This window comes from Pseudonocardia humida (assembly GCF_023898865.1).
Lineage (GTDB): Bacteria > Actinomycetota > Actinomycetes > Mycobacteriales > Pseudonocardiaceae > Pseudonocardia > Pseudonocardia humida.
Genome location: NZ_JAGSOV010000059.1, coordinates 57,077 through 106,226, shown reverse-complemented (window position 1 = coordinate 106,226; position 49,150 = coordinate 57,077). Strand labels below are relative to the sequence as shown.

Here is a 49,150-nt window from a genome sequence, read left to right as displayed (position 1 = left end):
GGAGTTCCCGTCGACCACGATCACCTCGTGCACAGCAGGACGCACCGCAGCGATCGCCGGGAGCACGACCTCAAGGTTCCGCGCCTCGTTGCGGGTGGGCACCACTACGGACACCCGCGGGTTGCCGTTGCGCCGCATCACCGTTCTCCCCCCACCGCCTGCGCGGTGTCTCCGTACCGTCCTGACCGTCACTGCACGTAGTCGAGGCCGGGACCGCCGGGTCCCACTCGCCATATCTGTCGGGTCAATCGTTGCGTTACGTCAGGTTCGACGGCAACCGAGCCCATTCCCGAACGTTTCCGTCACCCGAACGAGTCGGAACCGCGCCGTGTCCGTCATGCGGCACTCTACGGATGGGCTGATCGACGAGTCCTCCAGGCCCCCCGACCCCGGGTCGACAGCGGCCGCCGACCGCTCCGCACGGCCCGCCGGCGCAGTGGTGGCGCGGCGGTGGGACGGGGGTGATCCGCCACCGGAACCACCGCCCGGCGGCCGACCGGCCCGGCGGCCGAGCGGCCGACGACGGCGCCGCCGGAGCGGCCGATACGGTCAACGGCGTCCCGTACGTCGTGAGCGGGCGCCCGGCGGGGCGCCTGTCGAGGAGGCCCGTGATGCCGCTTCCGGCACCCAGCGTGTCCGTCTGCATCCCGGTCAACCGCGGTGAGCCCTACCTCGCCGAGAGCATCCGCAGCGTGCTGGACCAGACCTACCGCGACTTCGAGCTGGTCGTGCTGGACAACGCCAGCCCCGACCGGGCCGACATCATCGCCCGCCGTGTGGGTGACGTGCGCATCCGCGTGGAGCGCACCCCGTCCCCGGTCCCGCAGTCCGAGCACTGGAACCGAGCCGTGCAGCTCAGCCGCGCGCAGCTGGTCAAGCTGGTGCGCCCGACCGACCTGCTGCACCCGCGCTGCCTGGACATGCAGGTCAACCCGATGGAGGCCGACCCGGGGCTGGCCCTGGTGGCCGCCCGCAGGCACCTGATCGACGACCAGAGCCGGGTGGTGATCCCCCGCCGCGGGCTGACCGGGCTGACCGGCGTGCGGACCGGCGTGGAGGTCGCCCGCCGGGTGGTGCGCAGCCGGTCCAACCCGATCGGGGAGCCGGCCGGGGTGCTGTTCCGCCGCGAGGACTTCTTCGCCGCCGGCGGCTGGCGCGGCGACCGGGCCTTCACGATGGACCTGGACCTGTGGATGCGGCTGCTGCAGTTCGGCGAGTTCCTGGGCCTGCCCGAGCCGCTGGCGGCGTCCCGGATGCTGCGCACCGCGCCCGACGAGCGCCGGGCCGTGCTCGACGAACAACGGTTGCTGCTCGAGGAAATCGCCGAGACCGACACCTTTTCCGTGCGGGGTATCGATCTCACCCTGGGACGCCTGTTTTCTCCTACCGGTCGATTCAAGCGCCGAGCGGTCGCGGCCGTCGCGGGCTGACTCCGTTGACCGCTGGCGACTGTTCACTCGCCGTAATGTGACGACCTGACCGTCCGGCGGTCCGACTATCGCCAGAAGTTTGCGACTGCCAGGTCACGCTGCCTACGCTGACCCCTCGATCACCCGTGCGGGTGCTCGTCGGCACGTCGGGAGGGTTGCGCGTGACCACTGCTGTCCCCACCGGTGAGCACATCACCGCCATGCACATGAGCGACGGCCTGGTGAACGCGCCGACGGCGGCGGCGTTCGGGCTCGTCGCCGTCGGCGCGCTGGTCCTGGCCGCGAGGCGGGCCCGGCGCGACCTCGACGACCGGACCGCGCCGATGGCCGGGCTGGTGACCGCGTTCGTCTTCGCCGTGCAGATGATCAACTTCCCGATCCTGCCCGGGGCCAGCGGCCACCTGCTCGGCGGCGCGCTCGTCGCCATCCTGGTCGGGCCGTGGGTCGGGACCCTCTGCATCGCGATCGTGCTGGTGGTCCAGGCGCTGCTGTTCGCCGACGGCGGGCTGACCGCGCTGGGCACCAACATCACCAACATGGCCGTCGTCGGCGTCTTCGTCGGCTACGGCGTCGCCGTCGCGCTGCGCCGCGTGGCCCGCCGCAGCCGCGCCGGGCTCCTCGCCACCGCCTTCGTCGCGGCCCTGCTGAACACGGTGGTCGCCGCGCTGGCCTTCGTGGTGGAGTACGCCATCGGCGGGGCGGGCGGCGCCTCGCTGGGCACCGTGCTGGTGCTGATGGTCGGGCTGCACGCGCTGATCGGCATCGGCGAGGGCGTCATCACCGCGGCCACGGTGGGCGCGGTCGCCTCGGTCCGGCCCGACCTGGTCCACCTGCTGCGCGGGGCGGGCGCCGAGCCCGCGGGCGCACCGGCCCGCACCGAGGGGAGCCCGGCGTGACCCGCCCGGCCCGACCGACCCGCGACCGGCGCGCCACCGGCTTCTTCGTCGGCTTCCTGGTGGTCGCCCTCCTCATCGCGGGTGGGCTGTCGTACTTCGCCAGCTCCGACCCCGACGGCCTGGACAGCGTGACCCTCGAGGGCTGCAGCGTCGTCGAGACCGATGCGGGCGAGCAGCTGGAGGGCACCTGCATCGCCCGCAACGCCGAGGACCACGCGCTGGGCTCGGGCCCGCTGGCCGACTACGCGGTGGACGGCGCCGACGGCACGGTCGGGCCGGCCGGGGTGATCGGCGTGCTGGTCACGGCGCTGCTGGCCGGTGGGCTGTTCTGGCTGCTGCGCGGGCGTGGCACCCCGCCCGACCGCGACGGGACGTCGGGGAGCTAGTGGGCGCCGGGCACTCCCACCCGCTGCACCTGCCGGGCACCTCGCCGGTGCACCGGCTCCCGGCCGAGGTCAAGATCGTCGCCGCGTTCCTGGGCGTGGTCTGCGTGGTCGTCACCCCGCGCGAGGCGTTCCCGGTCTTCGCCGGCTACCTGCTGGTGCTCGCCGGCGTGTGGGCGATCGCCGGCATCCCCCCGGGCTGGATGGCCCGCCGGGCGCTGATCGAGGCCCCGTTCGTGGTGCTGGCCGTGCTGCTCCCGCTCACCGGCCCCGACCCGCGGGTCGAGTGGCTGGGCCTGTCGCTGTCCGAGCCGGGGCTGCTGGGGGCGTGGAACATCCTGGTCAAGGGCACGCTCGGGGTGCTGACCTCGCTCACCCTCGCGGCCACCACCCCGCTGCGCGACCTGCTGCTGGGGCTGCAGCGCCTGCGCGCGCCCGCGATCGTGGTGACGATCACCACCCTGATGCTGCGCTACGCCGACGTCATCGCGGCCGAGGCCCGCCGGATGCGGCTGGCCCGGATCTCGCGCGGCCACGACCCGCGGTTCCTGTGGCAGGCCGGGGCCACCGCCCGCGGGATCGGCAGCCTGTTCGTGCGGTCCTACGAGCGCGGCGAGCGGGTGCACCTGGCGATGCTGTCGCGCGGGTGGGCCGGGCGGATGCCGCAGCTGAGCACCGACCGGACGACGCCGCGGCACTGGCTGACCGCCATGGCGCCGGTGGCGGTGGCCGCCGCGCTCGCGGTGACCGGTTGGCTGACGACGTGACCGCCGCCGACGCGGGCACCGGGCCCGCGACCGAGCTCATCGGCGCCGCCGGTCCGCCGTCGGTGCACCTCGAGGGCGTCACCTACGCCTACCCCGACGGCCACCTGGCCCTCGACGGGATCGACCTGACCATCGCCCGCGGCGAGCGGGTGGCCCTGCTGGGGCCCAACGGCGCCGGCAAGACCACCCTCGTGCTGCACCTCAACGGCATCCTCGTGCCGCGGCGGGGCAGGGTGGCGATCGACGGGCTGGCCGTGGCCCGCGACACGGTGCGCGAGGTGCGCCGCCGGGTCGGGATCGTCTTCCAGGACCCCGACGACCAGCTGTTCATGCCGACCGTCGCCGAGGACGTCGCGTTCGGGCCGGCCAACTTCGGCGTCGCCGCCGGCGAGCTCGCCGCCCGCGTCGACGAGGCGCTGGCCACCGTGGACATGCTCGAGCACCGCGACCGCTCCCCGCTGCACCTGTCCGGCGGCCAGCGCAGGCGGGTGGCGCTGGCCACCGTGCTGTCGTGCCGCCCGGAAGTGCTGGTCCTCGACGAGCCGTCGTCCAACCTCGACCCGGTGGCGCGCCGGGAGCTCGCCGAGGTGCTGCTCGGCCTGGGCACCACCATGCTGATGGTCACCCACGACCTGCCCTACGCGCTGCAGCTGTGCCCGCGCAGCGTCGTCATCGACGAGGGGCGCATCGTGGCCGACGGGCCGACCCGCGAGCTGCTCGCCGACGCCGACCTGCTGCGCAGGCACCGCCTCGAGCTGCCCTTCGGGTTCGCGCCGCCCTAGACGAGCAGTCCCACGGCCCCGGTGCTCACCCGCCGTCCGGGCGCCCGGGGTGGTCGAGGCCTGCGGCGAGCTGGGCGAGGGCGGCGTCGGCCTCGGCGCGCAGCACGTCGAGCGGGGGCGGGTCGTCGGAGTCGGCGGTGCCGGCGAGCCAGCGGTCCAGCACGATCCGCAGCGCGGCCAGCGAGGCCGCGGCGCACAGCCGGGCGTGCACGGCGCGGCCCAGCCGGCCGGGCCCCGGCCCGCCGTCGGGCCCGATGCGCTCGGCGATGGCCGCGGCCAGCGCGTCCTCCTGGACGGTGAGCACGGCCATCTGCTGGGGCATCAGCGAGGGTGTCCCCCGCATGAGCCGCAGCGCGCGGATGTGGTCGCGGCCGACCGCGTCGTGGCGGTCCATGGCGACCAGCACGGCCTCGCGGATCGCGCGCAGCACCGACTCCTGCGGCGGCCGGGAGCGGAACTCGGCGACGAACGCCTCCGCTCCGACGGCCGCCGCCGCGACGACGGCCTCCTCCTTGCCGGAGAAGTGGTTGAAGAAGGTCCGCACCGCGATGTCGGCCTCGGCGGCGATCTGCTCGATCGTGGTGCGCTCCACCCCCTGGCGCACCGCGAGCCGCAGCGCCGCGTCGCGCACGGCCGCCCGGGTGGCCCGCTTGCGGCGCTCGTGGCGGCTCGGCTCCGACGGCCCGGGCGTCTCAGGCTCCTCGCGCGTCCCCGGCTCCTCGGGCGTCTCGGGCGTGCCCGTCGTCGGCGTGACGGCGGGGAGGGCCGCCTCGGTCATCGGGACCCCCTCCTGTGCCGCGCGCGGTGCGCGAGGAGATTATGAGCCGTCCGGACCCGGCGCCCCGGACCAGGCCACCGGCAACGAGTGCACGCCGAAGATCAGCATGTCGTTGCGCAGCGGCACCTCGGTGGCCGGCACGGCCAGGCGCAGGTCGGGCAACCGGCGCAGGAGCTCGGTGAACCCGACCCGCATCTCGATGCGGGCCAGCTGCTGGCCGAGGCACTGGTGCACGCCGTGGCCGAAGGCCAGGTGCGGGACGCGGTCGCGGTGCACGTCGAGCCGGTCGGGGTCGGTCCAGTGCCGGGTGTCGCGGTTGACCTCCGGGGTGGCCACGATGACGGTGGCGCCCGCCGGGACGGTGACGCCGCCGAGCGCGACCTGCTCGGTGGCGACCCGGCTCACCCCCAGCTGGACGATGCTGAGGTAGCGCAGCAGCTCCTCGACGGCGTTGTCGACCACGGCGGGGTCGTCGCGCAGCGCGGCGACCTGGTCGGGGTTCTGCAGCAGCGCGAACGCGCCGAGGGCGAGCATGTTCGCGGTGGTCTCGTGCCCGGCGCCGAGCAGCACCAGCGCCACGTCGACGAGCTGGGCGTCGCTCAGCGGCGGCTCGGCGTCCTGGATCAGCCCGGAGATGATGTCCTCGCCCGGTGCCGCCCGCTTGGCCGCGACGAGCTGGGCGATGAAGCCGTAGAGCTCGCCGCCCGCGCGGGCGCGGTCCTCGTCGGAGGCGTTCGCGTTCAGCGCGATCGAGGTGTTGACCTGGAACCGGTCGCGGTCGGCGTAGTCGACGCCGAGCAGCTCGCAGATCACCAGCGAGGGCAGGGGCAGCGCGTAGGCGGGCACCAGGTCGGCCGCGGTGCCCGCGGCCTTCATCGCCTCGATGTGCTCGACGGCGATCTCGGTCACCCGCGACTCCAGCGCCTTCATCCGGCGCACGGTGAACTGCCCGGTCAGCAGCCTGCGCAGCCGGGTGTGCTCGGGCGGGTCCATGAAGACGAACATGCCGTCGGCGCGGCTGTCGACCGGCGCCGGGCACACCGGCTCACCGCGCTCGGCGGCGGCCGCCATCTCGGCGACCTCGTGCGGCTGCAGCTGGGTGGCGTCGCGGTAGCGGACGCGGTCGGCGCTGAAGCGCGCGTCGGCCAGCACCGAGCGGGCCTCGTCGAACCCGGTCACCAGCCACGCCACGGCGCCGTTGTGCAGCTCCAAGGGCTGCACCGGGCCCTGCCCGCGCCGCCGCGCCAGACCGGGGGCGGGGTCGAACGGGCACGCGGCGGGGCGTTCGAGCATCTCCTCCGGGATGAGGCGTCGCATGGCCGACGGCGACTGCTCGGGCGACGGCTCGGCGACATGCTCGGGGGCCTGCTCCGGGTCGGCGTGGTGGGTGGGGGCGTCCATCGGGCGCGTCCTGTTCCCGGGCGCCGCCGCGGGACGGCGCCCGTCGGTCGGGGTGGCGCCAGGCTACACAGCACTTTGCACGTCGTGCATCATTGCAGGAAATGCAACGTCGGCACGGGCGCGGAGCACCCCGCCTTGCCTCAGCCGCCCGTGGAGAAGCCGTTGCCTGCGGTGTCGGAGTAGATCAGCTCGCCGTCCTCGGTGGTCGTGATCGAGCCGCCGTCGTAGAACGACGTGCCGCCGCCCGACCCGCCGGCGCCGGAGCCGGTGTCGTCAGAGCCGGTGTCGTCAGAGCCGGTGTCGTCAGAGCCTGGGTCTGAGGAGCCGAGGTAGCCGGAGCCGTCGCCGGAGGTCAGCGCGACGAGCAGCGTGACCAGCAGGACGACCCCCAGGCCGACCGGCAGCACGGTGCGCGCGGTGCGGGCGGGCTGGGCGGGACCGGACCGACGAACACCTGGCGCACCGCCGCGTAGTCCATGCCGATGGACGCTGGCCGGCTACGTAGCGTGTGTCCGCCCCCACCGTTCGGCTGCTGGTAGCGCCGCCCCCGCCGGGGCGATGTTGCGGCGGACACGTTCGCCCCGGCGATCACCGGGTACTCCCGGGAACGTCCACGCCGCCCGCGTGGGCGTGGCGACCCGACGCCCGCCGCCGGGTCGACCCTTCAGATCGGCCGACGCCGTCCCGATCGCCGGAGGAGAAGCGCTCGTCATGGATCAGTGGCACCTCATGCAGCTCGCCGTGGACTCGTCCCAAGGCGCACCCGTCGTGCACGTCGTCGGGGAGCTGACCGCCGTCAGCGCCCCGCGGCTCCTCCGCCTCTGCGAGGGCGTGCTGGCCCGCTCCGCGGCCGGCTCCCTCACCGTCGACCTGTCGGGCGTGCGGCACTTCGAGCCCGAGGGCGTGGCCGTGCTGCTGCGGGTCCGCGACCGGTGCGCCGCCGCGGGCTCGGCGCTGGTGCTCGGGGGCGTCTCCGACCGCCGCGGTGCCCTGCCGCTGCGCGTGGAGCAGGTGCTCGACGAGGTCGACGACCCCACCACGGCCGACGCCGGACCGGTACTCGCCTGAGGGTGAGAAGACCCTTACCCGCGGCGAGACCGGTCTCGCCCTCGCGGTGATTACCGCGGGCCCCGGCCCCGGCGAGGCTCTTGCGTGACCGCACACCCCGGTCCGCGCAGGAGGAACCCGTGGCCGCCGTCCGCAAGCCGGCACTCGACACCGTCGACACCGTCGACACCGCGCTCGACACCGGCCTCGCCCGGCTGGTGGCCGCGACCGCGCTCGGCACGGCGGAGGTCTCCCCCGACGTCGTGATGCTGCTGGCCCGCGCCGCGACCGTTCGCGGCGGGCGGGATCTTCGTTCCGCGACGCGGACGGCGGCCGCGGCGCTGGAGCGGTCGTTGGGCCGCGGCGCACCCCCGGTCCCCGGGCCGGCGGGCGCCTCCGGTGCGGCCTGGGCGCTGGTGGAGGCGGCCCGCGCCGTCGACGACAAGGCGCTGGGCTGGCGCGCACTGGCCCTCGCCCCCGCCGTCCCGACGCGCTGCCCCGGGGTCGGGCTGGCCCAGCTGCGGCTGTGGCTGGCCTACCGCGACCCGCGCTCGCGCGGCCGCGTCCGCGAGTGCGTCGACGAGCTGATCCGGGAGGGGGTGGCCGACCCCGGGGCCGGCCTCGTCCTGCTGGCCGCCGGCCGGGTGCTGGGCGTGCGGGCGGCGCTGCGGGCCGCGGACGCCACCGCGACCGCGCTGCACGCCGCGGACTCCCCGCCGACCCCGCAGGCGGCGGCCTTCCTCGTGCGGCACGTCGCGGCCACCGGCTCGACGCGCTCCCGCGAGCTGGTCGAGGAGGCCGCCGAGGTCGGCGACGCCGACCCGGACACCGGCCACCTCCTGCTCGACCTCGCGTCCGTGCTCGCCGATGACGGCTACCGGGTCCGGGCGGGCCGGGTGGCCGCGCGCCTGCCCCGGCGCACCGATCCCCCGGCGCTGGCGTTCCGGCTGCGGCTGCGCCACGGCGGCCCGCGGCCCTGGACCGTCGACGGCCCCGCGGTCCGGGGACTCGCCACGGCCTGCTGACGGGCCGCCCGACGCGGCCGCGTGGGCCCTCAGCCGAGGGCCGCGCCGTACAGCTCGGCCAGCGCCGCCCAGTGCCTGTGGTCGGCGTCGGCGTCGTAGGTGGCGTTGTCGGGCACCGCGAACCCGTGCGCGGCCGGGTAGGTCTCGATGCGGTGGCGCACGCCCGCCCCGGTCAGCGCCTTCTCCAGCCGCTCGTGCTGCTCCGCGGGGAATGAGCGGTCGTCGCGCGCCGCGGCGACCAGGACGGTGGCCCGGATGCGGTCGGCGAGCAGGTGCGGGCTGGCCGGGTCGTCGGCGGCGGCGAGGTTGCCGCCGTGGAAGGACGCCGCCGCGGCGACCCGCTCCGGGTGGTGCCCGGCGACGGTGAGCGAGGTGCGCCCGCCCATGCAGTAGCCGGTGGTGCCGACCACCTCGCCGGTCGCTTCCGGGCGCCCGGCCAGGAAGTCCAGGAACGCGCCGGCGTCCCGCACGACCATGTCCGGGGTGAGGCCCCGCACCAGCGCGCCCAGCCGGGCCCGCTCGTCCGGGTCGTCGAACACCGTGGCCGGGTCGAACGGGGCGAACGGCGTGCGGTAGTAGACGTCGGGCAGCAGGACGGTGTAGCCGAGCCCGGCCAGGCGGTCGGCCATGACGAGGAACGTCGACCGGACGCCGGCCGCGTCCGGGAACAGGATCACGGCGGGCGCGCCGCCGGCCGACGCGGTGTGCAGCGTCGCCGCGCACTCCCCGTCCACGGTGCCGATGGTCACGCCAGTGCGCGGCATTCCGCCTCCCGTCCCAGGATGTCGCCGGTGGCGCCACGCTATCGACCGCGGTGCCCGCGCACCGCGAGGATCGCCCACAGCGATCACCGCAGCGATCACCACACGTGGACCGGAGGAGGAGCGGGTGCACCCGTACCGCAGCGTCGTCGCGATCGGCGACAGCTTCACCGAGGGGGTCGGCGACGAGCTCGCCGACGGCACCGTGCGCGGCTGGGCCGACCTCGTCGCGCACGGCCTGCAGGCCGCGGTCGGCGAGCCGGTGCTCTACGCCGACCTGGCGGTGCGCGGGCGGTTGCTCGCGCCGATCCTGGGCGAGCAGCTCGACGCCGCCCGGGCCATGGGCCCGGACCTGATCAGCCTGAACGGCGGCGGCAACGACCTGCTGCGCCCGCGGGTCTCGGTCCACGACCTGTCCGAGGCGATGCGGCGGGCCACCGCCCGGGCCGTCGACGACGGGGCGCACGTGCTGGTGGTCACCGGCGCCGACCCGACCGCGCGGCTGCCGCTGGGAAGGGCCGTCCGCCGCCGCGGCGACGCCCTCGCCGACGCGGTGCGCGCCTGGACGGTCGACCTGCCCGGGGTCACCTTCGTCGACAACTGGCACGACGAACGGCTCCGGCAGGCCGAGCCGTGGTCGGCGGACCGGCTGCACCTGGGTCCCGCCGGGCACCGCCGGGTGGCCGGCAACGTCCTGCGCGCGCTCGGCGTCGAGGTGCCGGCGGACCTGCGGGACGTCCCGCACGGCGCCGGCACCCCGACCGCGCACGGCGCGGCGGGCTACTACACCCGCCACGTCCTGCCGTGGGTGGGCAGGCGCCTGCGCGGGCGCTCGTCGGGCGACGGCCGCGAGCCCAAGCAGGCGACCCTGGCCCCGGTGCGGGTGCTGCTCGGGTAGGGGCGCTCAGCAGCCCAGCTGCTGGGTCATCGTCAGGGTCGTGCCGCAGCGCCCGGCGACCATGGTCAGCGAGCTGACCGAGGCCCGGATCATCTCCACGCCCCGCCCGCGGAAGCCCGGGTCGTGGTCGGGCTCCACCCAGGCGCCGTCATCGCTCACCGCCACCGTGACCGCGCGGGGCCCGCCCGCGGGGGCGCTCACGCTGCCCTCGACGCGGATCTCGCCGGGCGCGCGGTCGCGGTAGGCGTGGTCGATGCAGTTGGTGACGGCCTCGCTGACCGCGAAGACCAGGTCGTCGGCGAGGTCGCACGGCGCGGCCCGACCGCACACCCGGGCCATCCACCCCGACACGACCCGGCGGGCCTGGGCGGGCGAGCGCGCACCCGCCCGGAGCACGATCCGCAGCCCCTCCGTCACGCCCCGTCCTTACCCGACGGGGACGGCCCCCAATCCGGTCGTGCCCGTCCCCCCACGGCGGGGACCGGGATGCGCCCGGATGCCACCCGCGTCATAATCGGCGCGTCCCGACGCCGGGACCGAGACCGCCGAGACACGGCGCGCACCTGCCCGGTGCCGTGCAGGGAAGGACCCCGTTGCCCCCTCCAGGCGACACCCCGCCCGACCACGACCGGGCCGGACCCCCCGGGTCCACCTGGGTCGAGCCGGTCGGCACCGGCACGCTGCGGCTGCGCACGTGGTGGCCGAGCAGCTCGGTGGCCGTGCTGTCGGTGGCGGGCGAGCTGGACAACCTGGAGGCCGAGGCGGTCGGCGGCGAGTTGCAGGGCCTGCTGCGCAGCACGCGGACCGAGGTCGTGGTGCTCGACCTGGCCGCCGTGACGTTCTTCGGCTCGCGCGGGCTGGAGGTCGTCGTGCAGGGCGCCCGCGCCGCGGAGGCGGCCGGGACGGTGCTGCGCGGGGTGACCGGCCCGGACAACCGGCGCGTCACCCGCCCGCTCGACATCACCGGCGTCGACCAGGCGGTGCCCTGGTTCCCCACCGCCGACGAGGCCCTCGTCCCGGCCGGGCGCGAGGACGACCGGCCCCGCTGAGCCGGAGGAGTCGATGGGCTCCGGTGCGGGTAGTTCGTGGTCAGCGCCCGCCGATCACGGCCGCCGCCCACCGCTCGTCCCGCCAGAAGGAGGGCCAGCCCGATGCCACCACGGCGCAGCAGCCCGGTCGGCGGGTCGCCGTGAGGTGGGTCCGACGGGCTGTCGTGCCCACCGTCGTCGCGCTGCTGGTGGTCGCGCTCGCGGTGCTCGGGCTGGCCGCCATGGCGCTGGTCGCCCTGCCGCTGGCGATCCTGCTGGAGGTGACCGTGCTCGCGCTCGTCGCCGGCACCGGCATGCGCCTGCGCCGGATGCGGCGGCCGCGCCGGGAGGGGGCGCGGGCGGGTCCGCGCTGGACGACCGGCTGGGAGTCCGAGCCGCTGGCCGATGCGGTGCCGGTGGTGCGGGGCAGGCTGGCCGTCGTCCTGGACGAGTGGGGCCTGACCGGGGAGGCGGCCGAGCCCACGCTGCTCGTGGTCACCGAGCTGGTGTCCAACGCCGCCGAGCACGGCCGCGCGCCCGTCCGGCTGGCCGTGGAGCTGCGCGGCGACGCGGTGCGCGTGGAGGTCTACGACGGCTCCCCCGAGCAGCCCCGGCGCCGCCCGCACGACCCGGCGCGCGACCGCGGGCGCGGGCTGCTGCTGGTCGACGGGCTGTCCGGTGGGTGGGGGTGGATCCCGTCACCACCGGGCAAGGTGGTCTGGGCCGAGGTCGCCACCGAGTGGCCCGAATAGTGGTCGCGGGGACCACTGACGTCAGGCCGTCGAGGTGGGCAGGTCGTCCAGCAGGGCCTCGGCCCGGCGGATCTCCTCGCCGAGCGGGTGGTCGGTCGGCGCCCCGGGCAGCTCGTCGGCCAGCCGGTGGAAGATCGCGACCGCGGGCACCGGCGGCAGGGCCTCGGTGGTCATCCGCAGCGCGCGCACGGCCCCGACCAGCTCGCAGGCCAGCAGGGTGCGGTAGGCGCCGGTCACCGCCGCGGCGCTGCGCACCGCCTGGGTGGCGAAGCTGGCGTGGTCCTCCAAGCCGCGTGAGATGACCGCGGTGCCCGTGGTGACCTGGGCGGCGGCGTGGCGCATCTCGGCCAGGGCGTCGTGCGCGACGTACTCCAGGATCATGATCCCGGAGCTGCCCGGCGGCCCGGCGGCCAGGAACGGGGGCAGCCCGGTCAGCTCGGGCTCGACGAGGTCGCCGAGGCGGGCCACCGACAGCTCGGCCACGTGGTGCACCGCCGCCCGCAGGTGGTCCATCGACAGCGCCAGGTAGGGCGTGGCGAAGTGGCCGTGGTGGTCGACGGCCTCCTCGTCGATGTCGATCAGCGGGTTCTCCGCTGCCGCGTTGACGTCGATGGCCAGCACCGACTCCAGCGCGTCCAGCGCGTCCAGCGCCGGTCCCTGCACCTGGGGGAACACCCGCAGGCCGAACGGGTCCTGCAGCCGCCGCCCCGGCGGCGGCGCCCCGGTGACCGGGCTGATCAGCGCCCGGATCTCGGCGGCGCAGCGCAGCGAGCCGGGGAACGGGCGGCGCACGTGCACCCGGTGCGAGAACGCCTCCGGCGAGCCGCCCAGCGCCAGGTAGGACAGCGCGGCCACCACGTGGCTGGCGCTCAGCAGCACCCCGAGGTCGTGCCAGGCCAGCACGGCCTGGGCCAGGGTCGCGGCGTTGCTGGAGATGAAGGCCAGCGCGTCGCCGGGGCTGACCGCCACCGGCTCCACCCCGCCCACCGCCCACGGCAGCTCACCGGCCAGGGTGAGCGCGACCTCGGCCATCGCGGTGAGGTCGCCGGTGCCGATCGCCCCGCGCGAGTGCACCACCGGCAGCGCGCCGGCGCTCAGGGCGGCGTGCAGCGCCAGCAGCATCCGCGGGTGCACGCCGCTGCCCGCGGCGGCCAGCTGGTTGAGCCGGATCACCAGCAGGGCCCGGACGGCGTCGGCGGGCAGCAGCCTGCCGACGCCGCTGGCGTGGCTGCGCAGCAGGCGCAGGCCGTGCTCGTCGGCGCCGTCGGGGTCGACCACCACGTGCCGGTTGGCGCCGACGCCGGTCGTGCGGCCGTACACCGCGCGCTTCGCGCTGATCTCCACGGCCAGCTCGTGCGCCCGGCCCGCGCGGTGCAGGGCCCCCGCGTCCAGCTCGACGCCGTCGCCCCCGCGGGCGATCCGGACGATGTCGGCGCAGCGCAGGCGGGCGCCGTCGATCAGCACCTCGGGTCGGCCGGTCACCGCCGCATGATCTCCCCGCGCGGGCGCCGGGCGCACCGGTCGGAGCGCCACGTCACGCCGACCGGGTCGACCGCCACCGCGGGGTTCACCGGTGGCACGGGCAGGCCGGGGCCACGACCGGCGCGGTCGGCTCCTGCGCGGCGGCGAGCACGTCGTCGAGCATGCGGTCGCGGGCGGCGCGGTCGAGCAGGCAGCCGCGCGCGACGACCGAGTCGATCCGGGTGGTGTTCGCGATGTCGCGCAGCGGGTCGGCGTCCAGCAGCACGAGGTCGGCGACCTTGCCCTCCTCGACGGTCCCCAGGTCCGCCTCGCGGCCCAGGTGGCGGGCGGGTTCGAGGGTCGCCGCACGGAGCGCCTCGGCCGGGGTGAGCCCGGCCCGCACGAGCAGCGCCAGCTCCTCGTGCAGCGCGAACCCGGGCAGCAGGTAGGCCGTGCCGGTGTCGGTGCCGGCCAGCAGCGGCACGCCGGCGGCGCCCAGTTCGGCCACCAGGTCGTGGCGGCGGTCGAACAGCTCGCGACGCTGCGCGTCGGTCTCGGGCGTGCGGCGCTGCAGGTAGACCTGCTCGAGCTGCACCGGCCAGCTCTGCGCGTACGCCGGCGGCAGGTACGCCAGGCGGGGGTCGTCGCGGCGCAGGTCGGCCGGCACGTCGGCCACCCGGTGCACGCTCAGCGTCGGGGTGACGAACGTGCCGTTGGCCGCCAGCCGGGCGTAGACGTCCGCGGCCTTCGACCGGTCGGTGCTGCGGGCCGCGGCGTACTCGACGGCGTGCATCTCGGCGTACCAGCCCCCGTACTCGCCCCCGGCGATCGGGACCCCGGCGACGGCCCGGCGCAGCCGGGCCTCATCGCGCGAGGTGGCGTACCAGAGCTGCCAGAGGTGCTCCAGGGTGGCCAGGCCGGCGTCGCTGGCCTCGGTGACCGGCACCAGGTCCGGACAGTGCCCGAGGAACGGGATGCCCTGGCGGCGGGACTCGTCGGCGATCGCCGCGAATGCCTCGCGGCCCAGCCGGGTGTAGGTCTTGATGAAGTCGACCCCGGCCGCCTTCTCCTCGCGCACCGCGGCCCGGGCCTGCCCGGCGTCGGCGACCGACCGGAACGGCACCCCGATCCCCTCCCACAGCGACGGCGAGCCGTCGAGGATCGTGCTGGACACCACCGAGCGCGGCCCGAGCGCCTCACCGGCCGCAACCCGGTCGCGCCACTGCGCGGCCTGCGGGAAGCCGCCCATCTCGCGGACCGTCGTCACCCCGTTGACCAGGAACAGCGGCGGGAACGTGCGCTCCAGCGGCACGCTGTGCACGTGCGCGTCGACCAGGCCGGGGATCAGGAACCGCCCGGCGCCCTCGACGCGGGTCGCCCCGGCGGGCACGGCGACCTCCGCGGCCGGGCCGACCCGCGCGATGCGCTCGCCCACCACGAGCACCGTGCTGCCGGGCCGCACCCCGGTCGCGTCCACCACCGTCACCCCGGTGATCGCGGTCGCCCCGCCCGGGGGCGGTGCCGCCGGGGCCGGTGGGGCGCACGCCCCGACCACCACCCCGGCCCCGATCGCCAGCCCGCCCTTCAGGAGGGCCCGCCGGCTCGTCCCGTTCCGCATCCCGTACCTCGCATCCGTCCGTTCCCGACCGCGTCGATGCTCATCGGGCGCGGCCGGGACGGCGCTGGTGCGACCCCGTCAACCCGGGTGCGGTGCTCCCCCGTGAACAGTTTCCCCGGCCCGCGCGGCGAGACCGGCCAGGATCGTGTCCAACCCGTGGCGGAAGTCGTCGTCGGTGCCGTGACCGGCGGGCTCGCCGTACAGGCCGGCGTCGACCACCGCGGCGGCCCGGGACAGCCCGCGCTCGGCCAGCAGCGCGCCCAGGGTCGCGACCAGCGCCGATCCGGGCTGCAGCGGCGGGCCGGGCGCGGCGAGGTCGCGGGCGGCGACGGCGGCCGCCCGGACGTGGCCGTCGAGCAGCGCGGCGGCCCGCAGCCGCCCGGGCGGGTCGAACGGCCCGCGGCGCAGCACGCCCAGCAGCGCGTCGAACCAGGCCAGCGCGTTCGGCGTGACCGGCAGGCGCACCGGCAGGTCGGCCAGCCACGGGTGCGCCGCGTACCGGGCGCGCAACGCGAGGGCCCACGCCGCGGCGCCGGCGGACCAGGAGCCGCCGGGCGGCTCCGGGTCGGGTCGGCCGAGGGCGTGGTCGCGGGCCAGCACGTGCAGCTCGTCGCGCGAGTCGAGGTGGCGGTAGAGCGCGGTGGTCGTCACGCCGAGCCCGCGGGCCACCCCGGTCAGCGTGATCGCGGCGAGCCCGCGCGCGTCGCCGAGCTCGACGGCCGTCGCCACGATCCGCTCGACGCCGAAGCCGGCGCGCGGCCCGCGGGTGGCCGGCGGCGGCGCGACCCCCCACACGCGGTGCAGCTCGGGCGGGAGGCGGGTGCCGGGGACGTCCGGCGTCGGGTCGGCGCGGCGGGCCACGTGCCGAGTCTCACCCACCGGGCCCGGACCGGTCGACCCGGATCCGCCCCGGCCGGGGGCGGGCTCATCCCTGGGCGGTGACGCCGTTCTCGTAGGCGAACACCACGGCCTGCACCCGGTCGCGCAGCCCGAGCTTGGTCAGCATCCCGGAGACGTGGGTCTTGACCGTGGCCTCGCTGAGCACCAGCTCCGCGGCGATCTCCCCGTTGGTCATCCCCCGGCTCACCAGCCGCAGCACGTCCAGCTCGCGGGCGGTGAGCCGGTCCAGCTCCGGGGCGGGCGGGCGCGGGACCAGCCGCGCGAAGCGCCGCACGACCTGGCGGGTGATCGACGGGGACAGCAGCGCGTCGCCGCGGGCCACCACCCGCACCGCGGTGACCAGCTCGTCGGGCGATGCCGTCTTGAGCAGGAACCCGCTCGCGCCCACCCGCAGCGCCTCGAAGACGTACTCGTCGTGGTCGAAGGTCGTCAGGATCAGGACCTTGCTGCGGTTGTGCGGGTCGGCCAGGATCCGGCGGGTCGCCTCCAGGCCGTCGAGCACCGGCATCCGGATGTCGACCAGCGCGACGTCCGGGCGGTGGCGGCGCACGGCCTCCACGGCCTTGGCGCCGTCCTCGGCCTCGCCCACCACCTCGATGTCCGGCTCGCTGCGCAGGATCAGCCCGAAGCCGTGGCGCACCAGGGCCTGGTCGTCGACCAGCAGCACCCGGGTCGGCCGGGCCGGCCCGGTCACGGTCGACCCAGCACGGCGTGCACCCGGAACCCGCCCCCGGCGCGGGCCCCGACCTCGAGCCGGCCGCCGTGCAGGCCCACCCGCTCGCGCATGCCGGTCAGCCCGCGCCCGCGCCCCGGGGCGGCGGCGGGGCCGCGGCCGTCGTCGAGGACCTCCACCTCCACCGCGCCGTCGACGCAGCGCACGGTCACCGTGGCGGCGGCGGCACCGGCGTGCTTGAGGCTGTTGGTCAGCGCCTCCTGCACGATCCGGAACGCCGAGAGCTCCAGGCCCGGGCCGGCCGGCCCGCCCAGCACCACCAGCTCGACCGGCAGCCCCGCCCGGCGGACGCTGGCCACCAGGTCCGGGAGCTGGTCCAGGCCCGGCGCCGGTTCCCGACCGGGCCGCCCGGCGTCGTCGTGCTCGCGCAGCATGCCCAGCAGCTGCTGCAGCTCGGTGATCACCTGGCGGCTGCCGGCCTGCACGGCCGCCACGGCCGCCCGCGCCTCCGCGGGCTCGGCGTCGAACAACCGGTGGGCGACCCCGGCCTGGATGCCCATCACCGCCACGTGGTGGGCGACGACGTCGTGCAGCTCGCGGGCGATGTGCACGCGCTCCTCCAGCACCGCCCGGCGCGTGTTGCGCTCGCGCTCGCGGCCGAGCTCGCGGTTGCGCTCCTCCAGCTCGGCGCGCCCCTCGCGCAACCTGCGCGTCATCAGCCCGAGCGACCAGCCCAGCACGTAGGGCAGGGCGTTGTTGGCCGCGAACACGACGACCTGCACGGGCGCCGCCCCGCCGACGACGACGGTCTTGGCCAGCAGCCCGAGGGTCGTGGTCACCGAGGCCGCCGCCACCCAGACCCGGGCCCACCGCGGCACCCCGTAGGCGGCCGCGCTGAACACGGCCACCCCGACGACCAGCCAGGCGACCACCTCGTGGGCCAGCCCGACCGCCCAGTAGACGACGAAGTGCGCCGCGCTGATCGCCAGCACCGCGCAGGGGAAGCGGCGGCGCAGCAGCAGCGGCCCGGTCAGCGCGAGCGCCCGCACGACGATCTCGGTATCGCCCGGCACGAACTCGTCGGGCGCCGCGGCCGGGGCGACGACGCCGATCTCGGAGGCCACGGCGAGCGCGGTGAGCGCGACGACCAGCGCCACGTCGACGACGAGCGGGGACCGCAGGAGCCGGAGGGCGCGGCCGAGCCGCTCGGCCACTGCCGCGCGCTCGGTGCGCACTGCGCGCTCGGTGACCATGACGAGCGGATGGTAGCGATGCCCGCGCCCGCCGCCCTCCGTCGCGCGGACCATCCGCCCTCCGTCGCGCGAGGGAGACCGGGCCCGCCCGCACGCCCTGACCGGACCGCCCGGTCCCGCCGCGCGGGCGAAGCGGCGCCCCCCGCCGCCGACCTAGCTTTCGGCCCTCACTCGTCGAGCAGGGGGAGCGACCGTGCGGCAGGAACGACCAGGGCGGTCCCGGCCATCGGGCGCGGACGGGCCGCCGACCCGGGTGCTTCCGGCGATCGGTGCGGAGCGCACCACGACGACCGCGCTGCCGGCGCCGACGTCGACGACCGGCCCCGGGCCCCCGGGCCTGCGGCGCGTCGCCTCCCCCACCGCCGCGGTGGCGGCGGTGGCGCTGCTCCCCGTCGCCGCGGCCACCACCGACCTGCGCGCGCTCGACGGCTGGGGGCTGGCCGGTGTCCTGGGCCCGGCGGCGTGGGCGGCGGTGCTGTGCGCGGTGCTGGCCTGCGTCCTCGAACTGCGGGCGCGCCGCCCCCGCGCGGCCGTGCTCACCGCGGCCACCGCCGTCCTGGTGCTGTGCACCACGGGCCTGCCGTCGGTGGTGGAGTCGACGGCCCGGTTCGGCACCGCGTGGACCCACGCCGGGTACGTCGACGCGATGGTCGTGCTCGACGGCGTCCCGCCGCGCGAGCTGGACACCCGGTTCTGGTGGCCGGCGTTCTTCGCCCAGTGGGCGTGGTTCCGCGAGGCCGGCGGCGCCGCGGACCTCGACACGGTGCTGCGCTGGTTCCCGCCGGTGGCGGTGCTGGTCACCACGACCGGCGTGTTCGCGCTGGCCCGCTCGGTGCTGGGCGGCACCCGGGCCCCGTGGGTGGCGGCGTGGCTGTTCGTCGGGATGGACTGGATCGAGCAGGACTACTTCTCCCCGCAGGCCCAGGCCGTCGTCCTGCAGCTCACCGTGCTGACGTTCGTGCTCGGTCCGCTGGCCACCCGCAGGGTGGACCCGGCCGGCGTCCCCGGCTGGCCGGCGCCCCGCCCCGGCGCGCCCCGCCCGCCGCTGCCCCGGCGCCGGCTGGTCGCCGCCCTGACCCCGCCGGACCGGCCCGCGCTGCCCCCGCGCCAGCTGCTGCTGATCTGGGGCTGCCTCGTGGTGTGCGTGGTGGCGGTGGTCGTGGAGCACCAGCTGACCCCGGTGGCCCTGCTCGGCCAGCTCGCGCTGCTCGCCGTGGCCGGGCGCTTCCGGGGCCGCGGCATCGTGCTGGTCGGGCTGCTCGCGCTGCTCCTGTACGTCTTCGTGGGCAACCGCGAGTGGTGGCTGGGCAACCTGGCGCTGTTGGTCGGCGACGGCAGCGCCGCCGAGGCCATCGACGCCGGTGTCACCGACCGGCTGGCCGGCGACACCGGCCAGACGACGGTCAAGGCGCTGCGGATCGCGCTGGCCGTGTTCGGCTACCTGCTGGGCGCGGCGGGCGCGCTGGCCTACTGGCACCGCCGCCGCGACCTCGTCCCGTTCGGCCTGGCGGTGATCCCGCTGGGGATCATCGTGCAGGGCTACGGGAGCGAGGCGCTGCTGCGGATCGTGCTCTACGCCCTGCCGGTGCTGGTCGTGCTGGGCACCGACGCCCTGCGCGCGCTGGTCCGCCGGTGGCGGCCCGCCGAGGTCGCGATGGCCGTGGCCATGGCGGTCATGGCCGCCACCCTCGTGCTGGTGCGCGGGGGCAACGAGGCCTACCAGGCGGTGCTGCCCAGCGAGGTCGCCCTCTACCGGCAGGTGCTGGCCGGCGCGCCGCCGGGCGCCCGGATCGGGACCCTCAACGCCGCGGGCCCGGCCGGCCTGGCCGGCATCGTCGAGCACGGGCGCGGCGGCGCCGTCGACGGCTGCGACGAGCCCGGCAGCGACCCGCTGCCCTGCCTGGAGGCCCAACCGCCGGACCTGCTGGTGGTGTTCACCTCCACCGAGAAGCTCGGCGTCTACCTGCAGGACCGGCCCCCGGGCTGGAGCCGCGCCCTCGTGGCCGAGCTGGTGGCCTCGGGCCGCTACGACCTCGCCCACCAGGACGGCTTCGAGGCCGTGCTGGTCCGCCGACCACGGACGCCTGCCTAGCGGCCCCGGTCACTGGTCGTTGGCGGCGGGCTCAGTCGCGGTGCTGCACGACGTTGACGACGTTGCCGTCCGGGGCCCGGACCAGGAACCGGCGCACGCCCCAGGCCTCCGTCGTCAACGGGTGCACGATCTCCAGGCCCCGGTCCCGGGCCTCGGCGTGGGCGGCGTCGACGTCGTCGATGTGCACGGAGATCACCGCGTCCTCGGCGGCGGTGGCGTCGCGGGTGACGAGTTGGACGTGCGCCCCGGTCTCCGGGGACGTGTAGCGGGCCACCCACCCCAACGAGAACTCCTCGGTGCTCAGCCCGAGGAAGTCGGTGTAGAAGCCCTTGGCCGCGTCGAGGTCGGCCACCCGGAGGTTGGTCGTGATGCGGTTGGCGCGCATGTGCTGCTCCTGTTCCTGCCCGGTCCGGGGATCGCGGGTGCCGCCAGCATCGCCGCGGCGGCCGCCGGTGGCTTGCACGTCTGGGAACCGGACCCGGGGAGCCCCGGACGGCGCGAGCCGCCGCCCCGGGTGGGGCGGCGGCTCGTCGCGGGTCGGGCCGGTCGGTCAGACCCGGAAACCCAGGGCGCGCAGCTGCTCGCGGCCGTCCTCGGTGATCTTGTCGGGACCCCACGGCGGCATCCACACCCAGTTGATCTTGATCTCGTCCACCAGGCCGCTGCCCGGCGCGCCGACGAGCGCGGCCCGGGCCTGCTCCTCGATCACGTCGGTCAGCGGGCAGGCCGCCGAGGTCAGCGTCATGTCGATGGTGGCGACGCCGCCCTCGGCCCGGATGCCGTACACCAGGCCCAGGTCGACGACGTTGATGCCGAGCTCGGGGTCGACCACGTCGCGCATGGCCTCCTCGAGGTCGTCGGTCGAGGGCGACCCGGCGGTCGCCGCCGACGGCTCGGGCATGCCGGCCGCACCGCGCACCACCCCGTCCTCGGCGGCGGCACCCGTGGTGGTGCCGGTCTGCGTCTCGGTCTCGCTCATGTCGCGTCCTTCCCGTCGCTCGTCGCGGCCGTGCCGTTCTGCTCCGCCGCACCCCGGTCCGTGCCGCCGACCCGCACGACGGCGTCCTTGAACGCCATCCAGCCCAGCAGGGCGCACTTCACCCGGGCCGGGTAGCGGGCCACCCCGGCGAAGGCGACCCCGTCGCCGAGGACCTCCTCGTCGGGCTCGACCTGGCCGCGGCCCTGGGCCATCTCCTGGAACGCGGTCAGCACCCGCAGCGAGTCCTCGACGCTGCGCCCGACCACCAGGTCGGTGAGCACCGAGGCCGACGCCTGGCTGATCGAGCAGCCCAGCGTCTCGTGCGAGATCTCGGCGACCCTGCCCCCGTCCAGCCGCACCCGCAGCGTGATCTCGTCGCCGCAGGTCGGGTTGATCTGGAACGACTCGGCGTCGAACGGGTCGCGCAGGCCGGCGCCGTGCGGCGACCGGTAGTGGTCCAGGATGATCTCCTGGTACATCTGCTCGAGCTGCATCAACCCACCCCGAAGAACTTCTGCGCCGCGCGCACCCCGTCGACCAGGGCGTCGATCTCGGCGGGCGTGTTGTACACGTGCACGCTCGCCCGCACCGTCGCCGCGACGCCGAACCTGCGGTGCAGCGGCCACGCGCAGTGGTGGCCCACCCGCACGGCCACGCCGCGGTCGTCGAGGACCTGCCCGACGTCGTGGGCGTGCACCCCGTCGACGACGAACGCCACCACTCCCCCGCGGTCGGCGAGGTCGGTCGGACCCACGACGCGCACGCCGGGCACCTCGCCCAGCGCGTCCAGGGCGCGGCCGGTCAGCGCCGCCTCGTGCGCCTCGACGACGTCCATCCCGATGCCGCTGAGGTAGTCGACCGCCGCGCCGAGCCCGACGGCCTGCGAGGTCATCGGCACGCCCGCCTCGAACCGCTGCGGCGGCGGGGCGTAGGTCGAGCCCTCCATCCGCACCATCTCGATCATCGACCCGCCGGTGAGGAACGGCGGCATGGCCGCCAGCAGGTCGGACCGCCCGTAGAGCACCCCGACCCCGGACGGGCCGAGCATCTTGTGCCCGGAGAACGCCGCGAAGTCGACGTCCAGCGCGGTGAACGACACCGGCCGGTTGGGCACCGACTGGCAGGCGTCGAGCACGGTCAGCGCGCCGACCGCGCGGGCCCGCCGGACCAGCTCCGCCACCGGCAGCACCGTGCCGAGCACGTTGGACTGGTGGGCGAACGCGACGACCTTGGTGCGCTCGGTGATCGGGTCGCTGTCGAGGTCGAGCCGGCCGTCCGCGCCGACGGAGAACCAGCGCAGCGTGGCCCCGGTGCGCCGGCACAGCTCCTGCCAGGGCACCAGGTTGGCGTGGTGCTCCAGCTCGGTGACCACGACCTCGTCGCCGGGCCCGAGGGTGAACCGCGCCGCCTCCGGGCCCGCCGTGGCCGCGTTGCTCATCGCGTAGGCCACGAGGTTGATGCCCTCGGTGGCGTTCTTGGTGAACACCAGCGACGCCGGGTCGGCGCCGACGAAGGTGGCGATCCGCGCCCGCGCCGACTCGTAGGCGTCGGTGGCCTCCTCGGCCAGCTGGTGCGCGCCGCGGTGCACGGCGGCGTTGTGCTGCTCCAGGAAGGCCCGCTCGGCGTCGAGCACCTGGCGCGGGCGCTGCGAGGTGGCGCCGGAGTCGAGGTAGACCAGCGGCTTCCCGTCGCGCACCGTGCGCGACAGGATCGCGAAGTCGGCCCGGACCGCCGCCACGTCCAGCGCGGCGGTGCCGTTCCGGGAGGCGGGCGCCTCGACCGCCGTCATCAGACCCCGGCCTCGGCAGGGGCGCCGGTGGTGAACCGGGCGTAGCCGTTGCGCTCCAGCTCGTCGGCCAGCTCGGCGCCGCCGGTGGAGACGACCTTGCCGCCGGCGAACACGTGCACCACGTCCGGGCGGATGTGCTGCAGGATCCGGGTGTAGTGGGTGATCAGCAGGACGCCCACGTCGCCGTCGGCGCGGAAGCGGTTGACGCCCTCGGACACCACCCGCAGCGCGTCGACGTCGAGGCCGGAGTCGGTCTCGTCGAGCACCGCGAACTTGGGCTTGAGCAGCGAGAGCTGCAGCACCTCGTGGCGCTTCTTCTCCCCGCCGGAGAAGCCCTCGTTGACGCTGCGCTCGGCGAAGTCGGGGTCGATGTCGAGGTCGCTCATCGCGCCCTTGACCTCCTTGACCCAGGTGCGCAGCTTCGGCGCCTCGCCGCGCACCGCGGTGGCCGCCGAGCGCAGGAAGTTGGCCATCGAGACGCCGGGGACCTCGACCGGGTACTGCATGGCGAGGAAGAGGCCGGCGCGGGCGCGCTCGTCGACGGTCATGGCCAGGATGTCCTGGCCGTCCAGCGTGACGTTGCCCGCAGTGATCTCGTACTTCGGGTGACCCGCGATCGCGTAGGCCAGCGTGGACTTGCCGGACCCGTTCGGGCCCATGATCGCGTGCGTCTCGCCGGAGCGGACCGTGAGGTCGACGCCCTTGAGGATCTCCTTGGCGCCGCCGTCGGCCGCGACGCTGACGTGCAGGCCCGTGATCTCCAGGGTGGACATGTCTGTGGGTGCTCCGTAGTCCGTGTGCGTTGTCGTCTGTGGTGGGTGGGCGCCGTCAGGAGCCGGTGACCGCGAGCTCGGCCTCGATCGCGTCCTCGAGCCGCGCGCGCAGCTCCGGGACGGTGATCCGGGCGAGGATCTCGCCGAAGAAGCCGCGCACGACCAGCCGTCGCGCCACGTCCTCGGGGATGCCCCGGCTCTGCAGGTAGAACAGCTGCTCGTCGTCGAAGCGACCGGTGGCGCTGGCGTGCCCGGCACCGGCGATCTCGCCGGTCTCGATCTCGAGGTTGGGCACCGAGTCGGCCCGGGCGTGCGCGGTCAGCACCAGGTTGCGGTTGAGCTCGAAGGTCCTGGTGTTCTCCGCGGCGGCCCGGATGAGCACGTCGCCGATCCACACCGTGCGCGCGTCCGGCGTGCCGGCCACGCCCTGCAGGGCGTTCTTGTAGATCACGTTGGACGTGCAGTCGGGCACCGCGTGGTCGACCAGCAGGCGCTGCTCCAGGTGCTGGCCGGCGTCGGCGAAGCCCAGCCCGGCCAGCTCGGCGTCGCCGCCGGGGCCGCGGTACTTCACCGTCTGGGTGATCCGGACCAGGTCGCCGCCCAGCGATGCCGAGGTCGCCCGCAGCACGGCGTCGCGGCCGATGGAGAGGTGCTGGGCCCCCGCGTGCACGGCGTCGTCGGCCCACTCCTCGGTGACCACCAGGTTCAGCCGCGACCCGTCGGCCAGCACGACCTCCAGGTTGTCGGCCAGCGCGCCGGAGCCCCGCTGCTCGACCACCACGGTGGCCTCGGCGTGCGGGGTGGTGCGCAGCTGCAGGTGCGCGGCCGCGGTGGCGCCATGGCCGGGGCCGGTCACCGTGATCGTGACCGGGGCCGGGGTGCCGTCCAGGGTGACCACGGTGGCCTCGCGGAACGTCGACCACGCCGCGGCGGCGACCCGGTCGGCCGGGACGCCGCCCTCGCCGATGCGGGCGTCGTCGCGCCCGACGGTCTCGACCGTCACGCCCTCCCCCGACGACACCGCGATCTGCGCGGTGCCGTCGAACGCGGCGCCGTCGTGCAGCCCGCGCAGCCTGCGCAGCGGGGTGAACCGCCAGTTCTCCTCCCGGCCGCCGGGGACCTCGAAGGCCTCGACGTCGTAGGCGGTGAACCGCTCGCTGGCCGAGGCCAGCGGCTTGGAACCCTGGCCCTCCTTGGCGCCGGCCAGCTCGGGAGCCAGGCCGGCGACCTCGGGGGCGGTGTCGGGGACCGTCATCCGACCGAGCCCTCCATCTGCAGTTCGATGAGCCGGTTCAGCTCCAGGGCGTACTCCATCGGCAGCTCGCGGGCGATCGGCTCGACGAACCCGCGGACCACCATGGCCATCGCCTCGTCCTCGGTCAGGCCCCGGCTCATCAGGTAGAAGAGCTGGTCGTCGCTGACCTTGGAGACGGTGGCCTCGTGGCCCATCGTCACGTCGTCGTTGCGGACGTCGACGTAGGGGTAGGTGTCCGAGCGGCTGATCGTGTCGACCAGCAGCGCGTCGCACTTGACCGTCGAGCGCGAGTGGTGCGCCTTCGGGTTGACCTGCACCAGGCCGCGGTAGGAGGTGCGGCCGCCGCCGCGGGCCACCGACTTGGAGATGATCGTCGAGGACGTGTGCGGCGCCAGGTGGACCATCTTGGCCCCGGCGTCCTGGTGCTGGCCCTCGCCGGCGAAGGCGATGGACAGGACCTCGCCCTTGGCGTGCTCGCCCATCAGCCACACGGCCGGGTACTTCATCGTGACCTTGGAGCCGAGGTTGCCGTCGACCCACTCCATGGTCGCGCCCTCTTCGGCCTTGGCCCGCTTGGTGACCAGGTTGTAGACGTTGTTCGACCAGTTCTGGATCGTCGTGTAGCGGCAGCGGCCGCCCTTCTTGACGATGATCTCCACGACCGCCGAGTGCAGCGAGTCGGACTTGTAGATCGGCGCGGTGCAGCCCTCGACGTAGTGCACGTAGGCACCCTCGTCGACGATGATCAGCGTGCGCTCGAACTGGCCCATGTTCTCGGTGTTGATCCGGAAGTAGGCCTGCAGCGGGATGTCGACGTGCACGCCCGGGGGCACGTAGATGAACGACCCGCCCGACCACACCGCGGAGTTCAGCGCGGAGAACTTGTTGTCGCCCGCCGGGATGACCGAGCCGAAGTACTCCTTGAACAGCTCCGGGTGCTCGCGCAGCCCGGAGTCGGTGTCGAGGAAGATGACGCCCTGCTGCTCGAGGTCCTCGCGGATCTGGTGGTAGACGACCTCGGACTCGTACTGCGCGGCGACACCGGAGACCAGGCGGGCCTTCTCGGCCTCCGGGATGCCCAGCTTGTCGTAGGTGTTCTTGATGTCGGCCGGCAGGTCGTCCCAGGTGGCGGCCTGCTTCTCGGTCGAGCGCACGAAGTACTTGATGTTGTCGAAGTCGATGCCGGAGAGGTCGGCGCCCCAGCGCGGCATCGGCTTGCGCTCGAACAGGCCCAGGGCCTTGAGGCGGAAGTCGAGCATCCACTGCGGCTCGTTCTTGAGGGCGGAGATGTCGGCAACCACGTCCGCGGACAGGCCGCGGCGCGCGGTGGCACCCGCGGTGTCGGAGTCGGCCCAACCGAAGTCGTAGCGGCCGAGCGTCGCGAGCGTCTCCTCCTGGGTGAGTGCCTCAGGAGTGGTCGTCATTCGGACTGCCTCCCTATCGGGGATCCTGCTGTCGGGGTCGTGGTGGGTTGCGCGGGTATCTCGGGCGTGGATCCGTCCGGCCCCCTGGTGCGGGGGTCCGGGCCGCGCCGCCGGGGTTCGGGAGCCGGCTGCGGGACGTGTGTGGTGCACGCGGCGTCGCCCCTGGCGATCGTGGCCAGCCGCTGCACGTGGGTGCCGAGCAGGTCGGCGAACGCGCGGGTCTCGACCTCGCACAGCTCCGGGAACTCGGCGGCGACGCGGGCCACCGGGCAGTGGTGCTGGCAGAGCTGGACCCCGGCGCCCGCCGCGCGGGCCTGGGCGGCGTAACCGCGCGAGGTGAGCACCCCGGCCAGTGCGTGCGCCCTGGCCTCGGGCCCCCGCGCCGAGGTGATCTGCTGGCGGCCGCCGGGGCCGATCAGCTCGGCCACCCGCGCGGCGGCGAAGCCGCGCACCGCGGGCTCGCCCCCGTGCTCGCGCAGGTAGCGCAGCGCGGAGACGGCGAGGTCGTCGTAGCCGTGGCCGAAGCGGGCGCGGCCGGTGTCGGTGAGCGTGTAGTGGCGCGCGGGGCGCCCCCGGCCGCGCGGGCCGCGCCGCACCGGCGTGGCGACCTGCGCCTCGTCGTCGGCGATGAGGGCGTCGAGGTGGCGGCGCACGGCGGGCCCGGACAGCCCGAGCTCCTCGGCCACCTCGGCCGCGGCCACCGGGCCGCGCTCCATCAGCAGGCGGGCCACCGCCTCCCGGGTGCGCCCGTCGGCGGGGTGGGCGGACCCGACCCCGGACGACACGACGTCGCCCGGCGCCTGCGCACGCACCTCGCCTGTTTTCACAACACCAGTGTTTCCTATTTACCGGCGACCATGCAAACCGACCCCGCCGCCGGGTGAGCACCGTCACCGTCGGGCCTGCTCGCTACGCTGCCGCCATGGTCTCAGCGGAGCTGGAGGGGGTGCGCGCCGCCGTGGTCGAGCCCCCACCGCGCGACCCGAGCCGCATCGCCCGCAGGCTCGGGCTGACCGGCTCGCTGCTGATGGCCGTCGGCGCGCTGGGCGCCGGCGCGCTGCCGGTGCCCAACCCCCTGTTCGGGCAGCGCCTGCTCGGCCTGCCCAGCCGCAACGCCACCCTGGCCATCGCGGTCTGCTACACCGGCATCATCGCCATGGTGCTGGCCTGGCTGTGGGTCGGCAAGATGCTGCGAGCCCGGGGCGCCGTGGCGCCCGCCCCCGACCGCGCCCAGCTGGCCCGCACCGCGGTGCTGTGGTCGATCCCGCTGGCGATCGCCCCGCCGATGTTCTCCCGCGACGTCTACAGCTACCTCGCTCAGAGCGCGATCGTGGACCGCGGCTTCGACCCCTACGTCCTGGGCCCGGCCGGCGCCCTGGGCGTGGAGGACCCGCTCACCCGCTCGATCCCGACGATCTGGCGCGACACCCCCGCCCCGTACGGCCCGCTGTTCCTGCTGCTGGGCCGCGGGGTCACCGCGGTCGCGGGCAACGACATCGTGCTGGGCGTGCTCGTGCACCGCGCACTGGCCCTGGCCGGGCTAGCCATGATCATCTGGGCGCTGCCCCGGCTGGCCGCCCGCTGCGGCCTGGACACCGGCCTGGCGCTCTGGCTCGGCGCGGCGAACCCGCTGGTGCTGTTCCACCTGGTCAGCGGCATCCACAACGAGGCGCTGATGATCGGGCTGATGCTGGCCGGCATGGAGATCGGCCTGCGCGCGGGCCCGCACCTGCTCGACCGCCAGCTCCTGGTCGGCTCCGCCCTGGTGGTGGGCGGCTCCATGGTGAAGCTGCCGGCGATCCTGGTGCTCGGCTTCCTGGGCATCGAGATCGCCCGCCGCCGCGGCGGCCGGGTGCGCGACGTCGCCGTGGTGGCCGGCGTGCTGACCGCGCTGACCGTCGTGCTCTACGCGATCGTGTCGCTGGTCACCGGGGTCGGACTGGGCTGGGCCACCACCCTGGACACCCCGGCCCTGGTCCGCAGCGGCATGTCCCTGTTCACCGACCTCGGCCTGCTCGCCGGCCAGGTCGGCATCCTCGGTGGCCTGGGCGACCACACCGACACGGTCCTCGCCGTCGCCCGCGGCATCGGCCTCACCGGCGCCGCGATCGGCGCGGGCTGGCTGCTGCTGTCCGTGCTGCGCGGGCGCCTCGACGCCATCTCCGGGATGGCGGCGGGGATGGGCGTCGTGGTGCTGTTCGGGCCGGTCGTGCACCCCTGGTACCTGCTCTGGGCGGTCATCCCGCTGGCGGCGACCAAGGGCCTGCCGGTCTACCGGCGCACCATCCTGGCCGCCTCCGCGGTGCTGGCCCTGTGCGTGCCGCCCACCGGCGCCGACTTCAACTTCCGCGTCTTCCAGCTGCCCCTGGCCATGCTGGCGGGCCTGCTGATGCTGGTCGTGCTGCTGGCCTTCCAGCGCAGCAGGCTCGTCGGCCAGCGGGGCGCCGACATCGACGCCCTCCCCGGCCACGCCCCCGCCCCCACCCCGTAGCGACACACTCGCTCGGCTCCACGAGCGCGCGCCGGCGACCGCGCACACCACCCGACCGCCGTGCACACCCCCCGACATGGGCGCGGTCACCACCGGGTGTGCGCCGCGACCACCGGCGTGCGCGGTGGCACGTGCTCCGCCCCGGCGCGCCAGCGGCGTCCCGATCGCGATCACCACCTACCGCCTAGACTCCCGGCGTGAGCTCGTCCGCACCCGTCGTCAGCGTCCGCGGCCTGGTCAAGCGCTACGGCCGGACCACCGCGGTGGACGGGCTCGACCTCGCCCTGGACGCCGGGCAGGTGCTGGCCCTGCTGGGGCCCAACGGGGCGGGCAAGACCACCACCGTCGAGGTCTGCGAGGGGTTCGTCACCGCCGACGCCGGGGAGGTCCGCGTGCTCGGCACCGACCCCGCGGGCGCACCCGACGCGCTGCGCGCCCGCATCGGCGTCATGCCCCAGGGCGGCGGCGCCTACCCGGGGGTCCGGGCGGCGGAGATGCTGCGGTTGGTGGCGGCATGCTCGGCGCACCCGCTCGACGTCGGGTGGCTCACCTCCGTGCTGGGCCTCGACTCGTGCGCCCGCACCCCCTACAAGCGGCTCTCCGGCGGCCAGCAGCAGCGCCTGGCGCTGGCCTGCGCCGTGGTCGGGCGCCCCGAGCTGGTCTTCCTCGACGAGCCGACCGCAGGCATGGACCCGCAGGGCAGGCGCCTGGTGTGGGAGCTCATCGGCGCCCTGCGCCGCGACGGCGTGGCCGTGCTGCTGACCACGCACCTGATGGAGGAGGCGGAGGAGCTGGCCGACCTGGTCGTGATCGTCGACCACGGGCAGGTGGTGGCCCAGGGCAGCCCGGTGGCGCTCACCGCCACCACCGAGCAGCAGGAGCTGCGCTTCCGCGCCCGCCCCGGCATGGACGTCGCAGGCCTGGCCGCGGCCCTGCCCACCGGCTACGGCGCCGACGAGCCCATCGCCGGCCGTTACGTCGTGCGCGGGCGGATCGACCCCGTGGTGCTGTCCACCATCACCGGCTGGTGCGCCGCCCAGGGCGCGCTCGCCGACGACGTCCAGGTCGCGCGGCGCAGCCTGGAGGACGTGTTCCTGGAGCTGACCGGACGGGAGCTGCGCTCGTGACCGCCCCTCGCCCCACCGCCGGGCGGACCTTCCCGCCCGGCACGTTCAGCCCCCGCCCCGGCGGCGGGTCGCCGGGGCGGATGCTGGCCGCCCAGGCAGCCACCGAGGTCCGGTTGGCGCTGCGCAACGGCGAGCAGGTGCTGCTCACCCTGCTCATCCCGGTCGTGCTGATGGTCGGGCTGGCGACGCTGGAGCTCGTGCCGCTGCCCGAGCCGCGGATCGCGGCGGTGGCGCCGGGGGTGCTGGCGCTCGCCGTGATGTCCACCGCGTTCACCGGGCAGGCCATCGCGCTGGGCTTCGACCGCCGCTACGGGGTGGTCCGCAGGCTGGCGGCCACCGCGCTGCCGCGCTGGCTGCTGGTGGCCGGGCGGCTGGTCGCGGTGCTGGGCGTGGTGGCGCTGCAGATGGTGCTGCTCGGTGCCCTCGCCGCCGGGCTCGGGTGGCGCCCCGAGCCCGCGGGGCTGGGGTGGGCGCTGCTGCTGGTGGTGCTGGGCTGCGCGGCGTTCGGCGCGCTCGGCATCCTGCTCGGCGGGACGCGGGGCGCGGCGCGGGGGCGGGCGGTCGCCACCTGGGCCGGGGTCCGGCTGCGGGGCGGCGGCGGGATCGCGATCCCGCTGGACCGGCTGCCCGAGCCGCTGGCCGCCGTCGGCGCCGTGCTGCCCTCCGGCGCGCTGGCCGAAGGCCTGCGCGACACGCTCACCACCGGCGACCCGCCGGGCGCTGGACCGGTCCTGGTGCTGCTGGGCTGGACGGTCGCGGCGGCGGCGATCGCGGTGCGGGCGGTCCGGCTGCGCTGAGGCGGCGGAGTCGACGGCGCCGACCGCGGGTCCAGGACCTACCATCGGCACGTGGTTCTACAAGCCGTAGTGAACCGGCTGCCGGTGGTCCCCCTCCCGCTGATCCGCGCGCTGGCGGTGGTGACCGTGGTCGGGCAGGCCGGCATCGCGGTCACCGGCGCGGTCGTGCGGGTGACCGGCTCCGGGCTGGGCTGCCCGACCTGGCCGGAGTGCTTCCCCGGGAGCCTGGTGCCCACCCCGCACCCCGAGGTGGCCGCGCTCAACCAGTGGATCGAGTTCGGCAACCGGCTGCTCACGATCGCGCTGGTGCTGGCGGCCGGGCTGACCATGCTGGCCGTGCTCACCATCCGCCCGCGGCGGCGCCGGCTGGTGTGGCTGGCCGTGGCCCAGCCGGTCGGCATCCTCGCCCAGGCCGTGATCGGCGGGTTCGTGGTGCTCAGCGGGCTGGTCTGGTGGAGCGTGGCCGTGCACTTCCTGGTCTCCATGGTGTTCACGTGGCTGGCCGTGCAGCTGGTGGTCGCGGTCTCCGATGGCGGCGGTCCCGCGCGGTCGATCGTCCCGGGCGCGGTGCGCGGGCTGGTCGCCACCAGCACCGCCGTGCTGGCCGCGCTGCTGGTGGCCGGGACGCTGGTCACCGCGGCCGGACCGCACGCCGGCGACGCCGCCACGCCGCGGCTGGGCATCGAGGTCGCGGCGCTGGCCCAGCTGCACGCCGACCTGCTGTTCGGCTACCTCGGGCTGCTGATCGGGCTCGGCTTCACCCTGCGCGCGACGAGTGCACCGCGCGTCGTGCACCGCCGCTACGCCGTGCTCGTCGCGGTCGTGCTCGCCCAGGGGGCGCTGGGCGGGACCCAGTACGCCCTCGGCGTGCCGGAGGTGCTGGCGGCGCTGCACGTGCTGGGCGCGGGCCTGGTCACCGTGGCCGCGGCGAGCATGTGGGCCGGGCTGACCGAGCGGCCCGCGCTGCCCGCCCCCGCCGGATCCGGGAGCGGTGGCACGGGTGAGCCCGTCCCCGTCGGAGAGCCGGTGCTGACCGAGGGCGCCCGCAGCGGGGCATGATTCGGCCCATGCGCGCGATCCAGATTTCCGAGACGGGCGGGCCGGAGGTCCTCACCACCGCCGAGCTGCCCGACCCGACGGCCGGGCCCGGCGAGCTGGTGGTCGAGGTGGCCGCGGCCGGGGTCAACTACATCGACACCTACCACCGCGAGGGCATCTACCCGCTGCCGCTGCCGCTCGTGCTGGGGCTGGAGGGCGCGGGGCGGGTGCGCGAGGTGGGCGAGGGGGTCGACGGGTTCGCCATCGGCGACCGCGTGGCGTGGGCGGAGGGCCCGGGCAGCTACGCCGAGGCCGTCGCGCTGCGCGCCGAGCGGGCCGTCCCGGTGCCCGACGCGGTCTCCGACGAGGTGGCCGTCGGCGCGCTCCTGCAGGGCATGACCGCGCACGCGCTCGCCTTCGACGTGCACCCCGTCCAGGCCGGCGACGACGTGCTGGTGCACGCGGCCGCGGGCGGGCTCGGCCTGCTGCTCACCCAGTTCGCCGCGGCCCGCGGCGCCCGGGTGATCGGCACCGTCTCCAGCGCGGAGAAGGAGGAGCTCGCCCGTCGCGCCGGGGCAGCCGACGTCGTCCGCTACACCGAGGTCGACGACGTGGCCGGCGCGGTCCGCGCGCTCACCGGCGGGGCCGGGGTGGCCGTGGCCTACGACAGCGTCGGGCGCACCACGTTCGACGCCAGCCTGGCCGCGCTGCGCAGGCGCGGCACGCTGGTGCTGTGCGGGGCATCCAGCGGGCCGGTGCCGCCGTTCGACCCGCAGCGGCTCAACCAGGCCGGCTCGGCGTACCTCACCCGGCCCAAGCTGTTCGACTACATCGCCACGCCCGAGGAGCTGCGGGCGCGCGCCGCCGCGGTCTACGGCGCCGTCGTGGACGGCTCGCTCGACGTGCGGATCGGCCACCGCTACCCGCTGGCCGAGGCGGCCACCGCACACACCGACCTGCAGGCCCGGCGCACCACCGGGAAGGTGCTGCTGATCCCCTGAGGTCCGGGGAGCTGCGGTGCCACCGGGTCGATCGGGGGCGGCCGATGGGGGAGGCTGCCGGATGTGAGCACTCGCTTCCGAACCCCGTTCGACGATCCCCAGGACTTCGTCGCCCTCCCCCGGCTGGCCGGGCTGGCCCTGTCCCCCGACGGCTCCCGGCTGGTCACGACCGTGTCGGTGATCAACGCCGAGCGCAACGCGCTGCGCCCGTCGCTGTGGCAGGTCGACCCGACCGGGCAGCGGCCCGCGCACCGGCTCACCCGCGGCGCGAGCGGGGAGTCGGCGCCGGTGTTCGCCCCGGACGGCGACCTGCTGTTCGGCGCGGCCCGCCCCGACCCGGACGCCAAGGACCAGCCCGACGACGCGCCGTCGGCGCTGTGGCGGCTGCCCGCCGCCGGTGGGGAGGCCCGCCTGGTCGGCACGCGCCCCGGTGGCATCGGCGGCGTCGCGGTGGCCCGCGACGCCGGCACCGTCGTCGTCACCTCGATGACGATGCCCGGCGCGGTCACCGCCGAGGACGACGGGAAGCGGCGCACCGAGCGCAAGGACCGCAAGCTCAGCGCGATCCTGCACGAGGGCCACCCGGTGCGGTTCTGGGACCGCGACCTGGGCCCGGACCAGGCCCGGCTGCTGGTCGGCGGGCCGGGCGTCGAGCGGCCCGACGGCGACGGGGGCGAGCGCGACGGGGACGCCCCCGGGGAGCCGCGCATCGCCTGGCGCGACCTCACCCCCGATCCGGCCGGCGCGCTGCTGGAGACCGCCCACGACATCACCCCCGACGGGCGCACCGTCGTCAGCGAGTGGCGCATCGCCGAGCGGGCCGGGGCGAACCGCGTCGCGCTGGTGGCGATCGACGTCGCCACCGGCGAGCGCCGCGTGCTGGTCGACGGCGGCGGCCACGACTGGCTGGCGCCCCGGGTCAGCCCGGACGGCTCCCGGGTCGCGCTGCTGCGCGAGCGCCACTCCACCCCCACGATGCCGGTCGACCTGCGGCTGGTGGTCGTGCCCGTCGAGGGCGGCGAGCCGGTGGAGGTGGCCCCCGGGTGGGACCGCTGGGTGAGCGAGCTGGCCTGGACGCCCGACGGCTCGGCCGTGGTCGTCACCGCCGACGACCACGGCCGCGCGCCGCTGTTCCGCATCGAGCTCGCCTCCGGTGCGGTGACCCGGCTCACCGGCGACGACGGCGCCTACACCGACCCGGTCGTCTCCCCCGACGGCCGCCACGTCTACGCGCTGCGCAGCTCCTACGACTCGCCGCCCGCCCCGGTGCGGGTCGACGCGGCCGTGCCCGGTCAGGAACCGGTGCGGCTGTCCTCCCCCGCCGCCGATCCGGAGCTGCCCGGGCGGCTCAGCGAGGTGAGCGCCACCGCCGCGGACGGCACCGCGTTGCGGGCCTGGCTGGCGCTGCCCCATTCGGCGGCCGAGGACGCCCCGGCGCCGCTGCTGCTGTGGGTGCACGGCGGGCCGCTGGGCAGCTGGAACTCCTGGCACTGGCGGTGGAACCCGTGGGTGCTGGTGGCCCGCGGCTACGCCGTGCTGCTGCCCGACCCGGCCCTGTCCACCGGCTACGGCCTGGAGTTCATCGCCCGCGGCTGGGGCACGTGGGGCGACAAGCCCTACACCGACCTGATGACCATCACCGACGCCGCCGCGGCCCGCCCGGACACCGACGCCACGCGCACCGCGGCGATGGGCGGCTCGTTCGGCGGCTACATGGCCAACTGGATCGCCGGGCACACCGACCGGTTCTCCGCGATCGTCACGCACGCCAGCCTGTGGGCGCTCGACCAGTTCGGGCCGACCACCGACGCACCGTTCTACTGGCGCCGGGAGATGACCGCCGAGCAGAGCCGCCGGCACACACCGGACGCCTCGGCCGCCGCGATCAGCACGCCGGTGCTGGTGATCCACGGCGACCGCGACTTCCGGGTGCCGATCGGCGAGGCCCTGCGGCTGTGGTGGGAGCTCGTGGAGCGCCACGACGGCGAGCCGGAGGACCTGCCGCACCGGTTCCTGTACTTCCCCGACGAGGGCCACTGGATCCTGCGCCCGCAGAACTCGGTCGTCTGGTACGAGACGGTCATCGAGTTCCTCGACCGGCACGTCCGGGGCGGGTAGCCGCACCTGGCCGACCGGGCAGGTGGTCGGGTGCGTTCGGGTCCGGCCGGTCAGGTCCGAACGCACCCACCCGGGTGCCCCCGGTTGTGACCGCCGTCTCATGCGAGTACGCCAGGGGGACCCACGAGGAGGTTCGCATGAGCGGCAACAAGATCGTCGTGTACAAGGAGCCGGGCGTCGTCGAGGTCGAGGACCACGACGTGCCGACGCTGGAGATCCCGCCGGAGGTGGCCAAGGCGACGGGGATGAGCCGCAAGGCCGACCACGGGGTCATCCTGCGCACGGTCTCGACCAACATCTGCGGCTCCGACCAGCACATGGTGCGCGGGCGCACCACCGCCCCGCCGGGGCAGACCCTGGGCCACGAGATCACCGGCGAGATCGTGGAGAAGGGCAGCGACGTGCAGTTCCTCGACGTCGGCGACATCTGCACGGTGCCGTTCAACATCGCCTGCGGGCGCTGCCGCAACTGCCGCGAGGGCCACACGGGCGTCTGCCTCAACGTCAACCCGGGCCGCGCCGGCTCGGCCTACGGCTACGTCGACATGGGCGGCTGGGAGGGAGGGCAGGCCCAGTACGTGCTGGTGCCGTTCGCCGACTTCAACCTGATCAAGTTCCCGAGCCGGGAGCAGGCGCTGGCCAAGATCCTCGACCTGACGATGCTGTCGGACATCTTCCCGACCGGCTACCACGGCGCGTACACCGCCGGGGTGACCACCGGGTCCACGGTCTACGTCGCCGGGGCCGGGCCGGTCGGGCTAGCCGCGGCGTACTCCGCGCAGCTGCTCGGCGCGGCCGTGGTGATCGTCGGGGACCTCAACGCCGACCGGCTGGCCCAGGCCCGCTCGTTCGGCTGCGAGACCGTCGACGTCTCCCAGGACGCCACCCTGGAGGACCAGGTCGCCGAGATCCTCGGGATCAACGAGGTGGACTGCGCCGTGGACGCGGTCGGCTTCGAGGCCACCGGGCACGGCGCGGGCGCGGGAGAGGCCCCCGCGGCGGTGCTCAACAGCATCATGTCGATCACCCGGGCGGCCGGCAGGCTCGGCATCCCCGGCCTCTACGTCACCGGCGACCCGGGCGCCCCCGACGACGACGCCAAGGAGGGCACGCTCAAGGTGCGCCTGGGGCTGGGCTGGGCCAAGAGCCACTCGTTCACCACCGGGCAGTGCCCGGTGCTGCGCTACAACCGCGGGCTGATGATGAGCATCCTGCACGACAAGGCCCACATCGCCGACGCCGTGAACGCCACCGTGATCCCGCTCGACGAGGCCCCGCAGGGCTACCGGGACTTCGACCAGGGCGCGGCGAAGAAGTACGTGCTCGACCCGAACGGCCTCATCCCGAAGGCCGCCTGACCGTCGAGAACGAAGCCGTTGTCGTTGTGGACCGGTCCAATCGACAACGGCTTCGTTCTCGACGGGGCGGGGGTCAGGAGAACAGCAGACGGGGCGGGGGTCAGGAGAACAGCAGACGGGGCGGGGGTCAGGAGAACAGCAGCGGGAGGCCGAGGGCGGCGTCGACGGCGATGGCCGCGAACAGCACGCACAGGTAGATGTTGGACAGGTGGAACAGCCGCATCGGCACCACCTCGGCCCCCCGCACCACCGCACGGTGCAGCAGCTGCGCGCGCAGCACGAAGAACGCCCCGCCGAGCACGGCCACCGCGGCGTAGACCCAGGACGTGGCGGGCACCAGCAGCAGCGTCCACGCCGCCATCACCCAGGAGTAGATGACGATGCGCCGGGAGACCTGCTCGGCGGTGGCCACCACCGGCAGCATCGGCACGCCGGCCGCGGCGTAGTCCTCGCGGTAGCGCATGGCCAGCGCCCAGAAGTGCGGCGGGGTCCAGAAGAAGATCACCCCGAACATCACCAGCGCGGGCCACTCGACCGTGCCGGTCACCGCGGCCCAGCCGATCACCACCGGCATGCAGCCCGCGGCGCCGCCCCAGACGATGTTCTGCGAGGTGCGCCGCTTGAGCAGCATCGTGTAGACGAGCACGTAGAAGGCGATGGCGGCCACCGAGAGCCCGGCGGCCAGCAGGTTGGTGGTCAGCGCCAGCCACACCGCCGACAGCGCCCCGAGCACCAGGCCGAAGACCAGCGCGTGCCGGGTGGGCACCTGGCCCTTGGCCAGCGGGCGGCGGGCGGTGCGCTTCATCACCGCGTCGATGTCGGCGTCGGCCACGCAGTTGAGGGCGTGCGCGCTCGCCGCCGAACCGGCGCCGCCGAGCAACGTGGCGCAGATCAGCCACGGCGACGGGATCCCGCGCTCGGCCAGGAACATCGCCGGCACCGTGACCACCAGCAACTGCTCGATGATGCGGGTCTTGGTGAGGCCGACGTAGGCCCGCAAGGTGCCGCCGACCCGGTGCAGGACGGCCCGTGCCCCCCGCTCCCCAGGCGCGCTGGGCGCCTCGTCGTGGGACACGGGAACGGTCACCGGCTACCTCGCAAAGACTGTGGTGGGAACGTCGCAACTTCGGTGTTCTACGGCTTGTCGATGATAGCCCCGTGCGTGAGGTCCGGGCTTGGCGGGTAGCCGATGGATGAACGGTCACGCGCTGATCACATGTCGCAGGCCGTCGTCGCTAGGCTGGCGCGCAGAGTCGGACGCTTCGCCGCGTACCGCCTGCCGCCCCCACTCCGACCGAGGGAACGTTGCCGTGGCCGATACCGACATCGAGACGCTCACCCGCGCTCAGGTGCCCGCCGACTGGACCGATCTGGACCGCCGCGCGGTGGACACCGTCCGCGTACTGGCCGCCGACGCCGTGCAGAAGGTCGGCAACGGCCACCCGGGTACCGCGATGAGCCTCGCCCCGCTGGCGTACACGCTGTTCCAGCGGGTGATGCGCCACGACCCGAGCGACCCCGACTGGGTCGGCCGCGACCGGTTCGTGCTGTCGGCCGGCCACTCCAGCCTGACGCTCTACCTGCAGCTGTTCCTGTCCGGCTACGGGCTGGAGCTCGCCGACATCCAGGCCCTGCGCACGTGGGGCTCGAAGACCCCGGGCCACCCCGAGCACCGCCACACCCCCGGCGTGGAGATCACCACCGGCCCGCTGGGCCAGGGCCTGGCCTCCGCGGTCGGCATGGCGATGGCGGCCCGCCGCGAGCGCGGCCTGTTCGACCCGGACCCCGACCTCGGGCAGAGCCCGTTCGACCACGACATCTTCGTGATCGCCTCGGACGGCGACATCGAGGAGGGCATCACCTCCGAGGCCTCGTCGCTGGCCGGCACCCAGCAGCTGGGCAACCTCACGGTGATCTACGACGCCAACCAGATCTCCATCGAGGACGACACGACGATCGCGCTGTCGGAGGACACCGCCAAGCGCTACGAGGCCTACGGCTGGCACGTGCAGGTCGTCGAGGGCGGGGAGAACGTCACCGGCATCCTCGAGGCGCTGCGCAACGCCAAGGCCGAGAGCTCGCGCCCGTCGTTCATCGTGCTGCGCACGATCATCGGCTTCCCGGCGCCGAAGAAGATGAACACCGGAAAGGCGCACGGCTCGGCGCTGGGCGACGAGGAGGTCGCGGCCGTCAAGGAGATCCTCGGCTTCGACCCCGAGCGCAGCTTCCAGGTCGACGACGACGTGCTCGCGCACGCCCGCAAGGTCGTCGACCGCGGTCGTGAGGCCCGCCGGGAGTGGCAGAAGACCTACGACGACTGGCGTTCGCGCGAGTCCGAGCGGGCCGAGCTGTTCGACCGCGTGCTCGGGCGCGACCTGCCGGTCGGCTGGGAGAAGGCGCTGCCCTCCTGGGACGTCGACCCCAAGGGCGTGGCCACCCGCAAGGCCTCCGGCGAGGTGCTCAAGTCGCTGGCCGACGTGCTGCCCGAGCTGTGGGGCGGCTCGGCCGACCTGGCCGAGTCGAACAACACCACGATGGAGGGCGCGAACTCGTTCGGCCCCGAGTCGATCAAGACGAAGATGTGGGACGCCACCCCGTACGGGCGCACGCTGCACTTCGGCGTCCGCGAGCACGCCATGGGCGCCATCCTCAGCGGCATCGCGCTGCACGGGCCGACGCGCCCCTACGGCGGCACGTTCCTGACCTTCAGCGACTACATGCGCCCGGCCGTGCGGCTCGCGGCGCTGATGAAGTCCTCGGTCGTCTACGTGTGGACGCACGACTCGATCGGCCTCGGCGAGGACGGCCCGACCCACCAGCCCATCGAGCACTTCGCGGCGCTGCGCGCCATCCCCGGGCTGGCCTTCGTCCGCCCCGGCGACGCCAACGAGACCGCGCACGCCTGGCGGGCCACCCTGGAGCGCCCGGAGGGCCCCAAGGGCCTGGCGCTGACCCGGCAGAACGTGCCGACCCTGGAGGGCACCTCGTACGAGGGCGTCTCCCGCGGCGGCTACGTGCTGGCCGAGGCGTCCTCCGGCGAGCCCCGGGTGATCCTCATCGGCACCGGGTCCGAGCTGCAGATCGCCGTCGACGCCCGTTCGGCCCTGGAGGCCGACGGCGTGCCCACCCGGGTCGTGTCGATGCCGTGCGTCGAGTGGTTCGACGAGCAGGACGACGCCTACCGCGAGTCGGTCCTGCCCAGCGGGGTGAAGGCCCGCGTCAGCGTCGAGGCCGGCATCGCCCAGCCGTGGTACCGGTTCGTCGGCGACGCGGGCGAGATCATCTCCATCGAGCACTACGGCGCCAGCGCCGACTACCAGACGCTGTTCCGGGAGTTCGGCTTCACCACCGAGAACGTGGTCGCCGCCGCCCGGCGCAGCCTCGCCAAGCTCTCCTGAAAGGGGAACAAGCCATGACCAACGACCGGCTGGCCGCGCTCGCCGCGGCCGGCGTGTCCATCTGGCTCGACGACCTGTCGCGCGAGCGGCTGCGCAGCGGCAACCTGCAGCAGCTGATCAGCGAGAAGCACGTCGTCGGGGTCACCACCAACCCGACCATCTTCGCCTCGGCGCTCTCGGACGGCGCCGCCTACAACGAGCAGGTCCGCGAGCTCGCCGCCCGCGGCGCCTCGGTCGACGACGCCATCCGCGAGATCACCGTGGCCGACGTCCAGCAGGCCTGCGACGTGTTCAGCGGCACCTGGGAGACCAGCGGCGGGGTCGACGGGCGGGTCTCGCTCGAGGTCGAGCCGGGCCTGGCCCGCGACGCCGACGGCACCCTGGCGCAGGCCATCGACCTGTGGAAGGCCGTCGACCGGCCGAACCTGCTGATCAAGATCCCGGCCACCGAGGCCGGCCTGTCGGCGATCACCCGCGCGCTCGCCGAGGGGATCAGCGTCAACGTCACGCTGATCTTCTCCGTGGAGCGCTACCGCGCGGTCATGGGCGCCTACCTCGACGGCCTGGAGCAGGCCGCGGCCAACGGCCAGGAGCTGTCCCGGATCGCCTCGGTGGCCAGCTTCTTCGTCTCCCGGGTCGACGCCGAGATCGACAAGCGGCTGGACGCGATCGGCACCGACGCGGCGCTCGCGCTGCGCGGCAAGGCCGCGGTGGCCAACTCCCGCCTCGCCTACGCCGCCTACCAGGAGGTCTTCTCCTCCGACCGGTGGAAGGCGCTGGCGGCCAAGGGCGCGCGCCCGCAGCGGCCGCTGTGGGCCTCGACCGGGGTCAAGAACCCCGACTACTCCGACACCATGTACGTCAGCGAGCTGGTCGTGGCCGACGTGGTCAACACCATGCCGGAGAAGACCCTCACCGCCTTCGCCGACCACGGCGAGGTCACCGGGGACACGGTAACCGGCACCGCGGCGCAGGCCCAGGAGGTCTTCGACGCGGTGGCCGCCCAGGGCGTCGACCTGACCGACGTGTTCCTCACCCTCGAGGACGAGGGCGTCGACAAGTTCGAGAAGTCCTGGGCCGAGCTGCAGGAGACGGTCAAGGGCCAGCTCGAGTCGGCCGGCTGAGTTGTCGGTCCCACCGTTCCCGCGGTCGCGTCGGTGAGCTCGCCGGACCGCGCCGCCGAGCCGCCCACCGGGGTCGTGTCCGACCTGGTGGGCGGCTCCGTCGCGAGCCGCGTCGCCGCGGGCGACCCCGCGCTCTGGCCCGGGGCCGCCTGGCCGGGCTGGGTCCGCGCCGCCCGCAGCGCCCGGCCGATGGTCGGCGCGGTGTCCGCGCTGGGCGAGACGCTCCGGGTGGCCGGCCTGCACCGGATCGTGCTCGTCACCACGGCCGGGGTGGGCGTGGCGGTCGAGGGGCTCGGCGTCGGCACCGCACCCGGCACCGGGCTGATCGTGCTGGACACCGCCGACCCGGAGTCGGTGGCCGACGTGCTGGCCGGCGACCTGGACACCACCGCGCTGGTCACCGTGCTGCCCCCGGGCGCGACCGGTCCCGAGGCCGAGTCGGTCGCCCTGGTGCACGAGGTGGTGACCGAGGCGCTGATCGCCGAGGGCCTGCCCGCCGAGCGGCACACCGTGCTCATCGACGTCCCGGACGGGCCGCTGGCCCGGCGGGCGAGCGGGGCCACCCTGCTCGCCGGCCCCCCGGACGTGTCCGGGCTGTGGTCGTCGCTCAGCGCGTACACGCTCGTCCCCGCCGGTCTGGCCGGAGCCGACATCGGCGTCCTGCTGGCCGGTGCGGACGTGGCCGCCGCGGCGCTGGCCGAGGACTCGCCCGACAACCCCGCGCTGGTGCTGGGCGCGATCCTGGCCGCGGCCCCCACCGTCGCGCTGACCGGCACGCCGGCGCTGGTGGAGTACGCCACCGAGCTGATCGCCGGCGGGCTGGGCAAGGACGGGCGCGGGCCGCTGGCGGTCCGCCTCGACGACCCCGACGCCCCGCTCGCCGACCTGGTCCGCTCCGCGGGCGTCCCGGACGGCGCGCTGGCCATCGAGGTCGCCGGCCCCGTCGCCGGCACCGGAGCGGCCCCGGCACTGGTCGAGCGCACCGACGGCGGGCCCGGACTGCGCACCGAGGGCTCGGCCGCGGGTCAGGTGCTGCTCTGGCAGCACGCCGTGGCGGTGGCCGCGCACCTGCTCGCCGTCGACCCCACCCACCGCCCCGCCGGGACCCGACCCCCCGCCGACACCGCCACCGCGTTCGTCGACGGCTTCGTCGACGGCGCCGTCGCGGTGCGCGGCGGGAGCTGGCTGCCCGCGGGCACCGACACGGTCGCCGACGCGCTGCGCGCGCTCGTCGACCCGTCCGGCGCGGCGCCCACCCACCTGGCCGTGCACGCCTATCTTGACCGGGAGAGCGACGCCTCCGCCGCGGTGCTGCGGCTGGAGCTGGCCCGCCGCACCGGGTTGACCACCACCTTCGGGTGGGCGCCGCGCTGCCTGGCCGGCACCGGCCAGTACGACGAGGGCGGTCCGGACGCCCCGGTGGTCTGCCAGCTGACCGGGGACGCCGCGGAGCCGGGCGAGCGGCCGGAGGAGCTGGGTGAGCGGCAACGGGCCACGGCCGACGCGGACGCCGCGGCGCTGGCCGCGAACGGCCGCCGCGTGCTGCGCCTGCACTTCGTCGACCGGATCGCCGGCCTGGTCACCCTGGCCAAGGCCGTCCAGCAGCTCTGAGCGCGGGAGCGGGCGCACCCCGTCCCCCGCGACAACGACGTTCGTGACGTAGGACCGAGGAGAACGATGAGCGCCAGCACGACCGGGACCGCGCAGTGGGTGAACCCGCTGCGCGATCCCCGCGACAAGCGGCTCCCGCGGATCGCGGGGCCCTGCGGCCTGGTCATCTTCGGCGTGACCGGGGACCTGTCCCGCAAGAAGCTGATGCCGGCCATCTACGACCTGGCCAACCGCGGGCTGCTGCCGCCGGGCTTCGCGCTGACCGGCTTCGCCCGCCGCGACTGGGCCGACCAGGACTTCGGCAACGTGGTCTACGAGGCGGTGCGCGAGCACGCCCGCACCCCGTTCCGCCAGTCGGTGTGGGACCGCCTCGCCGAGGGCTTCCGGTTCGTGCCCGGCAGCTTCGACGACGACGCGTCGTTCGACCAGCTGGAGAAGACCGTCCGCGACCTCGACCGGGTCCGGGGCACCGGCGGCAACCACGCCTTCTACCTGTCCATCCCGCCGGGCGCGTTCCCGGTGGTGTGCAAGCAGCTGGCCCGCTCGGGGCTGTCCGCCCAGAACGGCGACCAGTGGCGCCGGGTCGTCATCGAGAAGCCCTTCGGCCACGACCTGCGATCCGCGCGCGAGCTCAACGCCATCGTCAACGACGTCTTCCCCGAGGACTCGGTGTTCCGCATCGACCACTACCTCGGCAAGGAGACGGTGCAGAACGTGCTGGCGATGCGCTTCGCCAACCAGCTGTTCGAGCCCATCTGGAACGCCCACTACATCGACCAGGTGCAGATCACCATGGCCGAGGACATCGGGCTGGGCGGGCGCGCCGGCTACTACGACGGCATCGGCGCGGCCCGCGACGTCATCCAGAACCACCTGCTGCAGCTGCTGGCGTTCACCGCCATGGAGGAGCCGGTCGCGTTCTCCTCCGACGAGCTGCGCGCCGAGAAGATCAAGGTGCTGAACGCGACCAAGCTGGTCGGCCCGCTGCACGAGACCACGGCCCGCGGCCAGTACGAGGGCGGCTGGCAGGGCGGTGAGAAGGTGCGCGGGCTCACGCAGGAGGAGGGCTTCGACCCCGAGTCGCGCACCGAGACCTACGCCGCGATCACCTGCGAGGTGGCCACCCGCCGTTGGGCCGGGGTGCCGTTCTACCTGCGCACCGGCAAGCGGCTGGGCAGGCGCGTCACCGAGATCGCCATCATCTTCAAGCGGGCGCCGCACCTGCCGTTCGACTCCACCATGACCGAGGAGCTCGGGCAGAACGCGATCGTCGTGCGGGTGCAGCCCGACGAGGGCGTCACCATGCGGTTCGGGTCGAAGGTGCCGGGCAGCCAGATGGAGGTCCGCGACGTCACCATGGACTTCGGCTACGGCACCGCGTTCACCGAGGCCTCCCCGGAGGCCTACGAACGGCTCATCCTCGACGTGCTGCTGGGCGAGCCGTCGCTGTTCCCGGTCAACGACGAGGTCGAGCGCTCCTGGGAGATCCTCGACCCGGTGATCGAGCACTGGGCCGCCCAGGACGCCGGGCCCGACCCGTACCCGGCAGGCAGCTGGGGCCCGGAGTCGGCCAACCGGATGCTGGCCCGCACCGGGCGCACCTGGCGCCGTCCGTGACCACCGCGCAGTACCCCACGAGGAGCCGTCCATGATCGTCGATCTGCCCTCGACGAACATCTCGAAGGTCAACAAGAAGCTGGTCCAGCTGCGCGAGAGCGGCGGCGTGCTCGCGCTGGGCCGGGTGCTCACCCTGGTGATCATCACCGACGACGGGGCCACCACCGAGGACGCCATCGACGCCGCGAACGAGGCCAGCCGCGAGCACCCGTGCCGGGTCATCGTGCTGGCCCGCGGGTACCGGGAGGCCGCGCCCCGGTTGGACGCGCAGATCCGGGTCGGCGGCGACGCCGGGGCCAGCGAGGTCATCGTGCTGCGCGGCTACGGCGCGCTGGCCGACAACGGCGCCGCGGCCGGCATGGTGATGCCGCTGCTGCTGCCCGACGCGCCGGTCGTCGCCTGGTGGCCGGGCGACGCGCCGGACGTCCCGGCCGAGGACGAGGTGGGCAGGCTGGCCCAGCGCCGCATCACCGACGCGCTCGCCTGCGCCGACCCGGTCGCCGCGCTCGCCCAGCGCCGGGTGGGCCACCGCGCCGGCGACACCGACCTCGCCTGGTCGCGGCTGACGTTCTGGCGCGCGCTGCTGGCCACCGCGATGGACGCCCCGCCCTTCGAGCCCATCACCCACGTCACCGTCGTCGGCGAGCGGGTCTCCCCCTCCGCCGACCTGCTGGCCGGGTGGCTCGCCGCCCGGCTGGACGCCGCCGTCGAGCGCCGCCCGGCCACCACCGGCAAGGGCATGGTCTCGGTGCGCCTGGAGCGGGCCTCGGGTCCGATCGAGCTCGTCCGCCCGGACGGGCGCGTCGGGCGGCTCAGCCAACCGGGACAACCCGACCGGTTGGTCGCGCTGGCCCGCCGCGAGGTGCGAGACTGCCTCGCCGAGGAGCTGCGCCGGCTCGACCCCGACGAGATCTACGGGGCCGCGCTGGCCGGGATCGGACGGGTCGCCGACCTCGATGCCCCGGTGTCCGCGCCGACGCTGGCCACCAGCTCGTGACCGGCGCCGACGCACCGCGAGGAGGGAGTGTGGGCATGGCCGCCGCCGACATCGCCGTGCACGCCCACCCCGACGTGCTCGCGGCGGCCGCGGCCGCCCGGCTGATCACCCGGCTGGTCGACCTGCAGGCCGCGGGCAACACGCCGAAGATCGTGCTCACCGGCGGTGGCGTCGGCATCGCGATGCTGGAGCAGATCCGGGCCACCGTCGCCCGCGACGCCGTCGACTGGGGCCGCGTCGAGTTCTACTGGGGCGACGAGCGGTTCCTGCCGCCGGGCCACCCCGAGCGCAACGAGACCCAGGCCCGCGAGGCCCTGCTCGACCACGTCCCGGTCCACCCGGCCAAGGTGTTCGCGATGGGCGCCGACACCGGCACGGGCCCGTCCGGGGCGGAGGCGGCGGCCGAGGAGTACGCGGCGCTGCTGCGCCGGGCGGCCCGCCCGGAGGACCACGGCCCGGTGCCCTCGTTCGACGTGCTGATGCTGGGCATGGGCGGCGAGGGCCACACCGCCTCGGTCTTCCCGCACTCCCCCGCCGTGTACGAGACCGAGCGCTCGGTGGTGGCGGTGCACGGCTGCCCGAAGCCCCCGCCGACCCGCGTGTCGCTCACCCTGCCCGCGATCCGCACCGCGGCCGAGGTCTGGATCATCACCACCGGCGAGGCCAAGGCGGCCGCGGTGGCCATGGCCCTGGGCGGGGCGGGCGAAGTGGCGATCCCGGTGGCCGGCGCCACCGGTCGCCGGCGCACCCGCTGGCTGCTCGACCGGGCCGCGGCGGCCAAGCTGCCCCGCGACCTCGTCCCGCACATCGCCTGACGTGGCCGCCGAACCGGGTCCGCTGCACGTCGTCGTGGACGGGGCCAACGTCGTCGGCTCCCGCCCCGACGGCTGGTGGCGGGACCGCCCCGGCGCCGCGCGCCGGCTGACCGGGCAGCTCGTGGCCCTGCTGACCACCGGCACCCGCGAGCTGGCCGCGGCGCTCGGGCAGCCCGCGGACCGGTCCCTGCGGCTGCACCTCGTCCTGGAGGGCGAGGCGGCCCGCGTCGAGGACCTGTCCACGCACGCGCTGCTCGACGTCGTCCGCGCCGACCGCGACGGCGACTCCGCGATCGTCGCCCTCGTCGGGGAGCTCGACGGCGACGACCGGCTGGTCGTGACCGCCGACCGCGAGCTGCGCGACCGCGTGCGGGCCGCGGGCGCCGACACCGCGGGCCCCGGCGCCCTGCTGACGGGCCTCCCCGGCTGACCGGCGCACCACCGGTCCGACCGGGCGGGCGCGCCAGCCGCTCAGGCGCGACGGCGCCCGTCGGCCCGGGTGGGGCGGGCGGCGGCCAGGGCGGGGCGGTGCGGCAGCGGGCTGGAGTAGACGACGCTGGTGGTCACCGCGCCCAGCCCGCCGATCCGCCCGGTGACCTCTTCGAGGTGGCGCATCGAGCGGGCCAGCACGGTCAGCACGAAGCAGTCCTCCCCCGTCACGTGGTGCGCCTCGATGATCTCCGGCGTGCTGTCGAGCAGGTCGTGGAAGGGGCGGTAGTTGGCGTTCGGGTAGCGCAGCCGCACCAGCGCGCGGATCACCAGGCCGATGCGCTCGGGGTCGACGTCGCAGCGGTAGCCGGTGATCACCCCGGACTCCTCCAGCCTGCGCACCCGCTCGGTGACCGCGCTCGGCGACAGCCCGACCGTGCGACCCAGGACGGCATAGCTCGCCCGACCGTCCTCCTGCAGGGCTTCCAGGAGGCGGTAGTCGATGTCGTCGAGTGAATCCACGGTCATGGCCCGAATCTACCGTGGATGTCTTCTTCTCCCCGAGCCCTGATCTTCCTAGCGTCAGCGCCGTGCCCACCACCGCGCCCACCACCGACCCCACCACCGACGCCGTCGCGTTCTTCACCGCCCGGCTGGAGTTCCAGACCGACGTCTCCGACGTCCACGCCGCGCTGTCCGACGGCTCCGCCGACTTCGTGCTGGTCGACACGCGCAGCGCCGCCGCGTGGGCCGGTGGGCGGATCCCCGGGGCGCGCCACCTCCCGACCGCCCAGCTGCCCGCCGACCTCGACCCCGCGGTCCCGGTGGTGACCTACTGCTGGGGGCCGGCCTGCAACGGCGCGACGCGGGCTGCGCTGCGGCTGGCCCGGGCCGGGTTCCGGGTCCGGGAGATGCTCGGCGGCATCGAGTACTGGACCCGGGAGGGCCTGCCCGTGCAGACCGACGACGGCGTCGTCACCGCCGATCCCGACCCGCTGACCGTGCCCTGCGGCTGCTGAGGGCCGCACCGCCCGCGAGGAGCGGCGCCGCGGGGGTGCGACCGGTCGGCGGGGTGCCGCATGGCATCGTGCGGGACGTGAGCGCACCGCCGGCCCGGTCCCGATCCGCCCTGCTGGGGGCCGCCCTGCTCGCGCTCGGCGCGGTCGGCTGCACGACGACCGCCGCGGGCACCGGGCCGACCGCCGGCGGGCCGAGCGCCGCGCCGACGCCGCCCCCTCCCCCGCCGGCCGCCTGCCTGCTCGACCTCGAGGCGATGGCGGACACCACCGGGCTCACCTGGACCCCGGACGCGACGACGGCCAGCGACACCCGCTGCGTCTACGACCCCGGGCCGGGGGCCCCGACGGCCGCGGCACCCGCGGCGTCGGCAGCGGACGGTGCGGACACCGGTACGGGGCTGGACCGGGCACCGACCCCGGCACCCGCCCGGAGTGGGGAGTTCGTCGCCGTCGACATCGCGGCGGCCGACGACCGGGCCGTCGCGGCGCAGCTCGACGTGCTCGCCGAGGTATGCGACGCCGGGTCGCGCGCGCCGGTCGGCACCGGGTTCGTCTGCCGGCTCGACGGGAGCAGCGTCTACGCCGGGCTGGTCCGGGGCGAGGATGTCATCACGGTCGCGGCCTCGGCGGTCCCGCCCGGGACCACGGTGGCGGCGCTGACGATGGCGATCGGCCAGCAGGTCGACGCGCTCAGCTGAACGGCCCCGGCGTCCGCGGACACCGGGGCCGGCGCTCAGAGCTCGCGCGAGGCGCGCAGCTTGCTCAGGGCCTCTTCGAGGATCGCGGCGCCGTCGGCGTCGCTGCGCCGCTCCTTCACGTACGCCAGGTGGGTCTTGTAGGGCTCGGTCCGCGGCGGAGCCGGCGGGTTCTGGCTGTCGCGCCCGCCCGGCAGCCCGCAGCGGGGGCAGTCCCAGGAGTCGGGGATGTCCGCCTCCTGGGCGAACGAGGGCGTGGAGACGTGCCCGTTGGAACAGAAGTACGACACGTGCGAGCGGGGCGCGGTCTCGCCGCGCTCGGACTCGCCCATCGGACCGGCACCCACCCGGGTGCCGCGGATCGCGTTTCCGCCTGCCATGGCCATCCTTCTCTCAGACCCCGACCTTCACGAGCAGCCCGGTTCCGATGATCGCGATCACCCAGATCGCGCCGACGAACAGGGTGAGCCGGTCGAGGTTCTTCTCGACCACGCTCGACCCGGACAGGCTCGACTGCACCCCGCCACCGAACAGGCTGGACAGACCGCCACCCCGACCGCGGTGCAGCAGGATCAGCAGCACCAGCAGCACGCTGGAGACGATCAGTACGATCTGCAGGGCGAGTTGCATCCCATCCTCATTCTCGTCGCACGGCGCCCCGGCCGCTGCCGCCGCGCCGCTCGGAAACCCGAGGGTACCCGGGCCGTGGCCGGGCGTTGCCGGGGGCCCGTTCCGTCGAGAACGACGTTATGGGATCGAAAAGGGTCGAGCCGATCCCATACGCCGTTCTCGGCGGAATGCGTTCGGGCGGTTATGGCAGGGGGCCACCGGCGGAGATCGCGCACAGCTGCGCGAACTCGTCGGCGTCGAGGCTGGCCCCGCCGACCAGCGCGCCGTCGATGTCGGCCTCGGCCACGATCTCGCCGACGTTCTTCGCCTTCACCGACCCGCCGTAGAGCACCCGGACGCCGGCCGCGACGGTCTCGCCGTAGAGCTCGGACACCGTCGCCCGCAGCGCGGCGCAGACCTCCTGGGCGTCGGACGCGCTCGCGACGCGGCCCGTGCCGATCGCCCACACCGGCTCGTAGGCGATCACCACCGACCCGATGTCCTGGGCGGAGACCTCGGCCAGCCCGGCACGGAGCTGGCGCGTGGTGTGCTCCACGTGACCGCCCTGCTCCCGCACCTGCAGGCCCTCGCCGACGCACAGGATCGGGCCGATCCCGTGCTTGAGCGCGGCCAGCACCTTCCGGTTGACCAGCGCGTCGTCCTCGCCGTGGAGCTCGCGGCGCTCGGAGTGGCCCACCACGACGAAGCGGCAGCCCAGCTTGGCCAGCATCACGCCGGACA

50 protein-coding genes (1 of these 50 only partly in view) are annotated in these 49,150 nt (G+C 75.2%); 27 read left to right on the top strand and 23 right to left on the bottom strand.

Annotation, left to right across the window (positions count from 1 at the left end):
* The first annotated feature begins 611 nt into the window (after window positions 1-611).
* From KDL28_RS27865 to KDL28_RS27845, 5 genes are all read left to right on the top strand, one after another.
* The gene (locus tag KDL28_RS27865; RefSeq protein ID WP_252443228.1) at window positions 612-1,430 is read left to right on the top strand and encodes a glycosyltransferase family 2 protein; all 819 of its coding nucleotides are present in this window, start codon (window positions 612-614) and stop codon (window positions 1,428-1,430) included.
* Between the two features lie 200 nt (window positions 1,431-1,630).
* Entirely contained in the window at window positions 1,631-2,326 is a 696-nt protein-coding gene (locus tag KDL28_RS27860; RefSeq protein WP_252443263.1) for an energy-coupling factor ABC transporter permease, read from the top strand.
* Window positions 2,323-2,712 (top strand): PDGLE domain-containing protein, encoded by a 390-nt coding sequence (locus KDL28_RS27855; protein WP_252443226.1) that lies wholly within the window; start codon window positions 2,323-2,325, stop codon window positions 2,710-2,712. Before KDL28_RS27860 ends, KDL28_RS27855 begins: the two co-directional genes overlap by 4 nt.
* Entirely contained in the window at window positions 2,712-3,476 is a 765-nt protein-coding gene (gene cbiQ / locus KDL28_RS27850) for a cobalt ECF transporter T component CbiQ (RefSeq protein ID WP_252443224.1), read from the top strand. The genes KDL28_RS27855 and cbiQ overlap by 1 nt, the downstream gene beginning before the upstream one ends.
* A gap of 38 nt (window positions 3,477-3,514) precedes the next feature.
* Complete coding sequence (locus KDL28_RS27845) at window positions 3,515-4,258, top strand: energy-coupling factor ABC transporter ATP-binding protein (RefSeq protein WP_252443261.1); 744 nt, start codon at window positions 3,515-3,517, stop codon at window positions 4,256-4,258.
* Window positions 4,259-4,283: 25 nt separating this feature from the next.
* Here the strand turns inward: KDL28_RS27845 and KDL28_RS27840 are convergent, their stop codons facing one another.
* The 3 genes from KDL28_RS27840 to KDL28_RS27830 form a co-directional block, all read right to left on the bottom strand.
* Entirely contained in the window at window positions 4,284-5,036 is a 753-nt protein-coding gene (locus KDL28_RS27840) for a TetR/AcrR family transcriptional regulator (protein ID WP_252443222.1), read from the bottom strand.
* 39 nt (window positions 5,037-5,075) lie between these two features.
* Window positions 5,076-6,437: a cytochrome P450 gene (locus KDL28_RS27835; protein WP_252443220.1), complete on the bottom strand. Its 1,362-nt coding sequence runs from the start codon at window positions 6,435-6,437 to the stop codon at window positions 5,076-5,078.
* A 140-nt stretch (window positions 6,438-6,577) separates the two neighbouring features.
* Entirely contained in the window at window positions 6,578-6,844 is a 267-nt protein-coding gene (locus KDL28_RS27830; protein WP_252443218.1) for a hypothetical protein, read from the bottom strand.
* Window positions 6,845-7,148: 304 nt separating this feature from the next.
* Here KDL28_RS27830 and KDL28_RS27825 point away from each other — a divergent pair, with 304 nt between their 5' ends.
* Window positions 7,149-7,505: an STAS domain-containing protein gene (locus tag KDL28_RS27825; RefSeq protein ID WP_252443216.1), complete on the top strand. Its 357-nt coding sequence runs from the start codon at window positions 7,149-7,151 to the stop codon at window positions 7,503-7,505.
* A 119-nt stretch (window positions 7,506-7,624) separates the two neighbouring features.
* Complete coding sequence (locus KDL28_RS27820; protein WP_252443214.1) at window positions 7,625-8,509, top strand: glycoside hydrolase family protein; 885 nt, start codon at window positions 7,625-7,627, stop codon at window positions 8,507-8,509.
* A 29-nt stretch (window positions 8,510-8,538) separates the two neighbouring features.
* Here KDL28_RS27820 and KDL28_RS27815 read toward each other — a convergent pair whose 3' ends face one another.
* Window positions 8,539-9,273 (bottom strand): dienelactone hydrolase family protein, encoded by a 735-nt coding sequence (locus KDL28_RS27815; protein WP_252443212.1) that lies wholly within the window; start codon window positions 9,271-9,273, stop codon window positions 8,539-8,541.
* 124 nt (window positions 9,274-9,397) lie between these two features.
* Here KDL28_RS27815 and KDL28_RS27810 point away from each other — a divergent pair, with 124 nt between their 5' ends.
* On the top strand, window positions 9,398-10,168 hold the full coding sequence (locus tag KDL28_RS27810) for an SGNH/GDSL hydrolase family protein (protein WP_252443210.1): 771 nt from the start codon (window positions 9,398-9,400) through the stop codon (window positions 10,166-10,168).
* Window positions 10,169-10,174: 6 nt separating this feature from the next.
* Here the strand turns inward: KDL28_RS27810 and KDL28_RS27805 are convergent, their stop codons facing one another.
* The gene (locus KDL28_RS27805) at window positions 10,175-10,585 is read right to left on the bottom strand and encodes an ATP-binding protein (protein ID WP_252443208.1); all 411 of its coding nucleotides are present in this window, start codon (window positions 10,583-10,585) and stop codon (window positions 10,175-10,177) included.
* A 176-nt stretch (window positions 10,586-10,761) separates the two neighbouring features.
* Here KDL28_RS27805 and KDL28_RS27800 point away from each other — a divergent pair, with 176 nt between their 5' ends.
* Both KDL28_RS27800 and KDL28_RS27795 read left to right on the top strand, forming a co-directional pair.
* Window positions 10,762-11,217, top strand: a complete 456-nt coding sequence (locus tag KDL28_RS27800) for an STAS domain-containing protein (protein WP_252443206.1) — start codon at window positions 10,762-10,764, stop codon at window positions 11,215-11,217.
* 164 nt (window positions 11,218-11,381) lie between these two features.
* Window positions 11,382-11,948 carry an ATP-binding protein gene (locus tag KDL28_RS27795; protein WP_252443204.1) on the top strand — a complete coding sequence of 189 codons (567 nt, stop codon included), beginning with the start codon at window positions 11,382-11,384 and terminating at the stop codon, window positions 11,946-11,948.
* A 21-nt stretch (window positions 11,949-11,969) separates the two neighbouring features.
* Here the strand turns inward: KDL28_RS27795 and KDL28_RS27790 are convergent, their stop codons facing one another.
* The 5 genes from KDL28_RS27790 to KDL28_RS27770 form a co-directional block, all read right to left on the bottom strand.
* Window positions 11,970-13,430 (bottom strand): aromatic amino acid ammonia-lyase, encoded by a 1,461-nt coding sequence (locus tag KDL28_RS27790; RefSeq protein WP_252443202.1) that lies wholly within the window; start codon window positions 13,428-13,430, stop codon window positions 11,970-11,972.
* A gap of 85 nt (window positions 13,431-13,515) precedes the next feature.
* A complete protein-coding gene (locus KDL28_RS27785; RefSeq protein ID WP_252443200.1) occupies window positions 13,516-15,027 on the bottom strand; it encodes an amidohydrolase family protein in 1,512 nt (503 codons plus the stop codon).
* 78 nt (window positions 15,028-15,105) lie between these two features.
* Window positions 15,106-15,888, bottom strand: coding sequence for a TetR/AcrR family transcriptional regulator (locus KDL28_RS27780; protein ID WP_252443198.1), 783 nt, complete (start codon window positions 15,886-15,888; stop codon window positions 15,106-15,108).
* Between the two features lie 64 nt (window positions 15,889-15,952).
* Window positions 15,953-16,621 (bottom strand): response regulator, encoded by a 669-nt coding sequence (locus tag KDL28_RS27775; protein ID WP_252443196.1) that lies wholly within the window; start codon window positions 16,619-16,621, stop codon window positions 15,953-15,955.
* Window positions 16,618-17,907, bottom strand: coding sequence for a sensor histidine kinase (locus KDL28_RS27770; RefSeq protein ID WP_252443194.1), 1,290 nt, complete (start codon window positions 17,905-17,907; stop codon window positions 16,618-16,620). Before KDL28_RS27770 ends, KDL28_RS27775 begins: the two co-directional genes overlap by 4 nt.
* Before the next feature lie 199 nt (window positions 17,908-18,106).
* On the opposite strand from KDL28_RS27770, the gene KDL28_RS27765 reads away from it, so the two are divergent.
* Window positions 18,107-19,945, top strand: coding sequence for a hypothetical protein (locus KDL28_RS27765; RefSeq protein WP_252443192.1), 1,839 nt, complete (start codon window positions 18,107-18,109; stop codon window positions 19,943-19,945).
* Window positions 19,946-19,976: 31 nt separating this feature from the next.
* Here the strand turns inward: KDL28_RS27765 and KDL28_RS27760 are convergent, their stop codons facing one another.
* The 8 genes from KDL28_RS27760 to KDL28_RS27725 form a co-directional block, all read right to left on the bottom strand.
* A complete protein-coding gene (locus KDL28_RS27760) occupies window positions 19,977-20,330 on the bottom strand; it encodes a VOC family protein (RefSeq protein ID WP_252443190.1) in 354 nt (117 codons plus the stop codon).
* A 165-nt stretch (window positions 20,331-20,495) separates the two neighbouring features.
* The gene (locus tag KDL28_RS27755; RefSeq protein WP_252443188.1) at window positions 20,496-20,924 is read right to left on the bottom strand and encodes a metal-sulfur cluster assembly factor; all 429 of its coding nucleotides are present in this window, start codon (window positions 20,922-20,924) and stop codon (window positions 20,496-20,498) included.
* Window positions 20,921-21,418, bottom strand: a complete 498-nt coding sequence (gene sufU, locus KDL28_RS27750; protein ID WP_252443186.1) for a Fe-S cluster assembly sulfur transfer protein SufU — start codon at window positions 21,416-21,418, stop codon at window positions 20,921-20,923. Before sufU ends, KDL28_RS27755 begins: the two co-directional genes overlap by 4 nt.
* The gene (locus tag KDL28_RS27745) at window positions 21,418-22,713 is read right to left on the bottom strand and encodes a cysteine desulfurase (protein ID WP_252443184.1); all 1,296 of its coding nucleotides are present in this window, start codon (window positions 22,711-22,713) and stop codon (window positions 21,418-21,420) included. The genes sufU and KDL28_RS27745 overlap by 1 nt, the downstream gene beginning before the upstream one ends.
* Window positions 22,713-23,486 carry a Fe-S cluster assembly ATPase SufC gene (gene sufC / locus KDL28_RS27740; protein ID WP_252443182.1) on the bottom strand — a complete coding sequence of 258 codons (774 nt, stop codon included), beginning with the start codon at window positions 23,484-23,486 and terminating at the stop codon, window positions 22,713-22,715. The genes KDL28_RS27745 and sufC overlap by 1 nt, the downstream gene beginning before the upstream one ends.
* Before the next feature lie 55 nt (window positions 23,487-23,541).
* Window positions 23,542-24,741, bottom strand: coding sequence for a Fe-S cluster assembly protein SufD (gene sufD, locus KDL28_RS27735; protein ID WP_252443180.1), 1,200 nt, complete (start codon window positions 24,739-24,741; stop codon window positions 23,542-23,544).
* On the bottom strand, window positions 24,738-26,165 hold the full coding sequence (gene sufB / locus KDL28_RS27730) for a Fe-S cluster assembly protein SufB (protein ID WP_252443178.1): 1,428 nt from the start codon (window positions 26,163-26,165) through the stop codon (window positions 24,738-24,740). The genes sufD and sufB overlap by 4 nt, the downstream gene beginning before the upstream one ends.
* Window positions 26,162-26,992, bottom strand: coding sequence for a helix-turn-helix transcriptional regulator (locus KDL28_RS27725; RefSeq protein WP_372497089.1), 831 nt, complete (start codon window positions 26,990-26,992; stop codon window positions 26,162-26,164). Before KDL28_RS27725 ends, sufB begins: the two co-directional genes overlap by 4 nt.
* Before the next feature lie 95 nt (window positions 26,993-27,087).
* On the opposite strand from KDL28_RS27725, the gene mptB reads away from it, so the two are divergent.
* The 7 genes from mptB to fdhA all read left to right on the top strand — a co-directional run bounded on the left by mptB (window position 27,088) and on the right by fdhA (window position 36,095).
* Window positions 27,088-28,656: a polyprenol phosphomannose-dependent alpha 1,6 mannosyltransferase MptB gene (gene mptB, locus KDL28_RS27720; RefSeq protein WP_252443176.1), complete on the top strand. Its 1,569-nt coding sequence runs from the start codon at window positions 27,088-27,090 to the stop codon at window positions 28,654-28,656.
* Between the two features lie 197 nt (window positions 28,657-28,853).
* On the top strand, window positions 28,854-29,783 hold the full coding sequence (locus KDL28_RS27715; protein ID WP_252443174.1) for an ABC transporter ATP-binding protein: 930 nt from the start codon (window positions 28,854-28,856) through the stop codon (window positions 29,781-29,783).
* Window positions 29,780-30,580 carry an ABC transporter permease gene (locus KDL28_RS27710; RefSeq protein ID WP_372497088.1) on the top strand — a complete coding sequence of 267 codons (801 nt, stop codon included), beginning with the start codon at window positions 29,780-29,782 and terminating at the stop codon, window positions 30,578-30,580. The genes KDL28_RS27715 and KDL28_RS27710 overlap by 4 nt, the downstream gene beginning before the upstream one ends.
* A gap of 51 nt (window positions 30,581-30,631) precedes the next feature.
* Window positions 30,632-31,639: a COX15/CtaA family protein gene (locus tag KDL28_RS27705; RefSeq protein ID WP_252443172.1), complete on the top strand. Its 1,008-nt coding sequence runs from the start codon at window positions 30,632-30,634 to the stop codon at window positions 31,637-31,639.
* 8 nt (window positions 31,640-31,647) lie between these two features.
* On the top strand, window positions 31,648-32,619 hold the full coding sequence (locus KDL28_RS27700) for a quinone oxidoreductase family protein (RefSeq protein ID WP_252443170.1): 972 nt from the start codon (window positions 31,648-31,650) through the stop codon (window positions 32,617-32,619).
* 63 nt (window positions 32,620-32,682) lie between these two features.
* Window positions 32,683-34,737 (top strand): S9 family peptidase, encoded by a 2,055-nt coding sequence (locus KDL28_RS27695; RefSeq protein ID WP_252443168.1) that lies wholly within the window; start codon window positions 32,683-32,685, stop codon window positions 34,735-34,737.
* A gap of 137 nt (window positions 34,738-34,874) precedes the next feature.
* Entirely contained in the window at window positions 34,875-36,095 is a 1,221-nt protein-coding gene (gene fdhA, locus KDL28_RS27690; protein ID WP_252443166.1) for a formaldehyde dehydrogenase, glutathione-independent, read from the top strand.
* 127 nt (window positions 36,096-36,222) lie between these two features.
* Here the strand turns inward: fdhA and KDL28_RS27685 are convergent, their stop codons facing one another.
* Window positions 36,223-37,182: a heme o synthase gene (locus KDL28_RS27685; protein WP_308216073.1), complete on the bottom strand. Its 960-nt coding sequence runs from the start codon at window positions 37,180-37,182 to the stop codon at window positions 36,223-36,225.
* Between the two features lie 223 nt (window positions 37,183-37,405).
* Between KDL28_RS27685 and tkt the strand changes: the two genes are divergently transcribed.
* The 7 genes from tkt (at window position 37,406) to KDL28_RS27650 (ending at window position 46,087) form a co-directional block, all read left to right on the top strand.
* Window positions 37,406-39,493, top strand: a complete 2,088-nt coding sequence (tkt, locus tag KDL28_RS27680; protein WP_252443164.1) for a transketolase — start codon at window positions 37,406-37,408, stop codon at window positions 39,491-39,493.
* 14 nt (window positions 39,494-39,507) lie between these two features.
* Entirely contained in the window at window positions 39,508-40,617 is a 1,110-nt protein-coding gene (gene tal / locus KDL28_RS27675) for a transaldolase (RefSeq protein WP_252443162.1), read from the top strand.
* A gap of 33 nt (window positions 40,618-40,650) precedes the next feature.
* On the top strand, window positions 40,651-42,228 hold the full coding sequence (locus tag KDL28_RS27670; RefSeq protein ID WP_252443160.1) for a glucose-6-phosphate isomerase: 1,578 nt from the start codon (window positions 40,651-40,653) through the stop codon (window positions 42,226-42,228).
* A gap of 66 nt (window positions 42,229-42,294) precedes the next feature.
* Window positions 42,295-43,845 (top strand): glucose-6-phosphate dehydrogenase, encoded by a 1,551-nt coding sequence (gene zwf / locus KDL28_RS27665; protein WP_252443158.1) that lies wholly within the window; start codon window positions 42,295-42,297, stop codon window positions 43,843-43,845.
* A gap of 31 nt (window positions 43,846-43,876) precedes the next feature.
* Window positions 43,877-44,842, top strand: coding sequence for a glucose-6-phosphate dehydrogenase assembly protein OpcA (gene opcA / locus KDL28_RS27660; protein WP_252443156.1), 966 nt, complete (start codon window positions 43,877-43,879; stop codon window positions 44,840-44,842).
* 35 nt (window positions 44,843-44,877) lie between these two features.
* Complete coding sequence (gene pgl / locus KDL28_RS27655; protein WP_252443154.1) at window positions 44,878-45,657, top strand: 6-phosphogluconolactonase; 780 nt, start codon at window positions 44,878-44,880, stop codon at window positions 45,655-45,657.
* Between the two features lies 1 nt (window position 45,658).
* Complete coding sequence (locus tag KDL28_RS27650) at window positions 45,659-46,087, top strand: hypothetical protein (RefSeq protein ID WP_252443152.1); 429 nt, start codon at window positions 45,659-45,661, stop codon at window positions 46,085-46,087.
* A gap of 41 nt (window positions 46,088-46,128) precedes the next feature.
* On the opposite strand, the gene KDL28_RS27645 is transcribed toward KDL28_RS27650, so the two are convergent.
* Complete coding sequence (locus KDL28_RS27645) at window positions 46,129-46,614, bottom strand: Lrp/AsnC family transcriptional regulator (RefSeq protein WP_252443150.1); 486 nt, start codon at window positions 46,612-46,614, stop codon at window positions 46,129-46,131.
* A 62-nt stretch (window positions 46,615-46,676) separates the two neighbouring features.
* On the opposite strand from KDL28_RS27645, the gene KDL28_RS27640 reads away from it, so the two are divergent.
* Window positions 46,677-47,105: a rhodanese-like domain-containing protein gene (locus tag KDL28_RS27640; RefSeq protein WP_252443148.1), complete on the top strand. Its 429-nt coding sequence runs from the start codon at window positions 46,677-46,679 to the stop codon at window positions 47,103-47,105.
* A 77-nt stretch (window positions 47,106-47,182) separates the two neighbouring features.
* Window positions 47,183-47,803: a hypothetical protein gene (locus KDL28_RS27635; protein WP_252443146.1), complete on the top strand. Its 621-nt coding sequence runs from the start codon at window positions 47,183-47,185 to the stop codon at window positions 47,801-47,803.
* Between the two features lie 35 nt (window positions 47,804-47,838).
* Here the strand turns inward: KDL28_RS27635 and KDL28_RS27630 are convergent, their stop codons facing one another.
* The 3 genes from KDL28_RS27630 to tpiA all read right to left on the bottom strand — a co-directional run.
* Window positions 47,839-48,180 carry an RNA polymerase-binding protein RbpA gene (locus KDL28_RS27630; protein ID WP_252443144.1) on the bottom strand — a complete coding sequence of 114 codons (342 nt, stop codon included), beginning with the start codon at window positions 48,178-48,180 and terminating at the stop codon, window positions 47,839-47,841.
* A gap of 13 nt (window positions 48,181-48,193) precedes the next feature.
* Complete coding sequence (gene secG / locus KDL28_RS27625) at window positions 48,194-48,430, bottom strand: preprotein translocase subunit SecG (protein WP_214402590.1); 237 nt, start codon at window positions 48,428-48,430, stop codon at window positions 48,194-48,196.
* Between the two features lie 181 nt (window positions 48,431-48,611).
* Window positions 48,612-49,150 carry the 3' portion of a triose-phosphate isomerase gene (gene tpiA, locus KDL28_RS27620; RefSeq protein ID WP_252443142.1) on the bottom strand. Its footprint extends 247 nt past the window's final position, so the window shows 539 of its 786 coding nt (coding positions 248-786); the start codon falls outside the window, past its right edge; it ends in the stop codon at window positions 48,612-48,614.

What these genes read in the sequence shown, in the direction of transcription:
- KDL28_RS27745 (WP_252443184.1), bottom strand. Translation starts at nt 22,713, where the DNA reads ATGACGGCGGTCGAGGCGCCCGCCTCCCGGAACGGCACCGCCGCGCTG.
- KDL28_RS27760 (WP_252443190.1), bottom strand. Translation starts at nt 20,330, where the DNA reads ATGCGCGCCAACCGCATCACGACCAACCTCCGGGTGGCCGACCTCGAC.
- fdhA (WP_252443166.1), top strand. Translation starts at nt 34,875, where the DNA reads ATGAGCGGCAACAAGATCGTCGTGTACAAGGAGCCGGGCGTCGTCGAG.
- sufB (WP_252443178.1), bottom strand. Translation starts at nt 26,165, where the DNA reads ATGACGACCACTCCTGAGGCACTCACCCAGGAGGAGACGCTCGCGACG.
- KDL28_RS27840 (WP_252443222.1), bottom strand. Translation starts at nt 5,036, where the DNA reads ATGACCGAGGCGGCCCTCCCCGCCGTCACGCCGACGACGGGCACGCCC.
- KDL28_RS27835 (WP_252443220.1), bottom strand. Translation starts at nt 6,437, where the DNA reads ATGGACGCCCCCACCCACCACGCCGACCCGGAGCAGGCCCCCGAGCAT.
- KDL28_RS27785 (WP_252443200.1), bottom strand. Translation starts at nt 15,027, where the DNA reads ATGCGGAACGGGACGAGCCGGCGGGCCCTCCTGAAGGGCGGGCTGGCG.
- KDL28_RS27645 (WP_252443150.1), bottom strand. Translation starts at nt 46,614, where the DNA reads ATGACCGTGGATTCACTCGACGACATCGACTACCGCCTCCTGGAAGCC.
- tal (WP_252443162.1), top strand. Translation starts at nt 39,508, where the DNA reads ATGACCAACGACCGGCTGGCCGCGCTCGCCGCGGCCGGCGTGTCCATC.
- KDL28_RS27770 (WP_252443194.1), bottom strand. Translation starts at nt 17,907, where the DNA reads ATGGTCCGCGCGACGGAGGGCGGCGGGCGCGGGCATCGCTACCATCCG.
- KDL28_RS27755 (WP_252443188.1), bottom strand. Translation starts at nt 20,924, where the DNA reads ATGAGCGAGACCGAGACGCAGACCGGCACCACCACGGGTGCCGCCGCC.
- sufD (WP_252443180.1), bottom strand. Translation starts at nt 24,741, where the DNA reads ATGACGGTCCCCGACACCGCCCCCGAGGTCGCCGGCCTGGCTCCCGAG.
- mptB (WP_252443176.1), top strand. Translation starts at nt 27,088, where the DNA reads ATGGTCTCAGCGGAGCTGGAGGGGGTGCGCGCCGCCGTGGTCGAGCCC.
- zwf (WP_252443158.1), top strand. Translation starts at nt 42,295, where the DNA reads ATGAGCGCCAGCACGACCGGGACCGCGCAGTGGGTGAACCCGCTGCGC.
- KDL28_RS27700 (WP_252443170.1), top strand. Translation starts at nt 31,648, where the DNA reads ATGCGCGCGATCCAGATTTCCGAGACGGGCGGGCCGGAGGTCCTCACC.
- sufC (WP_252443182.1), bottom strand. Translation starts at nt 23,486, where the DNA reads ATGTCCACCCTGGAGATCACGGGCCTGCACGTCAGCGTCGCGGCCGAC.
- secG (WP_214402590.1), bottom strand. Translation starts at nt 48,430, where the DNA reads ATGCAACTCGCCCTGCAGATCGTACTGATCGTCTCCAGCGTGCTGCTG.
- opcA (WP_252443156.1), top strand. Translation starts at nt 43,877, where the DNA reads ATGATCGTCGATCTGCCCTCGACGAACATCTCGAAGGTCAACAAGAAG.
- sufU (WP_252443186.1), bottom strand. Translation starts at nt 21,418, where the DNA reads ATGCAGCTCGAGCAGATGTACCAGGAGATCATCCTGGACCACTACCGG.
- KDL28_RS27630 (WP_252443144.1), bottom strand. Translation starts at nt 48,180, where the DNA reads ATGGCAGGCGGAAACGCGATCCGCGGCACCCGGGTGGGTGCCGGTCCG.
- pgl (WP_252443154.1), top strand. Translation starts at nt 44,878, where the DNA reads ATGGCCGCCGCCGACATCGCCGTGCACGCCCACCCCGACGTGCTCGCG.
- KDL28_RS27860 (WP_252443263.1), top strand. Translation starts at nt 1,631, where the DNA reads ATGCACATGAGCGACGGCCTGGTGAACGCGCCGACGGCGGCGGCGTTC.
- KDL28_RS27815 (WP_252443212.1), bottom strand. Translation starts at nt 9,273, where the DNA reads ATGCCGCGCACTGGCGTGACCATCGGCACCGTGGACGGGGAGTGCGCG.
- KDL28_RS27865 (WP_252443228.1), top strand. Translation starts at nt 612, where the DNA reads ATGCCGCTTCCGGCACCCAGCGTGTCCGTCTGCATCCCGGTCAACCGC.
- KDL28_RS27825 (WP_252443216.1), top strand. Translation starts at nt 7,149, where the DNA reads ATGGATCAGTGGCACCTCATGCAGCTCGCCGTGGACTCGTCCCAAGGC.